Annotated in this window: 45 protein-coding genes and 2 pseudogenes (1 of these 47 running past the window's edge); 22 read left to right on the forward strand and 25 right to left on the reverse strand. The window is 67.6% G+C overall.

Annotation, left to right across the window (positions count from 1 at the left end):
• The 3 genes from hflX to QMO76_RS26640 form a co-directional block, all read left to right on the forward strand.
• A protein-coding gene (hflX, locus tag QMO76_RS26630) for a GTPase HflX (RefSeq protein ID WP_306364118.1) crosses the window boundary here: on the forward strand, positions 1 to 559 show its final stretch. It extends 899 nt beyond the left edge of the window; 559 of the gene's 1,458 nt are visible here — the last part of the coding sequence; the start codon falls outside the window, past its left edge; the stop codon is at positions 557 to 559.
• 96 nt (positions 560 to 655) lie between these two features.
• Positions 656 to 1,537 carry a lysophospholipid acyltransferase family protein gene (locus QMO76_RS26635; protein ID WP_306364059.1) on the forward strand — a complete coding sequence of 294 codons (882 nt, stop codon included), beginning with the start codon at positions 656 to 658 and terminating at the stop codon, positions 1,535 to 1,537.
• 167 nt (positions 1,538 to 1,704) lie between these two features.
• Complete coding sequence (locus QMO76_RS26640; protein WP_306364060.1) at positions 1,705 to 2,850, forward strand: acyl-CoA dehydrogenase family protein; 1,146 nt, start codon at positions 1,705 to 1,707, stop codon at positions 2,848 to 2,850.
• A gap of 144 nt (positions 2,851 to 2,994) precedes the next feature.
• Here the strand turns inward: QMO76_RS26640 and QMO76_RS26645 are convergent, their stop codons facing one another.
• Positions 2,995 to 3,573, reverse strand: a complete 579-nt coding sequence (locus QMO76_RS26645) for a TetR/AcrR family transcriptional regulator (protein WP_306364061.1) — start codon at positions 3,571 to 3,573, stop codon at positions 2,995 to 2,997.
• An 88-nt stretch (positions 3,574 to 3,661) separates the two neighbouring features.
• On the opposite strand from QMO76_RS26645, the gene QMO76_RS26650 reads away from it, so the two are divergent.
• Positions 3,662 to 4,537, forward strand: a complete 876-nt coding sequence (locus QMO76_RS26650; RefSeq protein ID WP_306364062.1) for an alpha/beta fold hydrolase — start codon at positions 3,662 to 3,664, stop codon at positions 4,535 to 4,537.
• Between the two features lie 127 nt (positions 4,538 to 4,664).
• Here QMO76_RS26650 and QMO76_RS26655 read toward each other — a convergent pair whose 3' ends face one another.
• A complete protein-coding gene (locus QMO76_RS26655) occupies positions 4,665 to 5,255 on the reverse strand; it encodes a TetR/AcrR family transcriptional regulator (protein ID WP_306364063.1) in 591 nt (196 codons plus the stop codon).
• A gap of 101 nt (positions 5,256 to 5,356) precedes the next feature.
• Here QMO76_RS26655 and QMO76_RS26660 point away from each other — a divergent pair, with 101 nt between their 5' ends.
• Positions 5,357 to 6,088, forward strand: coding sequence for an SDR family oxidoreductase (locus QMO76_RS26660; RefSeq protein ID WP_306364064.1), 732 nt, complete (start codon positions 5,357 to 5,359; stop codon positions 6,086 to 6,088).
• Positions 6,089 to 6,281: 193 nt separating this feature from the next.
• Positions 6,282 to 6,440, forward strand: a pseudogene (locus QMO76_RS26665) (FAD-dependent oxidoreductase); the annotation flags it as partial.
• Between the two features lie 72 nt (positions 6,441 to 6,512).
• Here QMO76_RS26665 and QMO76_RS26670 read toward each other — a convergent pair.
• Positions 6,513 to 7,400: a metalloregulator ArsR/SmtB family transcription factor gene (locus QMO76_RS26670; RefSeq protein WP_306364065.1), complete on the reverse strand. Its 888-nt coding sequence runs from the start codon at positions 7,398 to 7,400 to the stop codon at positions 6,513 to 6,515.
• Between the two features lie 147 nt (positions 7,401 to 7,547).
• Here QMO76_RS26670 and QMO76_RS26675 point away from each other — a divergent pair, with 147 nt between their 5' ends.
• Complete coding sequence (locus QMO76_RS26675) at positions 7,548 to 8,783, forward strand: MFS transporter (protein WP_306364066.1); 1,236 nt, start codon at positions 7,548 to 7,550, stop codon at positions 8,781 to 8,783.
• Positions 8,780 to 9,862 (forward strand): NAD(P)/FAD-dependent oxidoreductase, encoded by a 1,083-nt coding sequence (locus QMO76_RS26680; RefSeq protein ID WP_306364067.1) that lies wholly within the window; start codon positions 8,780 to 8,782, stop codon positions 9,860 to 9,862. The genes QMO76_RS26675 and QMO76_RS26680 overlap by 4 nt, the downstream gene beginning before the upstream one ends.
• A gap of 60 nt (positions 9,863 to 9,922) precedes the next feature.
• Here the strand turns inward: QMO76_RS26680 and QMO76_RS26685 are convergent, their stop codons facing one another.
• The 12 genes from QMO76_RS26685 to QMO76_RS26740 all read right to left on the reverse strand — a co-directional run bounded on the left by QMO76_RS26685 (position 9,923) and on the right by QMO76_RS26740 (position 19,677).
• Positions 9,923 to 10,282 (reverse strand): metalloregulator ArsR/SmtB family transcription factor, encoded by a 360-nt coding sequence (locus QMO76_RS26685; RefSeq protein WP_306364068.1) that lies wholly within the window; start codon positions 10,280 to 10,282, stop codon positions 9,923 to 9,925.
• Between the two features lie 14 nt (positions 10,283 to 10,296).
• Positions 10,297 to 11,097 (reverse strand): response regulator transcription factor, encoded by an 801-nt coding sequence (locus QMO76_RS26690; protein ID WP_306364069.1) that lies wholly within the window; start codon positions 11,095 to 11,097, stop codon positions 10,297 to 10,299.
• 1 nt (position 11,098) lies between these two features.
• Positions 11,099 to 11,971: a phosphate ABC transporter ATP-binding protein PstB gene (gene pstB, locus QMO76_RS26695; protein ID WP_306364070.1), complete on the reverse strand. Its 873-nt coding sequence runs from the start codon at positions 11,969 to 11,971 to the stop codon at positions 11,099 to 11,101.
• A 19-nt stretch (positions 11,972 to 11,990) separates the two neighbouring features.
• Entirely contained in the window at positions 11,991 to 12,890 is a 900-nt protein-coding gene (gene pstA, locus QMO76_RS26700; protein WP_306364071.1) for a phosphate ABC transporter permease PstA, read from the reverse strand.
• Complete coding sequence (pstC, locus tag QMO76_RS26705; RefSeq protein WP_306364072.1) at positions 12,890 to 13,873, reverse strand: phosphate ABC transporter permease subunit PstC; 984 nt, start codon at positions 13,871 to 13,873, stop codon at positions 12,890 to 12,892. The genes pstA and pstC overlap by 1 nt, the downstream gene beginning before the upstream one ends.
• Positions 13,870 to 14,829, reverse strand: coding sequence for a PstS family phosphate ABC transporter substrate-binding protein (locus QMO76_RS26710; RefSeq protein ID WP_306364073.1), 960 nt, complete (start codon positions 14,827 to 14,829; stop codon positions 13,870 to 13,872). Before QMO76_RS26710 ends, pstC begins: the two co-directional genes overlap by 4 nt.
• 155 nt (positions 14,830 to 14,984) lie before the next feature.
• Positions 14,985 to 16,757 carry an arsenical pump-driving ATPase gene (gene arsA / locus QMO76_RS26715; protein ID WP_306364119.1) on the reverse strand — a complete coding sequence of 591 codons (1,773 nt, stop codon included), beginning with the start codon at positions 16,755 to 16,757 and terminating at the stop codon, positions 14,985 to 14,987.
• A gap of 14 nt (positions 16,758 to 16,771) precedes the next feature.
• On the reverse strand, positions 16,772 to 17,167 hold the full coding sequence (gene arsD / locus QMO76_RS26720; protein WP_306364074.1) for an arsenite efflux transporter metallochaperone ArsD: 396 nt from the start codon (positions 17,165 to 17,167) through the stop codon (positions 16,772 to 16,774).
• Positions 17,164 to 17,586, reverse strand: a complete 423-nt coding sequence (locus QMO76_RS26725; protein WP_306364075.1) for an arsenate reductase ArsC — start codon at positions 17,584 to 17,586, stop codon at positions 17,164 to 17,166. Before QMO76_RS26725 ends, arsD begins: the two co-directional genes overlap by 4 nt.
• Before the next feature lie 78 nt (positions 17,587 to 17,664).
• On the reverse strand, positions 17,665 to 18,753 hold the full coding sequence (arsB, locus tag QMO76_RS26730) for an ACR3 family arsenite efflux transporter (protein ID WP_306364120.1): 1,089 nt from the start codon (positions 18,751 to 18,753) through the stop codon (positions 17,665 to 17,667).
• Between the two features lie 11 nt (positions 18,754 to 18,764).
• A complete protein-coding gene (locus QMO76_RS26735) occupies positions 18,765 to 19,142 on the reverse strand; it encodes a helix-turn-helix transcriptional regulator (RefSeq protein ID WP_306364076.1) in 378 nt (125 codons plus the stop codon).
• A 169-nt stretch (positions 19,143 to 19,311) separates the two neighbouring features.
• Positions 19,312 to 19,677 (reverse strand): MerR family transcriptional regulator, encoded by a 366-nt coding sequence (locus QMO76_RS26740; protein ID WP_372342089.1) that lies wholly within the window; start codon positions 19,675 to 19,677, stop codon positions 19,312 to 19,314.
• Positions 19,678 to 20,242: 565 nt separating this feature from the next.
• On the opposite strand from QMO76_RS26740, the gene QMO76_RS26745 reads away from it, so the two are divergent.
• The gene (locus QMO76_RS26745; protein ID WP_306364077.1) at positions 20,243 to 20,965 is read left to right on the forward strand and encodes a spermidine synthase; all 723 of its coding nucleotides are present in this window, start codon (positions 20,243 to 20,245) and stop codon (positions 20,963 to 20,965) included.
• 111 nt (positions 20,966 to 21,076) lie between these two features.
• On the opposite strand, the gene QMO76_RS35430 is transcribed toward QMO76_RS26745, so the two are convergent.
• The 3 genes and pseudogenes from QMO76_RS35430 to QMO76_RS26755 all read right to left on the reverse strand — a co-directional run bounded on the left by QMO76_RS35430 (position 21,077) and on the right by QMO76_RS26755 (position 23,949).
• Entirely contained in the window at positions 21,077 to 21,328 is a 252-nt protein-coding gene (locus tag QMO76_RS35430) for an FAD-dependent oxidoreductase (RefSeq protein ID WP_372342090.1), read from the reverse strand.
• A 29-nt stretch (positions 21,329 to 21,357) separates the two neighbouring features.
• Positions 21,358 to 22,605: pseudogene (locus QMO76_RS26750) on the reverse strand (MFS transporter); the annotation flags it as partial.
• Positions 22,606 to 22,608: 3 nt separating this feature from the next.
• Positions 22,609 to 23,949: an FAD-dependent oxidoreductase gene (locus tag QMO76_RS26755; RefSeq protein WP_306364079.1), complete on the reverse strand. Its 1,341-nt coding sequence runs from the start codon at positions 23,947 to 23,949 to the stop codon at positions 22,609 to 22,611.
• A gap of 101 nt (positions 23,950 to 24,050) precedes the next feature.
• On the opposite strand from QMO76_RS26755, the gene QMO76_RS26760 reads away from it, so the two are divergent.
• From QMO76_RS26760 to QMO76_RS26790, 7 genes are all read left to right on the forward strand, one after another.
• Positions 24,051 to 24,911, forward strand: coding sequence for a metalloregulator ArsR/SmtB family transcription factor (locus tag QMO76_RS26760; protein ID WP_306364080.1), 861 nt, complete (start codon positions 24,051 to 24,053; stop codon positions 24,909 to 24,911).
• Between the two features lie 174 nt (positions 24,912 to 25,085).
• Entirely contained in the window at positions 25,086 to 25,523 is a 438-nt protein-coding gene (locus QMO76_RS26765; RefSeq protein ID WP_306364081.1) for a hypothetical protein, read from the forward strand.
• Between the two features lie 106 nt (positions 25,524 to 25,629).
• Positions 25,630 to 26,412, forward strand: coding sequence for a thioredoxin domain-containing protein (locus tag QMO76_RS26770; RefSeq protein ID WP_306364082.1), 783 nt, complete (start codon positions 25,630 to 25,632; stop codon positions 26,410 to 26,412).
• A complete protein-coding gene (locus tag QMO76_RS26775; RefSeq protein ID WP_306364083.1) occupies positions 26,409 to 27,251 on the forward strand; it encodes a cytochrome c biogenesis CcdA family protein in 843 nt (280 codons plus the stop codon). The genes QMO76_RS26770 and QMO76_RS26775 overlap by 4 nt, the downstream gene beginning before the upstream one ends.
• A gap of 39 nt (positions 27,252 to 27,290) precedes the next feature.
• Entirely contained in the window at positions 27,291 to 27,611 is a 321-nt protein-coding gene (locus tag QMO76_RS26780; RefSeq protein WP_306364084.1) for a helix-turn-helix transcriptional regulator, read from the forward strand.
• A 1-nt stretch (position 27,612) separates the two neighbouring features.
• The gene (locus QMO76_RS26785) at positions 27,613 to 28,566 is read left to right on the forward strand and encodes an SRPBCC family protein (RefSeq protein WP_306364085.1); all 954 of its coding nucleotides are present in this window, start codon (positions 27,613 to 27,615) and stop codon (positions 28,564 to 28,566) included.
• 268 nt (positions 28,567 to 28,834) lie between these two features.
• Positions 28,835 to 30,052 carry a CdaR family transcriptional regulator gene (locus QMO76_RS26790; RefSeq protein WP_306364086.1) on the forward strand — a complete coding sequence of 406 codons (1,218 nt, stop codon included), beginning with the start codon at positions 28,835 to 28,837 and terminating at the stop codon, positions 30,050 to 30,052.
• Here QMO76_RS26790 and QMO76_RS26795 read toward each other — a convergent pair.
• Positions 30,042 to 31,022 carry a MaoC family dehydratase N-terminal domain-containing protein gene (locus QMO76_RS26795; RefSeq protein ID WP_306364087.1) on the reverse strand — a complete coding sequence of 327 codons (981 nt, stop codon included), beginning with the start codon at positions 31,020 to 31,022 and terminating at the stop codon, positions 30,042 to 30,044. The genes QMO76_RS26790 and QMO76_RS26795 overlap by 11 nt on opposite strands.
• Before the next feature lie 238 nt (positions 31,023 to 31,260).
• Here QMO76_RS26795 and QMO76_RS26800 point away from each other — a divergent pair, with 238 nt between their 5' ends.
• Positions 31,261 to 32,475 carry a triacylglycerol lipase gene (locus QMO76_RS26800; RefSeq protein ID WP_306364088.1) on the forward strand — a complete coding sequence of 405 codons (1,215 nt, stop codon included), beginning with the start codon at positions 31,261 to 31,263 and terminating at the stop codon, positions 32,473 to 32,475.
• Positions 32,476 to 32,560: 85 nt separating this feature from the next.
• Here QMO76_RS26800 and QMO76_RS26805 read toward each other — a convergent pair whose 3' ends face one another.
• Positions 32,561 to 33,259 carry a TetR/AcrR family transcriptional regulator gene (locus tag QMO76_RS26805; protein WP_306364089.1) on the reverse strand — a complete coding sequence of 233 codons (699 nt, stop codon included), beginning with the start codon at positions 33,257 to 33,259 and terminating at the stop codon, positions 32,561 to 32,563.
• Positions 33,260 to 33,370: 111 nt separating this feature from the next.
• Here QMO76_RS26805 and QMO76_RS26810 point away from each other — a divergent pair, with 111 nt between their 5' ends.
• Entirely contained in the window at positions 33,371 to 34,759 is a 1,389-nt protein-coding gene (locus QMO76_RS26810; RefSeq protein ID WP_306364090.1) for an AarF/ABC1/UbiB kinase family protein, read from the forward strand.
• On the opposite strand, the gene QMO76_RS26815 is transcribed toward QMO76_RS26810, so the two are convergent.
• Positions 34,756 to 35,244, reverse strand: coding sequence for a response regulator transcription factor (locus QMO76_RS26815; protein ID WP_306364091.1), 489 nt, complete (start codon positions 35,242 to 35,244; stop codon positions 34,756 to 34,758). The genes QMO76_RS26810 and QMO76_RS26815 overlap by 4 nt on opposite strands.
• A 322-nt stretch (positions 35,245 to 35,566) precedes the next feature.
• Here QMO76_RS26815 and QMO76_RS26820 point away from each other — a divergent pair, with 322 nt between their 5' ends.
• Complete coding sequence (locus QMO76_RS26820; protein WP_306364092.1) at positions 35,567 to 35,914, forward strand: hypothetical protein; 348 nt, start codon at positions 35,567 to 35,569, stop codon at positions 35,912 to 35,914.
• A gap of 15 nt (positions 35,915 to 35,929) precedes the next feature.
• On the opposite strand, the gene QMO76_RS26825 is transcribed toward QMO76_RS26820, so the two are convergent.
• Genes QMO76_RS26825 through QMO76_RS26840 form a run of 4 tightly spaced genes read right to left on the reverse strand, consistent with a single transcriptional unit; the run spans position 35,930 to position 38,741 of the window.
• On the reverse strand, positions 35,930 to 36,376 hold the full coding sequence (locus QMO76_RS26825) for a hypothetical protein (RefSeq protein WP_306364093.1): 447 nt from the start codon (positions 36,374 to 36,376) through the stop codon (positions 35,930 to 35,932).
• 54 nt (positions 36,377 to 36,430) lie between these two features.
• The gene (locus tag QMO76_RS26830; RefSeq protein ID WP_306364094.1) at positions 36,431 to 37,438 is read right to left on the reverse strand and encodes an NADP-dependent oxidoreductase; all 1,008 of its coding nucleotides are present in this window, start codon (positions 37,436 to 37,438) and stop codon (positions 36,431 to 36,433) included.
• Positions 37,439 to 37,493: 55 nt separating this feature from the next.
• Entirely contained in the window at positions 37,494 to 38,042 is a 549-nt protein-coding gene (locus QMO76_RS26835; protein WP_306364095.1) for a TetR/AcrR family transcriptional regulator, read from the reverse strand.
• Positions 38,043 to 38,045: 3 nt separating this feature from the next.
• Positions 38,046 to 38,741, reverse strand: a complete 696-nt coding sequence (locus QMO76_RS26840; RefSeq protein WP_306364096.1) for a type 1 glutamine amidotransferase domain-containing protein — start codon at positions 38,739 to 38,741, stop codon at positions 38,046 to 38,048.
• 302 nt (positions 38,742 to 39,043) lie between these two features.
• On the opposite strand from QMO76_RS26840, the gene QMO76_RS26845 reads away from it, so the two are divergent.
• The 3 genes from QMO76_RS26845 to QMO76_RS26855 all read left to right on the forward strand — a co-directional run.
• Positions 39,044 to 39,454 carry a hypothetical protein gene (locus QMO76_RS26845; RefSeq protein WP_306364097.1) on the forward strand — a complete coding sequence of 137 codons (411 nt, stop codon included), beginning with the start codon at positions 39,044 to 39,046 and terminating at the stop codon, positions 39,452 to 39,454.
• Positions 39,455 to 39,520: 66 nt separating this feature from the next.
• Positions 39,521 to 40,120, forward strand: coding sequence for a bifunctional 2-polyprenyl-6-hydroxyphenol methylase/3-demethylubiquinol 3-O-methyltransferase UbiG (locus tag QMO76_RS26850; RefSeq protein ID WP_306364098.1), 600 nt, complete (start codon positions 39,521 to 39,523; stop codon positions 40,118 to 40,120).
• A 75-nt stretch (positions 40,121 to 40,195) separates the two neighbouring features.
• Positions 40,196 to 40,622, forward strand: a 427-nt coding sequence (locus QMO76_RS26855; protein ID WP_306364099.1) for a DUF222 domain-containing protein, incomplete at its 3' end; no start/stop codon positions are given.

A 40,622-nucleotide genomic window follows, 5' to 3' on the forward strand; every position in this document is an offset into this window, starting at 1 on the left:
CCGCGCCGCCCTGGAGGACGGTCGCGAGGTGGTGTTCACCGATACGGTCGGCTTCGTCCGGCATCTGCCCACCCAGCTGGTCGAGGCGTTCCGCTCCACCCTGGAAGAGGTGACCGGCGCGGATCTGCTGCTGCATGTGGTGGACGGTTCCGATCCGCTGCCCGCTCAGCAGATCAAGGCGGTGCGCGAGGTCGTCACCGAGGTGCTGCGCGAGTCGGATATCCCGGCTCCGCGGGAACTGCTGGTGGTCAACAAGATCGACGCGCTGGATCCGGTGGAGCTGACCCAGCTGCTGGCGGCCATGCCCGATGCGGTGTTCGTCTCCGCGCGCACCGGTGCGGGCCTGACCGACCTGCGGGATCGGCTGGCCGAGATCCTCGGTGGCCTGGATGTGGAAGTCGGTGTGCTGCTGCCGTATTCGCGCGGCGACCTGCTCTCGCGGGTGCACGCGGACGGCCGCATCCTCAGTGAGGAGCACGAGGAGGCCGGGACCAGGCTGCGGGCGCGGGTGCCGCGGGCGCTGGCCGCGGCGCTCACCGAATTCGCGCACGCCGGGTGAGCTGAGTCACGTTCGAGGTGTGACACCCACAATCGGTGCCTTGCAGTGGTTTTCGTTACCATGACGTAATCGAATTTTCTGCAGGGAGGGAATTTCGTGTCCGACCGAGTCACGTATTTGTCCGACAAGACCGATCGCCCGGCGCTCACCGACGGCGCGCCGCTGCATGTGGAGCTGTCCGACCGCGATCGCCGCATCCTGGACGTGCTGGCGGTACCGGGTCGGGCCTGGTTCAGTCCGCGGTTCTACGGACTGGACCGGCTGCCTACCGACGGGCCGGTGCTGCTGGTCGGCAACCACACCCTCACCGGCGGCATGGACGCACCCATGCTGGCGCACGAGATCCTGCGCCGCACCGGACGGCTGGCGCGGGGGCTGGCCGAGAACGTGCTGATCGACGTGCCGGGACTGCGCGATGTGCTGCATCACCTCGGGGTGGTGCGCGGGAACCGGCACAACTGCACCACCCTGCTGCGGCAGGGCGAGATCGTCGCGGTATTCCCGGGCGGCGGCCGGGAAGCCATGAGCGGCAAGCAGGAGAAGTACGTCCTGAACTGGAATGGCCGCACCGGCTTCGCGCAGATGGCCATCGAGGCGGGCGCGCCCATCGTGCCGATGGGCATGATCGGCGGCGACGACGTGTACGACGTGGTCTTCGACGGCGCGCATCCGGCCATGCGCCCGGTGCGCGGCCTGGTGGAGGCGCTGGGCCTGCGCGCCAGCCTCACCCCGCCGCTGATTCGCGGTCTCGGGCCGACCCTGCTGCCCAAGCCCGAGCGCTTCTACTTCTCCCTCGGCGATCCCATCGACACCAGTGCGTGGGCCGACGCCTCCGATCCGGCCGAGGCGGCCCTCGAATTGCAGGGTGTGGTGCGCAAGGCGCTCGAGGAGGAGATCCGCTTCCTGCTCGCCCAGCGTGACGCCGATCGCGGCCGTAGCCTGCTGGGCCGGGTGATACAGGCGGTGGGCCGCCCCTGACCGGACCGTCAGGTTTACGGTCGTTCGTCTGGTGCGACCCGTTGTCGTCTCGGATGCAGCCGCAGTTCCGACCACTTTTCCGGGGTCGGAAGTAAACGGTGATTCGACTTCGGTGTACCGTATGTGACGTAGGCATCAGTGCCGCTGTGGTCACATAGGAGGTCGGCGTGGAGCGCACCCTTTTCGAACCCGAACACGAGCTGTTCCGGGAGTCCTTCCGCAAGTTTCTGGATCAGCACGTCGCCCCGAACCACGAGCGGTGGGAAGAGGCGGGCGTCGTCGATCGCGCGGTGTGGCTGGAGGCCGGTAAGCAGGGCTTCCTCGGAATGGCGGTGCCGGAGGAGTTCGGCGGCGGCGGGGTGAAGGACTTCCGCTACAACGCCATCGTCACCGAGGAAACCACCAAGGGCATGTACTCGGGCCTGGGTTTCGGGCTGCACAACGACGTCATCGCGCCGTACCTGCTGGAACTGGCCGATGACGAGCAGAAGGCGCGCTGGCTGCCCGGCTTCTGCACCGGCGAGATCATCACCGCCATCGCCATGACCGAGCCCGGCACCGGATCGGACTTGCAGGGCATCAAGACCCGCGCGGTCAAAGACGGTGACGACTGGATCCTCAACGGCTCCAAGACCTTCATCACCAACGGCATCAACTCCGATATCGTCATCGTGGTCGCCCAGACCGATCCCGAGAAGGGCGCTATGGGCTTCTCGCTGCTCGTGGTCGAGCGCGATATGCCCGGTTTCACCCGTGGCCGCAATCTCGACAAGATCGGCCTCAAGGCGCAGGACACCGCCGAACTCTCCTTCGACAATGTCCGCGTTCCCGGCAAGAACCTGCTCGGCACCGAGGGCATGGGCTTCATCCACCTCATGCAGAACCTCCCGCAGGAGCGCCTGTCCATCGCCGTCATGGCCGCCGCCGCCATGGAATCCTGCCTGGACCTGACCTGCCAGTACGTCCGCGACCGCAAGGCGTTCGGCAAACCCATCGGCGCCCAGCAGAACACCCGCTTCGTCCTCGCCGAACTCGCCACCAAGACCACCGCCGTCCGCGTCTTCGTCGACCACTGCATCGCCCTGCTCAACCAGGAGAAGCTGTCCCCCGAAGACGCGGCCAAGGCCAAGTGGTGGAGCACCGAGGAGCAGATCGACCTCATCACCAAATGCCTGCAACTGCACGGCGGTTACGGCTACATGCGTGAGTACCCGATCGCCAAGGCGTACATGGACGCCCGGGTGCAGACCATCTACGGCGGCACCACGGAGATCATGAAGGAGATCATCGGGCGGAGTTTGAAACTTGCCTGATCGGAGGCGGTTTCCCGGCTCAGGAAGCGGCTGCGCTCCCGTTTGGCTCCCGTCTCAGCTCTGAAAGATGCTCGTTTCCGGTGGGGTACTCCTTAGGGGTATCCCGTCTGGGCGGGTGAAGTACTCTTGATTCGGTTTGTGGGGTCAGGGCTTCAGTCGGGACAGATGATGGTCCAGGAGCGATGTCGCCTCCGCTGGCGTTCGGTGCCCGAGCAGGACCGCGTCGCCGAGGCCAACGACGAGGGCCAGTAGAAGGTCGGCTTCCTGGATTGGGTCTAGTTTCGCGCGCAGGTCGCCGTCTGCCTGGGCGAAGGTGACCATGGCGGCGACGGCGTCGCGGAGCTGTGAGTGACCGACGCGGAATCGATCGGCGATCTCGGGGTCCTTCAGTGCGCGCACAGTGAACGCGTTCGCGACCAACGCGTCGGTCCGACTCTCGTCGGTAAGGGGGAGGAGAGCGACCAGTGCGGCGCGCAGGCCGGTTAGTCCACCAGCGAACTCGGTCCGCACACGGTTGTCCACCTGGTCCCGCAGTGTTCCCGTCGCGTAGCGCAGCATGGCGTCCCTGCTCGGGAAATAGTGCTGCACCAGGCCCTTCGAGATGCCGGCCGCAGCCGCGACCTCACCGAGGCTCACCGCTTCCAGGCCCCGATCGGCCGCGATGTGGCGGACCGCGTCGGCGATGAGCCGTCGACGTTGCTCGTGATCAACCCGCTTGGGCATCACGTCACCTCTTTGCAATACGAACGGATTGCGAACCGTTGCGAAACTGTTTACGATCCGATCGTATCGCCAAAGAAGGGAGGTCTCGATGACGCTCGGTGGATTCACCTCGCCGCAGGCCCGCGGCGAGTACGACTCGGTATACGACCGGGGGTTCTCCGCGCTGCCCGCCGTCACCGAACAGCGCGACGTCCCGACGGCGTTCGGTACTGCGCGGGTATACCGCTTCGGTGAACCCGGTCCCGCCCCGATGGTGCTGCTCCCCGGCCGGGCGGGCACGACGATCATGTGGGAGCCCAACCTCCCCGCGTTCGTCACGCGCGGCCCGGTCTATGCCCTCGATCTGATCGGCGAGCCGGGACGCAGCGTTCAGACCGCTCCCATCCGCAACGCCGAGGACCAGGCCGCATGGCTCGACACCGTGTTCACCACGCTGGCCCTGCGCGACGTGCACCTCATCGGCTATTCCTTCGGTGGCTGGCTCGCCGCCAATCTGGCTGTGCGCGCGCCGGACCGGATCGCCTCGCTGACACTGATCGACCCGGTTCAGACCTTCGCCCGGTTCCCGATCCCGCTACTCGTGCGCTCCGCGCTCAACCTCGTCCCGGGCATCCGGCGCTGGGCCCGACCGTCGTTCCTGGCCTGGATCGCAGGCGGCGCCGAGGTGGCCGAGGCCGACCCGGTGGCAACGGTGATCGACGAGGGCATGCGGACCTACCGGATTGCGCTACCAACCCCCGTCCTGCTCTCTGACGCACAACTGCGCGGCATGACAGTCCCGGTGCTCGCACTCATCGCGGGCCGCAGTGTCATACACGACGGCCAGCGCGCGGCCACCCGCGCCAGCGATCTGCTGCCGGACGCCCGCGTGGAGTTGTGGCCGACGGCTACACACGCGATCGCGGGCGAGTCGGCCGCCGAGGTCAACGCCCGGGTGCTGGAGTTCCTGGCCGAAATCGAATAACCAGGTGAGGTGCGACACTGAGGTGGCCGGACAGCCGCCCTGGCGATTCGGCTGCCGACCTCGCCGGCGCCGATGATGCCGATGGTTGTCATGCGGGCAGAATCCTCGAGTTCTGGTGGGGGTATCGTCAGCGCCCGACGGAGCGCTGGATCAATTCGAGCGCAGCGGATTTGGCGAGGTGCAACTCCTCCTCGCCGATACCCGATTTGTGCAGGAATTCGATCCCCTGCATGACGGAGATCAGCGCCCGTGCGGTCGTCTCCGGGTCGACGTCGCCGTCGATCTCGCCGATCTCCCGCGCCCGGGTGATCTGTTGAACGAACAGCGTGTGTGTCCGGGCGTAGAGCTGGCGCACGCGCGCCCGGACTTCCTCGTCCTGCGCGCTGAGCGCGGCGCTGTTGGCCATCAGGCACCCTTGCGGTGGCAGGTCCATGCGGCCGCCGTCGTCGAAGGTGACCGCGGAGGTGACCCCGTGCCACGGGCTGGGGTCACCGGTGACTGCGGCCTCCAGTCCGGCGAACTGGCAGGCGCAGTAGTCGTCGAGGATTCGGATGAACAGATCGTGTTTGCTGCCGAACGCTCCGTAGAGGCTTTGCATCCCCAGTCCGGCCGCATCGCAGAGGTTTTGGACCGACGTAGCCGCATAACCGTTGCGCCAGAAAGCGTCTCGCACGGCGGTCAGCACGGCATGCTCGTCGAACTTCCTGGGCCTGGGCATGTCTGAACCCTAACAATTATGGAGCGACTACTCAAATATTGACAAATCGCGCCGACTGCGATGTATTTGAGCAACTACTCCATAACTCTGCGAGGACGCACATGACCACACAACCGCTCGAAGGCAAGACCGCCCTGGTGACGGGGGGATCCCGAGGTGTCGGCGCCGGTATCGTCGCCCGGCTGGCAGCAGACGGCGCGAACGTCGCGTTCACCTATGCCAATTCCGCGGAGCGCGCGGCGGCCGTCGCGGCGGGGGCGGGCGCACACCCGATCCATGCCGACAGCCTGCACGAGCAAGACATCGAGGCCGCCGTCGCACAGACTGTCGACCGATTCGGCGGCCTGGACATTCTGGTCAACAACGCCGCGGTCGGCACCTTCGCCGCGATCTCCGACCTGAAGATGGCAGATATCGACGCGATGCTGACGATCAACGTGCGCTCTGTGATCGTCGCGATCCGTGAGTCACTGGCCCACATGGGCAGCGGCGGGCGAATCATCAACATAGGCAGCATCAACGCCGACCGCACGCCCTTCCCCGGCCAATCGGTCTATGCCGGGACCAAAGGCGCCCTCGCGAGCCTGACCCGCGGCCTCGCCCGCGAACTGGCCCCACGCGGCATCACCATCAACAACATCCAGCCCGGCCCGATCGACACCGACGCCAACCCGGCCGACGGCCCCGCCGCATCGACCATGCTCGGCGTCATGGCATCGGATCGATTCGGCACCACGGCGGAGATCGGCGCCTTCGTCTCCTATCTCGCCGGACCCGACGCCGCCTACATCACCGGCTCCAGCCTCGATATCGACGGCGGCTTCGGTGCCTGAGCGAAATCCAATCATGGGCAACACCCATGATGAACTGATGCTGATCGATGGCGGTCTGGTCGACTCGTCGTCCGGTGGGCGCTTCGACAACGTCAATCCGGGCCACCGAAGAGGTGATCGGGCAGGTCGCGGATGGCGCGCCGAGGTCGGATCCACCGTTAATCCGAAACTCCTACACCGAGGATCTCAACGGTGGGCACCCGGCCTCCGCAGGTCCCTGCCCACCCTGCGTGACCCGCTCGGAAATATCCACCTCGCCGGCGACTACCAGCTCGATATGCCCTCGCTCGCTGACGCGGCCACTTCCGGTGAGCGCGCGGCACTGGCCGTGCGGGCGAAGCTGCGGCGGTAGCCGATCCGGGTCGGCACACGCCCGGCGGAATGGGTGCCTGCTTCAATCCATCGAATTCTCGAGAGCGCGTGCTCACTTCGCGCAAGGCTCGGGACGGGCCGGTCGGAGTTGACCATCCGACGAGGCGAAGCTTCGTCGTTCCAGCAGTACGACATCGCGAAAGCCGCTGTCGGTCCTGAGGAGGCGATCGCGGACCCCGACGGTGCGGAACGCGGCGGTGTGCAGCAGCCCGATACCGGCGCGGTTGTCGGATGGGATCGACGACTCCAGCGTCCACAAACCCGCGGCGTCAGCGGCATCGACCTGGGCACGTAGGAGCGCCTTTCCGACACCGCGCCCGCGCATGTCCGCGGCGACGCAGATGCTGGTTCGGGCTACACCGGTGGCGACGGGGGTGAGCGCGGCGAAACCCGCGACACGGTCGTCCGCCGCTGCGACCCAGCGGTGGTCCGGTAGCCAGGTGGGGTCGGGGATACGGATATCGGCGGTCGTGACGTCGGTGCCAGCCGCGCCGGAAGCTACCCATTCCTCGGCGATGCGGCGGACCGCGGACACGTCGGCATCGTGTAGTGGGCGCACGGTGACGTCGTCGGGGATGTCGTCGGGGCAGCACCGTGGTGGTGGTAGCAGGCCCATGACGGCGTCCGCGGCATGTGGCAGGCCGGTGCAGCAGGCCGGGTTGACCGCGACCACGGTGCTGGTGCCACGCCTGTGCGCCGTGACGAAGCCGACGTCGGCCAACTTGCGGACATGGTGGGACACGGTCGGCTGCCGGATGCCGAGGGCTGCGGCCAGGTCGCCCACCGACACTCCGGCGGGGTGGAGCGCGACATGGTGCAGCAGTCTGACCCGGGTGGGGTCGGCCAGGCAGGCGAACCAGACCGCGAAGGTGGCCGCGTCCTCCGCCGACAGCGCATCAGCGCTGCGTTCGCTCGGTACGGGTGGGACCGCGGTCGTCATCTGCCCATTCTATCGATGTCGATCTATGGTTGCATTGATTGACGTTCATCGATAGAGTCCCCGATTGTTGATAGACGAACGTCGATTAAAGGAGTATGTGATGGCTGATCCGCGTGTCGCGGTGATCGGTGCGGGATCGACGGCGGAATGACCCGGTCGGCCGCGCAGCGATCATCAGGGGCCGCGGTACTCGCGGCGGCGGGCCGACGTCGGGTGCTGATCGTGCTGTGTCTGACCGAGATCATCAGCTGGGGCATTCTGTACTACGCCTTCCCGGTGCTGGCGGTACCGATCGCGGAGTCCACCGGCTGGTCTCCGGCGCCGCTCAGTGCGGCGTTCTCGGTCGGTCTGCTCGTGTCCGCGATTGCCGGGATCCCCATCGGTCGGCTACTGGATCGGAGCGGGCCGCGACGCATCATGACCTGCGGGTCGGTCCTCGCCGTCCCCGCGCTGGTGGTGATCGCGACCGCGCCGAGCCTCGCGGTGTTCACGGCGGGCTGGGTGCTGGCGGGAGTCGCGATGGGCGCGATCCTGTACCCACCGGCCTTCGCCGCGTTGACCCGCTGGCATCACCCGGGCCATGTACGGGCGTTGATGGTGCTCACGTTGTCCGGTGGCCTGGCCAGTACCGTGTTCGCGCCGCTGACGGCGGTGCTGGTCGACCCACTCGGTTGGCGCGGCACGTATCTCGCGCTCGCGGCGCTCCTCGGCATCTCGACCGTGCCGCTGCACTGGTTCGGACTACGAGGCCCGTGGCCGCGGCCGCCGACGCCCGGTGAACTGACAGCCGACGCGGGATGGGACGTGATCCGGAGTCGGCGTTTCCTCACCGTGACGACCGGCCTCGCACTGGGTGCCTTCGCGGCATTCGCGGCACTGTTCAACCTTGTTCCGTTGCTTCTGGAACGGGGGGTCTCGCCGGCGGTGGCATCCGTCGCGTTCGGGTTGGGTGGTGCGGCCCAAGTGCTGGGGCGGATCGGCTACCTCCCCTGGGCGGCCCGGACCGGTGCGCACGGCCGACTGGTCGCAATCCTCGCCGCGATCGCCGCCACCGTCGCGGTACTCGGCATCGCCCAGGGCCTCGCGGCGCTGATCGCCGGAACGATCGGGGCCGGAGTGGTCCGGGGACTGCTCACCCTCGTGCAGGCGACCGCGGTGTCGGACCGGTGGGGCGCCGCCGAGTACGGCCGACTCAACGGGGTCATGCAGGCGCCGATCGTGATCGTCATGGCCCTGGCGCCCTGGGCGGGCACCGCATTGGCCGGGTGGACCGGCAGCTACGTGAACTCCTACTTCGTTCTCGCCGCGGTGGCGCTGGCCGCGCTGGTGATCGCCGGTGGCGAAAGACCTTTCCCTGTCATCTATTCGAGGAGAACATCGTGAACGAACACACCACGGACGTCGTCATCATCGGTGGCGGCCAGTCGGGCCTGTCCGCCGCCCGAGCCGCTCAGAGCCACGGCCTCGCGGCGGTGGTCCTGGAGGCGGGCCCGGAACCCGCCGGATCGTGGCCCCACTATTACGACAGCCTGCGGCTGTTCTCGCCCGCCGAGCACAGCACCATGCCGGGGCTGCCGTTTCCCGGCCCCGCGGACCATTACCCTTCCCGCGACGAGGTGGCGGCCTACCTGCGCGACTACGCGGCCGAGCTCGAGGCCGACATCCGTTGCAACACAACGGTCACCGACGTCACGATCACCGCATCCGGCGGATTTCGGGTGACGACGAGTGACGGGCCTGCCTGGGAAGCGGGCGGAATCATCGCCGCCAGTGGATCGTTCGGTAATCCGTTCACACCACGCATCCCGGGTGCCGACACCTTCACCGGCCGGTCGCTGCATTCGGCGCGGTATCGGGAGCCAGCGGGCTTCGAGGGGCAGCGGGTCGTTGTTGTCGGCGCCGGGAACTCCGCGGTGCAGATCGGCTACGAACTCGCCGAGGTCGCCACCGTCACCCTCGCCACGCGAAATCCGATCGCGTTCGTTCCGCAGCGCCGCGACGGTCAGGACCTGCACTACTGGTTGCACGAGACGGGTTTCGACAAACTTCCGGCGCAGTGGCTCGCCCGGCTGGTGACGAACACACTGGTTGTGGATTCCGGCGGCTACCGGGCGGCACTGGAAGCCGGCCGATTCGATCGGCGGCCGATGTTCACGGCCTTCCACCCCGAGGGAGTGGTGTGGGACGACGGCACCGCCGAACCGGTGGACGCGGTGATCTTCGCTACCGGCTTCCGTCCGAATCTTCGCTATCTGGAGTCGCTCGGCGCGCTGGTCGACGGGCTTCCCCAGCACGAGGGCGGGCTGTCCACCACCCATCCCGGACTCGGCTATGTCGGATTGGAATTCCAGCGCAGATTCGAATCCAACACGCTACGTGGCGCCTGCCACGACGCCGAGTACGTCATGCAGGCGCTGACCCCGCATATCCGGTCGGCCGCCGCGACGGTGCTGGCCGGATAGTCCCCCCGAGTCGATGCGGGGCTGCACGACATAGACGGAACGGATGTGCGTGCAGCCCCGTCAGCAGGCACGATGCCGGGCGGGATGGCTGCGCAGCGGTCCGCCCGGTCGAAGGATGGCCTCCATGTCGTCGAGGGCATCGTGGTCGACGCGGTACCAGCTCCAGGTGCCGCGGCGTTCACGGGTGAGGATCCCGGCCGCGACGAGGATCTTCAGGTGGTGGCTGAGGCTGGACTGGGGCATGTCGAATTCCTCGGCCAGGTCGCAGAAGCAGCGCTCACCCGCGTGAGCGCCGTGGATCAGGGTCAGCAGCTTCACCCGGATGGGGTCGCCCAGCGCTTTGAACAGCTTCGCGACCGCGGTGTGGCCACCGGTGTCGAGCAGTGCCGTGGCCGCGGTGGAGGTGGTTGACGATGCCATGGTGGACATCGTTGTCAATCGGTGTGAACGTCCGATGAACGGGCCGGTACGTCGAATTGATACCCGAGTCGGCGTACCGCGCGGATCCACACCGGATCGCGGTCGTCGTCGCCCAGGCGTTTCCGCAGCCGCATGATATGCACCGTGAGACTGTTGCTGGCCGCGGGCCGGTCGCCCCACAGCGTCCTGATCAGCTCCTTGCGGGTGACAACGGCTCCCGGGCGTTCGGCGAGGTAGCGCAGCAGCGTGAACTCCATGGGCGGCAGCTGGATCTCATTGCCGTCGACCCACATGCGCGGCACGATGCCGTCGATGCGCAGCCTGCCGAGATCGACCGGAACGGGTCGGATCTCGAGCGGGTCCGGCCGCCGGGCCAGTGACCCGAGGATCGTCAGCAGCTCTCGGACCTGGTAGGGCCTGCGGACCACCGCCGTCGCGCCCGCGTCGGTGGCGAGCGCGGCGAAATCCGCCGATCCGCGCTCCACCCCGACCACGATCGGGAGGTCGGGTTCGTCGCGGCGGACGATGCCCAGGAAGTCGAGCGGGCCGAGCAGCCCCCGAACCGGGCCGAGGACCACCGCGTCGGGGCACATGCGGCCCACCGCCAGCAAGGCCACGGCGGGATCCGTGCACACCCGCAGCTCGACCTCTTGCCCGGCTACCGCCACCGCGAGTGCCGCGGCGGTGGCGGCGTCGTCGATCACCAGCGCCGCGAGCCGGTCCCGTCGTCGTACCGCCTCGGTAACGCAGATCCGGCGGCGCGTGCGGAACTGGGCGTCCCCGCCCTCCCACGCCGCGACCAGCGCATCGTCCATGTCAGCCGAACCTGCCGGAGATATACGCCTCGGTTCTCGGGTCCTGCGGGTTCGCGAAGAGCTGCTCGGTGGTGGTGTATTCGACGAGACGACCGGTGCGCTGGCCCTTGTCGTCGGCCTCGGCGGTGAAGAATCCGGTGCGCTGGGAGACACGGGCGGCCTGTTGCATGTTGTGGGTGACGATAATGATGGTGAACCGCTGCGCCAGCTCGGCCATCAGATCTTCGATCTTGCCGGTGGCGATGGGGTCCAGCGCCGAGCACGGCTCGTCCATGAGGATCACCTCCGGCGAGGTGGCGATGGCGCGGGCGATGCACAGCCGCTGCTGCTGCCCACCGGACAGTCCGTAGGCGTTCTGCTTGAGCTTGTCCTTCACCTCGTCCCACAGCGCCGCGCCGCGCAGCGCCTTCTCCACGGTGTCGTCCATGTCCGTGACCTTCATACCGGTGACGCGGGGACCGTAGGCGACATTGTCGTAGATGGACTTGGGGAACGGATTCGGCTTCTGGAAGACCATCCCGATATGGCGGCGCACCTCGATGACGTCCACCTCGGGGGCGTAGATGTCGACCCCGTGATAGGCGACTCTGCCTTCGACCCGAGCCCCGGGCACGAGATCGTTCATCCGGTTGAGGCAGCGCAACACGGTCGACTTGCCGCAGCCCGACGGCCCGATCAGCGCGGTGATCTCCCGGCTGCCGAAGGTCATGTTCACATCGGTGACCGCACGGAAGTCGCCGTAGTAGACCTCCAGATCGTGCAGCGAGAGGACACCGTCGGGATCGCCTTCGACCGGTGGCAGTTCCCGGCCGCGTTCGATGCTGATGAGCGGTGTCGACGTGGTTGCGGCCGCGTCGGTGTGGGCTGGGTGCATGGTTGTCTCCTTCACGGGTTCACCACCGGCGCTGGTAGCGATTGCGCAGCCAGATCGCGAGGGCGTTCATGGCCAGCAGCACGATGATCAGCAGCAGGATCGCCGCATACGCCAGATCGCGGAATGCTTGGCGGTCTTGGGGCACGAGGTTGTAGATCTGCACCGGCAGTGTGGTGTAGCGCGAGAAGATGCCGTCGGGATTGAACGTCACGAAGGTGGTGGCGCCCACCAGGATCAGCGGTGCGGCCTCGCCGATGGCCCGGGACAGCGCCAGGATCGAGCCGGTGGTGATGCCCGGGATCGCGGACGGGAGCGTCTGCCGCCAGGTGGTCTGCCACAGGGTCGCGCCCAAGGCCAGTGAGCCGTCCCGGATCTCGCGCGGGACGGCACGCAGCGCCTCCCGGGTGGTGATGATGATGACCGGCAGGATGAGCAGCGCGAGGGCTATCGCACCGGCCAGCACCACACCGCCTACCGAGATGGGTCCGCGGACCACGAACGCCAGCGCGAGGATGCCGTAGATGACGGCGGGAACGGCCGCGAGGTTCTGAATGTTCAACTCGATCAGGCGGTTCCACCATTTCGTCTGATCGGCGTACTCCTCCATGTACACCGCCGCCGCGATACCGAGGGGGAGGGCGATGAGCGCGGTGAGCGCGCACACCCAGATCGTGCCCCACAGTGCCGAGGCCACGCCCGCGGTCTCCGGCCTGATCTTGGACGGCTGTTCCGTCACCAGGGTGGAGTCGAAGCGAGCCAGGCCCTTCTGCACGATCACCGCGAGAATGAAGAACAGGAATACGCACACGATGGCCAGGCACGCCCAGAGGACGAGTGCGAAGGCGGCCGAGGCGATATCGCGGCGGCGACCCCCTTGGAGATCCCTGACCAGGTTGGCGGTGGGCGTATTGAGCTGCATCAGTACACCTGCCTGTATTTGCGGACCATCTGAATGCTGATCATGTTGATGATCAAAGTGATCACGAATAGCAGCGCGCCGACCGCGAACAGCGAGTAGTACACCGGACTGCCCTGCGGCGCGTCACCGCTGGCGATCTGGGCGATGAATCCGGTCATGGTCTGCGCGCCCTCACGTGGATCGAAGGACAGATGCGCACGGCTGCCCGCCGCGATCGTCACGATCATGGTCTCGCCGACCGCGCGGGAAATGCCAAGCACGATGGCGGCCACGATTCCGGACAGCGCGGCCGGAAAAACCACGAACAGCGTCGTTTTCATGCGATTCGCGCCCAGTGCGTACGAGCCCTGCCGCAGCGCCAGCGGTACGGCGGACATGGCGTCCTCGCTGAGCGAGGCAACCGTCGGCACGATCATGAAGCCCATGACGATGCCCGGCGCGAGGTTGGTGTAGATGCCGTCGAAGCTGACGAACCGCGCCAAGATCGGCGTGATCACCGTCAGTGCCAGGAAGCCGTACACCACGGTGGGAATGCCCGCGAGAATCTCGAGCAGCGGCTTGAGAATGCGCCGAGCCCGCTCCGGTGCGTACTCGCTGAGGTACACCGCCGCACCCAGTCCGAGGGGCACCGCGACCACCAGCGAGATCGCGGTGATCATCAGGGTGGACACCACCAGCGGCAGCACACCCCAGGACTTGTCGTCCCAGTCGAACTTGTCGCCGAACGCCGCGGTCCACTCGGTGCCGAAGAGGAACTCGGTGATCCCGACGTGCCGGAAGAATTCGCCCAGCGGTAGGAACAGCGACGCCACGATGCCGGCGGTGACGACGACCGACAGCAGCGCCGAACCCAGCAGCGCCAGCCGGATGACCTTCTCGCCGATCCGGGAACTCTGCGGTGACAGGTCGATCGGCGGACCCTGCCAGCCCGAAGGGCCGCCCGGTTCCGGACGGCCTTCGGAGTTCGTGGTGCGGACGGTCACTGTCCAGCCTTGGCCTGGAGGTCAGCCAGATCCTGGCGCGCCTTGTCCTTCTGGGCGGCGGTCATGGGCACGAACAGCGCCGCCGTCACGATCTCGTCGTTGTTGTCGATGTAGTACTTCGCGAACTCGGCCACCTGCGGCTTGGCCAGGCCGTCGTCGGAGACGTAGATGAACAGGGGACGGCCCAGCGGCGCGTAGGAGCCGTCCTGCGTGGCCTCGACGGAGGGCGCCACACAGCCGTCACCGCCGTCGATCTCGACCGCGCGCAGCCGATCCGCGTTCTCCTCGAAGTACGAGAAGCCGAAGTAGCCCATCCCGCCCTTCGCCCCGGCGACGCCTTGAACGGTGATGTTGTCGTCCTCGCTGGGGTTGTAGTCGGTTCGGCTGGCGCCCTCCTCGCCGTTGATCGCGTCGGTGAAGTAGTCGAAGGTGCCCGAATCCGCACCCGCGCCGTACAGGCCCAGCGGCTCGTCCGGGAAGGACGGATCGACCTGGTTCCAGTTGTTCACCGTCGAGCCGGGCTCCCAGATCGTCCTCAACTGGTCGACCGTCAGGCAGGTGGCCCAGGTGTTCTCCTTGTTGACCACCACGGTGAGGGCGTCATTCGCCACCTGCAGCGGGCTGAACTGCACACCGTTGTCGGCGCACAGTTGCGCCTCCGAATCCTTGATCGGGCGTGAGGCATCCGAGATGTCGGTCTCGGCGACGCAGAACTTCTTGAAACCGCCACCGGTGCCGGAGGTGCCGACCGTGACCTGCACGCCGGGGTTCTCGCCCATGAACAGTTCGGCCGCGGCGGAGGACAGCGGCTCCACGGTGGAGGAGCCGTCGATCACGACCGGTCCCGATAGTTCCTCGCCGTTGCCGGAATCGCCTCCGCCGCAAGCGGTCAGGGTCATCGCGGTGACGGCGCCGAGTACCAGCACGGGTGCACGCTTGAACTGGCGCATCGTCATGGTGGATTGCCTTCCTGTTCGAATCCCGTGCCCTGCCACCGCGGCTGGACTCCTCATCGCGGGATTCTTGTATCGAAAGATTTGGATCTAAACGAGGGGTGAACAGGAGGCGGACTTCGCACCTAATGAACGATAAATTTCGATTCAGTCGGCGGTCAGCGCGCACCGAGTCGCGCGTTGTCGCACGGCGTTCCGGCGAGTGCTGCCAGCGCGGCGACGCCGGTGGGGTCGGTGACCTGTGTCGGCACGACGGCCAGGCGGGCAGGGGGTCCGGCGGTTACCCGACTGATCTCGTCCACCTCACGGATGGCTCGACGGCGCAGCAGCGGTGCGGTGGGGCCGGCTGCGGCCAGCGAGTTGTTGATCACCCAGGCCCACGGCCGGATTCCCGCGCGTTCGAGATCGGCGGCCAGCTCGGTGGCCTCGAGGACGGGTGTTCGTTCGGGGAGCGTGACGACGACGACCTTGGTGTGCGCGGGGTCCCGCAAGCGCATGAGCGGTGTGGTGTACGCCCGCGAATCGCCCAGCTGCCGGGCGATTTCGCGATGGTAGGAGCCCGTCGCGTCCAGCAGCAGCAACGTATGTCCGGTCGGTGCGGTGTCGACGATGACGAATCGCCGCCGGGCCTCGTGCACGACGCGTGAGAATGCCTGGAACACCGCGACTTCCTCGATACAGGGCGAGCGCAGGTCCTCGGCGAGCGCCGCCCGGCCCGCGGCGTCGAGGGCCGCACCCTTCGTGGTCAGGACTCGTTCGCGGTAGGCCGCGGTGGCCTCGGCCGGATCTATGCGTGAGACTTCGAGATTCGCGATGCCGTCGTCGAGTGTGGTGTGCACATGTGCGGCGGGATCGGTGGTGGTGAGATGCACATCGTGGCCGCGGGCAGCGAGTGCCACGGCGAGCGCGGCGGCGGTGGTGGTCTTACCCACCCCGCCCTTGCCCACGCAGAGGACGAGTCCGCACCCGCCCTCGGCCAGCTCGTCGACGAGAGCCGCCAGCGGAGCTTCCGGGGCCGCGATCGGTTGGTGTGGCGGTCCGGCAGCGTTCTCCCGCCGGTCGAAGAACGTGGTGAGTGCGTCGACCCCGATGATGTCGGTGGCGGCCAGCTCGATCTGGTCGCGCGGAAGCGACGCCAGCGTCCGAGGCATGCGCGCGAGTGCCGACTGTTCGCGGCGGCGGAGGGCGTCGGCCAGTGGATCGTCATCGTCGGCCGCGGGCAGCAGGGCATTGAGGACCAGGTGGGCACCGTCGATGCCGGTGTCGGCGAGTTCGGTTCGGGTGCGGGCGATCTCGGCCAAGGCGGCGGTATGCGCACGGGCGACCAGAACCAGGCGGCTGCGCGATGGATCCCGCAGCGCGGCGACGGCGGCGGCGTAATCGGCGCGCTGCTTGTCCAGCCCCGTCAGCGGACCCAGGCACGACGCGTCACCGGTGCCGCGGTCGAGGAACTCCGTCCAGGCGCCAGGCAATTGCAGCAGCCGAATGGTGTGTCCGGTGGGCGCGGTGTCGAAGACGATGTGGTCGAACTCGTCTCCCACATTGTCGGCCAGCAACGCGGTGAACTCGTTGAACGAGGCGATCTCGGTGGTGCACGATCCCGACAGCTGTTCGGTGATCGTCTCGATCTCCTTGGCGGGCAGCAAGTTCCGTACCGGACCGATGATTCGCTCCCGATACGCGGCCGCGGTTTCCTGCGGATCGATCTCCAGCAGCGACAGGCCCGGCAGTGACGGCACAACGGTGCGCGTGGCGCCCACCCGCAGCCCGAATACGTGCCCGAGGTTGGAGGCCGGGTCCGTGCTCACCAGCAGCACCCGACGGCCTCGCCGCGCCAGCGCGACCGCGCCGGCACAGGCGACCGAGGTCTTGCCCACCCCGCCCTTGCCGGTGAACAGCAGGAATCGGGGCGCGTCGGTCAGGAATCGCATGTCCGCCATGGGTGTCAGCAACGTCCGTCCGGGCCGCAGCAATCCTCCGAGGACACTTCCAGCAGCTGCCCGCCCGCCGGCGGCGTGACAACCGATTGGGTGGTGTCGGGCAGTCCGGCCCAGCGGGCGAGTTCGCGGCGAGTCGGGTAGCGGCCGGTCAGCACCGTGACACCGTCGACGAGTACGAGCGGCAGACCTTCGGACCCGGTCAGCTCCAGGAATCGTCGAGCCGTGTCGTCGGCGGCGAAGGCCATCGGATCACCGGCCAGATTGTGCCGGGTGACCGTCCCGCCCTGTCTGGTCACCCAGTCCAGGTCGGCGGAGATCTCGACCAGGGACTGGTCCACCTCGGGGCCGCAGATTCCGGTGTTGCAGCACAGCGCGGGCTCGAAGATCTCGATGGTGCTCATTTGGAGGGCTCGTCGGCGCCCGGCAGGATCTCGGAGATCAGTTCCTCGACGCGCTTGCGGATTTCGTCGCGGATCGGCCGGACCGCTTCGACCCCCTTGCCCGCGGGATCTTCGAGTGCCCAGTCGCGGTAGTCCACGCCGGGGAAGTACGGGCAGGCGTCACCGCAGCCCATCGTGATCACGACCGTGGAGGCTTCGACGGCATCCGGGGTGAGGATCTTCGGAGACTGATCGGTTATATCGATGCCCACTTCCGCCATGGCCTCCACCGCGGCCGGGTTCAGCGAGTCGCCCGGCGCGCTGCCGGCGGAGCGGACCTCGATGTCATCGCCCGCGAGGTGCGACAGAAACCCCTGGGCCATCTGGGAACGACCGGCATTGTGTACGCAAACGAACAGGACACTGGGCTTTTCTGTCATGAGACAAGACCTTTCGGTGAGTGCGAGTGGATCGGCTGCAGGGGCGACGGCCATAGCGGTCCAGAGCGAGTTCGCCGGTCATGATGGAGTGCCGGTGCTGGTAGCCACGGTGGTCCGCACGGGGGGGAAGCGATTCCGCAGTGCCAGCGACACATACACGAGCGCGACCAGGACGGGCACCTCGATCAGCGGACCGACCACACCGGCCAGCGCCTGCCCCGAGGTCGCACCATAGGTGGCGATGGCGACCGCGATGGCCAATTCGAAGTTGTTGCCCGCCGCGGTGAACGCGAGCGTGGTGGTGCGCTCGTAACCCAGGCCCAGCACCGCACCCAGTGCGTAACCGCCACCCCACATGAGCGCGAAGTACACCAGCAGCGGCAGCGCGATCCGCGCGACATCCCAGGGCCGACTGGTGATCTGATCACCCTGCAGCGCGAACAGCAGCACGATCGTGAACAACAACCCGTACAAAGCCCAGGGGCCGACCTTCGGCAGGAACTTCTGCTCGTACCACTCCCGCCCGCGCGTGCGCTCGCCGAGGCGACGCGACAGGTAGCCGGCCAGCAACGGCACACCGAGGAAGATGATCACCGATTTGGCGATCTGCCACGGCGAGGCATCGATGGTGGTCTGTTCCAGGCCGAGCCAGCCCGGCAACACCGACAGATAGAACCAGCCCAGTACCGCGAACATTACGACCTGGAACACCGAGTTCAATGCCACCAGCACGGCGGCGGCCTCGCGGTCGCCGCAGGCCAGATCATTCCAAATGATCACCATGGCGATGCAGCGCGCCAAGCCGACGATGATCAGCCCGGTCCGGTACTCCGGCAGATCCGGCAGCATCAGCCACGCCAACGCGAACATCAAGGCCGGGCCGAGCACCCAGTTCAACAGCAGCGAACTCGCCAGCAACTTGCGATCACCGGTGACCGCATCGAGCCGGTCGTAGCGCACCTTCGCCAGCACCGGGTACATCATGATCAGCAAACCGATCGCGATCGGCAGCGAGATGCCGTCGATCTGCACCTTCTCCAGCGCGGTGTTCAGCCCCGGGATCATCCGCCCGAGCAGCAACCCCGCCACCATCGCGACGCCGATCCACACCGGCAGAAAGCGGTCCAGCGTCGACAGCTTGCCGACCACACCGCGCTCGGCGGTCATCGTCTCCGCGCTCACGCGCCCACTCCCATCGCCACACCGCTCTCGATCAACAGAAACTCCGAAAGCGTCTGCAGTGCTTCGGGAATCACCCGGTAATACACCCACGACGCACGGCGCTCACTGTCCAGCAGCCCGGCCTCGCGCAGCACCTTCAGATGATGCGAAATCGTGGGCTGTGTCAGATCGATGCCCTCCGACAGGTCGCATACGCACGCCTCCCGTCCCTCGCGGCTCGCGATCGCGCTCAGCAGCCGCAGCCGCACCGGGTCCGACAGCGCTTTGAACACACTCGCCAGCTCTGTCGCAGTGTCGCTGGTCAGCGGTTCGCGCACGACCGGTGCGGCGGAACACGCCAGGTCAGGCGTCATCGGAAGGTTCGACTTCGACATACGCCTATATTGACAGCTATCGAAGTAGCATGCAAGCAAACGATTGGTGAACTCAGTTCAGCGGTAGGACGCGTCGGCACCGCGAAGAGTTCGCCGCTCGACGCCTCGCCCACCCGCGCGGACCGGACCGTGCGGCAGGCGGCGGATCACCGCACCGCTGTCGGTGCGTTCATGGTGTTTCGGTGGGGTCGCGGCGCTGGTCGAGGGTGTGGTGCAGTTCGGTATTGAGGCGTTGGGCCTCGGCGAGCTGGTCTTCGAGGATGACGATGCGGCAGGCGGCGTCGAGGGTGTCGCCGGCGTCGACCAGTTCGCGCACACGGGCGGCGATACGCAGCTGGTAGCGCGAGTAGCGGCGGTGTCCGCCCGCCGAGCGTTGCGGGGTCAGCAGCTGCGCGGCGTCGAGGCCGCGCAGGAACGCCGGGGTCACACCGAGGATCGCCGCGGCCCGGCCCATGGAATACGCGGGGTAGGTGTCGTCATCTAGTTTGTCGGCGGCACTGTGACCGCCGGTGGGGTGGGGGTTGGGTTGCTGCACGGGGCCTCTCGGGTTCAACGTCGGGTTCAACGCGGACAGGCCCCGGCGCGACAGCGCCGGGGCCTGAGATCTACGAAGGGGGGAATTGATTCATTACTGTCTACCGGCCCGTCAGAGCCGTTCTTGCACGCCGCATCCGATGTTCTCCGGGATGCGGAACCGATAACCAACTGCTCAGAGAACCACCTCCTGGACCGCCGATGTTTCTACGCTGCTTGCGAACTCGATAGCTCGATCTTGTCTCGTCCCCTTCCGGCGAGTCCGGCCAACTGCGCCGGGTCCGTCTTCCATTCGCCGGAAGGGGACGGTGGAACCTACTTCTTTCCGGGCAGTTCACCTGCCCGGCCGCTGGACTTCATTGATTCGAACGAGACCGACTCTATACTGCCTCGTGCCGAATGTCTACACCCGGCACGGTAGATTTTCGCCTGCCGACGGGTGTGCTTATGTCACCCCGGCGCACGGCTCCGGTGCGGGTGGTTCTCGACGCTGGCAGTACCTTTACGTAAAGGCAATGTTGACAACGCGGTCGCCCGGCGGCTGCTCTGAGTAGCTGGAGGGTGAATTGAGCGTCCGCTTCGAGGAACTGGGTTGGCAGCGCACGGAGATGGGGGAGATCAGTCTCCGGCGTCGATTCGACCCGACGGTGCGCACCGATGTCTTCGAAGTGAAGCTCGATGACGAGTTTCTGATGTCGAGCCTGTTCACCGTCGCCGAGCAGGCGCTGGCTACTACGGGCCTCGCACGCGCTGACGGTGGGGAGTTGGACGTTGTCGTCGGTGGCCTCGGATTGGGCTACACGGCGCAAGCGGCGCTCACCGACCCCCGGGTTCGGACGCTCACCGTCATCGAGTACTGCGCGGCGGTCGTCGACTGGCACGAGCGTGGCTTGCTGCCGGATGTGGTCGGACTTCTCTCCGATCCCCGGGTGTCGATCAGGTGCGACGACTTCTTCGCCGCCGCCGCGAGTCCGGTGGGTTTCGATCCACACCTGCCCGGACGTTCCTACGACGCGGTGCTTCTGGATATCGACCACTCCCCGCGACATGTACTCCACTCGCCGCACGGCGACTTCTACACGCCATCGGGATTGCGTGCACTCGCCACCCGGCTGCTGCCCGGCGGTGTCTTCGCGATGTGGTCGGACGACGCGCCCGACCAGGAGTTCCTCGATGCGCTCGACAGCGTATTCGTCGACGTCGACGCGGAGCGCGTGTACTTCGACAACCCGCTCACCAGGGGAAAGTCCTCCGCCACAATCTATCTGGCTTCACGTCCTCGCTGTTGAGGCGTGCCCTACGCAGGCAGCCGCGACAACCACCTCTGCTCAGGCGGCTCCAAGCATGCCGCGGGCACGCCTTCGCCGAACGGACGCCAACGCGTCCTTGCGTGGAGTGGTTCAGCCCCTGGTCGAGTGCCCGTTGGGGGAGTGCGTTCTCCAGTTGCCGCACCAGCCGGTCCGCATCACGGCCGACGCCGCGCAGGGAGTTCGACGATGGGCTGCGCTGCCATTCGAGTTCGGCCAGGAACCCACCGGCTCCGTACCGGCCTCCAGGATGGCGGAGGACAGGCCGCTGCGGGACAGCTGGTGGGCGGCCGCGAGTCCGGATTGTCCGCCGCCGACGATGAGTGCGTCGTATTCGGTTGGCATGGTGCATCTTTCGGTTCGTGTGAGATTCGAACGGTGCGGACGGCCAGTGCGACGGCCGGTGCCGTGAGGAGGGCGAGTACGAGGTAGGCGCGGGCGTAGCCGCCGGTCCAGGCCGACAGCAGGCTGCCCGCCCAGGGGGCCAGTGCCATCACGATGACGACGGGCGCGGACAGCAGGCCGTTCAGCCGCCCGTAGTGGGTCGCACCCCAACGGTCGGTGATGGCCGTGGCTTTGATGAGGGTGAACAGCCCCCGGATCACGCCGGCGCCGACGCCGATGGCGATCAAGACCGGAACCGTGGTGCCGAGGCCGAGCAGTGCCGTCGCGAGCGCGGTCGCCGCGACGATCGCCACCGTTCGGAATGCCACGCTGGTGCGGGCGGCCAACGTCAGGTAGCCGATCCGTCCGAGCACCTGTCCGGCTCCGCCGAGGCCGAGCGCCAGCGCCGCCAGTTCCGGGGAGAACCCGCGCTCCTCCAGGAGCGGAACGAGATTGAACACCCCGGCGGAGGTCACGAAAGCGGTCACGCACAGCGTGATCACCAGCGCGGTGAAGGCGCGGCTGCGGGCGATGGCGGAATGATCGTCGAACGCGGCGGTGACCGGCGCGGGCGGATGCGGCCACGCACCGCGCAGACCGGCCCAGTGCGCGGGCACCGTCACCACGGCGAGGACGACCGCGAGCACCAGATAGGTTGTCCGCCAATCGGTCCGCTGCGCCAGTACCGCGGTGAGCGGTGCGAACACGGTGCTGGCCAGTCCGGCGGCCAGGGTGAGCACCATGAGCGCGCGCACCCGCTCCGCACCCCACCAGCGGGTCAGCGCGGCGAAGGCGGGCGGGTACAGCACCGCGCCCATGGCGGCCCCGGCGGCGATCCACCCGGCGAAGAACAGGGCGAGATTCGGTGCGGTGGCCACCACGACCAGCGCCGCCGCCCCCACCACCGATCCGGCGGTCATCACCCGGCGCGGACCGGCTCGATCGAGCATGCGGCCGACGGGAATCCCGACCAGGGCGGCGGTCAGCTGGCCGATCGAGAACGCCGCCGTGATCACCTGCGCCGACCATCCGGTATCCCGGGTGATCGATACGGCCAGCACCGGGAAGGCGTAGTAGAGAACGCCCCAGCTGGTGATCTCGGTGAGGCACAGGACGGCCAGGACACGGCGCAGACCGTTTCGGGTGAGCGTGCCCGTCGGTGGCGCGGTGTCGGTGTCGGACCCATCCGCTGTCCGATCACCGCGCCCGACGGAGTCGCCGCGCGATGTCGTCGCCATCGATCAGGAATCGGAGTCGACCGACCCCAACGAGATCAGCTGCGGGGTCGGGGATCCGCAGCAGCCGCCGTCGCTACCTGCGGTCTCGGATTCGTCGACCACACCCGCGCCGCCGCAGACTCCCGTCTCGGGCAGGGTGAGCTCGACGCGGGCGGCGGACTCGCGATCCCCGGCGATCTCGGCGGCGATACTGCGGACCTGCTCGTACCCGGTGAGCGCCAGGAAGGTCGGGGCGCGCCCGTAGCTCTTCATACCCGCCAGGTAGAAGCCGGGTTCCGGATGCGACAGCTCGGCCGCGCCGTGCGGATACACCGTGCCGCAGGAATGCACGTTCGGGTCGATGAGCGGGGCGAGTCGCACCGGGGCCTCGAGCACCGGATCCAGACCGAGGCGGATCTCCGACAGCCACGACAGCACCGGCCGGAAGCCGGTCAACGCCACCACCCGGTCCACGCCTTCGACCCGGGCGCCGGACTCGGCCGTGAGCGCGATCCGACCGCCGTCGGACTCCACTGTCGCCGTGCGGAATCCGGTGACGAGCCGGAGCAGTCCGGCCTCGACGGCGGCCTTGGCGCGCAGACCCAGCGCCCCGCGGGCGGGCAGCTGATCGGCCGCGCCGCCGCCGAAGGTGTCGCCGACCTCACCGCGGCGCAGCACCCAGGTCAGCCGGGTGTCCGGATCGTCCTTCGCCAGTTCCGCCAGCGCCACGATCGCGGTGAGGGCCGAATGACCGCTGCCCGCGATGACGGTGTGCGCACCGGCGTGGTGGGCGCGCTCGCGTGGATCGTTCAGGTCGGGCACCCGATACGAGATCGCCTCGGCCGCAGCGGCTTCCCCGAGGGCTGGCAGTCCGTCACCGCCCAGGGGATTCGGTCCGGTCCAGGTGCCCGAGGCGTCGATGACCGCACGTGCGGTGACCCGCTCCTCTCCGCCGTCGGCGGTGCGGAGGCGCACGACCAATGGTTCGGTGTCGCGTCCCGCGTCCACCACCCGGTCACGACCGCGGCGCGTCACTCCGACCACCTCGACGCCGAGCCGAACGACCTTGTCGCCCAGCGCGTCCGCCAGTGGGATCAGATAGTCGTGTGCCCAGTCCTGGCCGGTCGGATACGTCTCCGGATCCGGTGCGGTCCAGCCGGTGGTCTCCAGCAGCCGCCGCCCCGCCGGGGCGATCAGCTCACCCCAGCGGGAGAAGAGGCGCACATGATTCCACTCCGTGACCGCCGCGCCCGCCCGCTCGCCGCGTTCGAGCACCAGCGGCCGCAGTCCGCGTTCCCGCAGTTCGGCCGCCGCCGCCAGACCGATCGGCCCGGCTCCCACCACGACCACAGGCAACTCGTTCATTGGAAGATCCTTCCATCGATGTTCATCGATTTACCGCCTCGAACTCTATCGACCACGGTCGATGAACGCAACTATTGATGTGCATCGATATAGTGGAGGGCATGACGTCGCTGGATATGCCGGTCGTGCGGACCGAACACCGCCTGGACGCGCTCCCGGTCGCCGACGCGACCACCTACGCGAGCTGGTTCGCCTGCCTGGCCGACCCGACGCGGGTGCGCCTGCTGCACCACGTCGCCAGCCGACCGGGTGGGGTCACGGTGGGGGAGATCGCCGAGGCGCTCGGCATCGGCCAGCCGACCGTCTCGCACCACGTCCGCAAGCTCGCCGATGTGGGCTTCGTGCTGGTCCACAAGGAACGCACCAGCACCGTGGTCACCGTCAATCCCGCCTGCTGCACCGGTCTGCCGCACGCCGCCGACGCCGTCATGGGCGTCCTGCCGCCACAACCGTGCTGCCCCCAGGACATCCCCGACGATGTCGCCGTGCGAGCCATGACCGATGCCGACTGGGGTGCCGTCCTGCGCATCTACGGTGAGGGAATCGCCACGCGCAACGCCACTTTCGAGACCGAGGTACCGGCGCGCGAAGACCTCGACGCCGGGTGGCTGCCCGGCCATCGCTGGATCGCCGAGATCGACGGCGCGATCGTCGGCTGGGCGGCGCTGGCCCCGGTCTCCCGTCGTGACTGCTATCGGGGCGTCGCCGAGACGTCGGTCTACGTGGCCGCGGGCATGCGGGGCCGCGGTGTCGGCAAGGCGCTGCTGCGCACCCAGGTGTGCACCGCCGACGACGCGGGCCTGTGGACCCTGCAGAGTACGGTCTTCCCCGAGAACCGCGCGAGTATCGCTCTGCACCACGCGGCGGGCTTCCGCACCATCGGCGTCCGCGAGCGCATCGCCCGACTCGACGGCCAGTGGCGCGACACCGTCCTGCTCGAACGCCGCGGTCCGATCACCTGACCACCGCCGCGTCCGGTGGACAGGTGGTACTGGCGTGGGGAGTGAACTATCGCCGCTTGTGACAGCCGCAGTCACGGGCACGGCTGCGCGAGCTGCCGAATGGAAGTATCCGAGCGATTGCCTGTCGGCAGCTGTAATCCGGTCCGGCTGTGGCGGTGTCGTACACTCGCGGTCGTGAGCTTCCGATCCGCATCGCGTCGACGGGTGGCTTCGCCGCGTCGTCGCGCGCTGGTCGGAGTCGTGGTGACGGCCATTATCGGCCTGGTTGTCGGGCTGGTCGCGGCCTGTGTGCTCGGTGATCGGTCACCGACTGCACAGAGTTCGTCGGAGGTCGCGGCGGTTTCCGCCGCGGCAGCGTGGGAGGCGACCGGCGATACGGCCGTCGCCGTGAACACGGTCAAGGCTCCGGGTTGCCGGAAGATGCCTGATCAGCCTCCGACGCCGGTGCGCGACGCCGCGTCGCATCGGGAGGATATCCGGATACCGATCGCGATTCGGGACGTGCCGGACACGGCCGGGGCCGGGCGGTCGCTTTCCGTGCGGGCGGTGCCGATCGAGACGACGGGTCCGCCGATATCACCGCTGGATCTGACTACCGTCCTGCGGATTTAGACGACCCCGCGCAGCACCGGCTCGCCGTTGGCGGGTGGGCTGCGTTCGGCATGTCGTCAGTCGTAGGTCGCGCGTCCACGCGGACGCGCACAGTCAGGAGTTCCCCATGTCCAAACCCTCCCAGCGCCGTGCCCGAAACACCCCGGCCGCGCGGCCGTCCGCTCGACCGGTGATGGCGAAGATCGGGGCGGGCCTCGCGGTGTTCGCGGCGGTGGCCTTGCTCGTGATCGCGATCTCGCAGATCACCCACGAACAGACCGAGGAATCCGCGCGCGCGGATGCGGCGGCCACATCCACGGCGGACGACGAGATCATTCGGCAGCTGGCCGCCCTCGCCCGCCGCGACGCCGACGACCCCATGGCGCGCGGTGCGGTGGACGCACCGGTGGTGATGATCGAGTACTCGGATTTCCAGTGCCCGTACTGCAAGCAGTTCGCCCAGCGCACCGAGCCGGAGTTGGTGCGGCGGTATCTCGACAGCGGGCAGCTGCGCATCGAGTGGCGGAGTATGGCGTTCTTCGGAGCCGAGTCCGAGCTGGCGGCGCGGGCCGCCTGGGCGGCGGGACAGCAGGGTCGCTTCTGGGAGATGCACGACCAGCTGTTCGAACATTCGCCGGAGAAGAAGAACACCGGTGTGTTCACCGACGACGCTGTGGCCGAGTGGGCGCTGCGCGCCGGGGTCGCCGATATCGCCAAGTTCCGGGCGGACCTGAACTCCGATGCGGCACGCGAGGCGGTGGACACCGATATGAACGAGGCGATCGGGATCGGAGTCGGTTCCACACCGGCCTTCCTGATCAATGGGCGGCCGATCCTCGGTGCGCGGCCGGTCGAGCAGATGATCGCGGTGATCGAAGCCGGGCTGCGCGACCGGGCGGGCGACAAGTGACCTCCGGAATCGGTTATGCCGCGGCATTTCTCGGCGGAGTGCTGGCCTTGCTCAGCCCGTGCAGCGCCCTGCTGCTGCCGAGCTTCTTCGCGTACTCCTTCGGAGCCACCGGAAGATTGGTGTCCCGCACCGGCATCTTCTACCTCGGCCTGTGCACCACCCTGGTACCGCTCGGGGCCGCCGGATCACTGCTCGGGGGAGTGCTGACCAGGCATCGCGAACTCGTGATCGCCATCGGCGGCTGGACCATCATCGCGCTCGGGATACTGCAAATCCTCGGCCGCGGTTTCGCTTTCGGCTTCGCGCAACGCGGGATGGCCAGGCACGGCGGATCCGAGAAGTCCGGCGCGGTCTACGCGCTCGGCATGGTCTACGGGCTGTCCGGATTCTGCGTCGGCCCCATTCTCGGGTCGATTCTCACGGTGGCGGCATTGAGTTCCTCGCCGGTGCACGGCGGCTCGCTGCTCGCCGTCTACGCGCTGGGCATGGCGCTGCCGCTGTTCGTCCTGGCCCTGCTCTGGGACCGGTTCGATCTCGGCAGCCGCCGCTGGCTGCGCGGCCGTCCGATAGCGCTCGGTCGCCTCCGGCTGCACACCACCTCGCTGATCTCCGGCCTGTTCTTCATTGCCGTCGGCGCGCTGTTCCTGCTCACCGACGGCGGCTCGATCATCGCCGGAAACGCCGACGCCAGTGTCGATCTCGAGGATCGGGTGCTGCGCCTCACGGCCGCCCTGTCGGACACCACGGTGCTGTTACTGCTCGGCGCGGTGGTGCTGTTGCTCGTAGCGTGGCGACTGCTCCGCTGCGACCGGCGCGACGTGGACCGGGCCGAAGTGTGACCCATTGCCTGTATATGCCATGTCGGCTATATTGCCGATATGGCATATACATTCGAGGTGGTCGCCGAGCCGCGGCGCCGTGAGATCCTCGATCTGCTGCGGGGTCGCGACCGGCTGGTGGGGGAGCTGGTGGAGGAGTTGCGCCTGGCGCAGCCGACGGTCTCCAAACATCTGAAGGTGCTGCATCGGGCGGGGCTGGTCGAGGTGCGGCGGGATGCGCAGCGTCGGTGGTATCGGCTGCGGCCGCAGCCGCTCGCCGAGATCGACCTGTGGCTGACCCCGTACCGCTCGTTGTGGGAGACCAGCCTGAACGCCCTGGAACGCCATCTCGATGCCATGCCCGACGACGAGGAGGAATGACATGAACGATCCGGCCGAGCTGAATATCGTTCGCGGCGAGCCGACCCTGCGATTCGAGCGGCGGCTGGCCCATCCGCCGGAGAAGGTGTGGAGGGCGATCACCGATCCGAAGGAGCTGGCCGCCTGGTTCCCGGCAGCGGTGGACTACGCCGAGCCGCGGCCGGGTGTGCCGATGCGGTTCACCTTCCCGGGCGAGGCGGTGGCGGACGGCACCTGGGCCGGTGAAGTGCTCGAGGTGGACCGGCCCACGGTGTTCATGTTCCGCTGGAGCCACGACGTGTTGCGCTTCGAGTTGGTGCCCGACGGCACCGGCTGTCGGCTGATCTTCACCCAGACCATCGGCGGCGGCGGGATCGGTCGCCTGGGTGCGGCCCGCACCGCGGTCGGCTGGGAAGGCTGTCTGGCCGAACTCGCCGCCGCGCTGGATGGCACGGGGTCGGGCACAGAGGGTGGATTCCTGCCCCGGGTCGAGCGCTACCTCGCCGAATTCGACTTGGACAGCGGCATTCTCGCCGAGTCGGGCGATGAGCGCGAGATCCGGTTCGCCCGCGATCTGGTCTGGAAGCCCGCGGACGAGGTGTGGTCGGTACTCGTCGAGGACGCCGCCGCGGCCGTCGGCGAGCGGCCGCCGGTGCGCGCGTTCAACGAGCACATCCCGGCCGGAACCGTCACCGCGGTCGAGCCGCCGTGGGTACTCGAATACAGCTGGCTCCACGACGGTGCGCCGGTCGGCCGGGTGCGCTGGACGATTGTCGTCGATCCAGAGTTCGGCACCCGCGTCGAACTGACCCAGACCCTTCCGCGTCAGCTGACCGCACTGGCCCCCGAATTCCTCGCGGCCTGGCAGGTCCATCTGGACCTGTTCTTCGCCGCGGTGCACGGCGAGGTGCGCTGCGGCTGGCCCGCCGAACGCGTGGCGGCGCTGACGGAGCGCTACGCGTCGGCCGTGCCCTGATCGGTCGTCGCGGGGCCGCCCGCTGTCGCGGTATCGGACCGGCAGCCGAATTCGAAACGACCGACCGAAAAGTGAGTGATCGTGTACAGCCGGTGCGGATTCGTACTGGTCGAAGGACCGATTCATTGGCGAAGTCAGCTGGTCGCCCGCCGGATGAACCGAGACCCGAGTGCGGTGTGAAAGGGGAGTAGAAGGTGAGCGCTCCTTCACTTTAGGCTTCGATCATCGGCCGGAAGGACCGCAGCACCTGGGCGGAAGGGAGTCGACGATGACATCCAACGAGGCACTCCGAGCGGGACTCACACTCTCGGGCAAGCCGATGTCCACACCACTACAGGACGTCCGTGCCGTGTCACGGCGATTGGTCGGGCACTTCGTCGACAATGTGATCCCCTGCGGCACCTTGCCCGGTGACATCATCGCCGGTGACGTCACCACGATCACCAGGTTCTGCCTGCGACTGTCGGTCAGCATGCTGGACGGCCAGGACATCCCCGCGAAGACCGACCGGCTGGCCGCCGCGGCGGCGGGCTGGGCGCGCGAAGGCGTGCCGATCGACACCATCCTGCACGCCATCCACGAGGGGTTCAAAGTCGGAATAGATCTGGTGCTGTCGAATGCGACGGCGAACGACTACGAGAACCTCGTCGGCGGCGCCAAATTGGTGGTGGAGATGCTGGACACCATGAACGCCACGGTCGCCCGCGCCTACGTGCGTGAACACCGGGCGGCCGTCAGCGAGCACCACACCGCCGTGCACACCCTCACCTCCGCCCTGCTGGCCGGCTGCCCGACCTCGACCATGGCGCGGGAGTGCGGGATCGCCATCGCGGAGTCGTATTTCATACTGGCACTGGATATTCCGATGCATCCGGACGAGCGGCATCCGATGCTCGACGGCAAGGTCGTCGCCCGGCGCAAACTCCGGCGGCTACAGGCCGAACTCGGCACCCGCTGCGGTGAGGACGCCCTCGCACTGCTCAGCGTGGACGGCGGCACCATCCTGCTGCCGATGACGGGCCGCCGCGACGAGCAACTCGACGAGCTGATCGAGCAGCTGTCGACCGCCGCGCGGGTGTCGGTGACCGCCGCCGCGGTGACCGCCGCGGTGGGCGATGTGCCGGGCGCTGCGGACCGCGCCCACGAGGTACTCGATATGGTGCAGCGACTGCACTGCGTTCCGGGGTTGTACCGATTCACCGATATGGCGCTGGAATATCAGCTGACGCGGCCCGGGCCGGGGCGTGAAGCCCTCGGTTCGCTGCTGGATCCCCTCGACTCACACCCCGAATTGCTCGAAACCCTGCTGAGCCATATCGCCAATAACCTCAATCGGCAGCGCACCGCCCGCGAGTTGCATATCCACACCAATACGGTGGACTATCGACTGCGCCGCATCGGCCAGTTGACCGGGTTGGACCCGACGGTGACATCGGGTCTGTGGCAGTTGCGTTCGGCGATCATCGCCCGCTCTTTCACGGAGTGAATCGCACCTCCGCACTCGCATAGCCGAAGAGTTTGCGGCCCTGTGACACCGCGTGGAGGGAGACGGTGGCGGTACGGCGGACGCGGTCGCAGGCGACGACCCGCCCACCGAACTCGATATCGACCGCGTCGGCCCGCGGCACCGCCAGATAGTGGACCTGGTTCGCGAATTCGGCGCGATACTTGGTCACGGCGGCGGGGTCGCCGGTCCACGAGGTGAGATATCCGGCGGTGAGCGCCAGGACGAGCATGCCGGGCGCGACGACCACCGGCGGCCCGGAGGAGCCGGCGTGCTCCGCCGGGGCGATGTCTCCGATCGCACGGGCATAGGCGGCCAGATCGCGGCGGGTCAGAGTGGTGCTCGCGGTGGGCAGATCGGTGTCGACGGCCAGCCGGTCGAGATCGACACGGGTGTGCGGCTGCCGGGGGCGTCGCACCGGCGGGACGGTCGGCTCCCAGCCGAATCCGGCGCGCGCACCCGCCCCGAGATGCGGCCCCGCGGCCGGCCCGGTGCGCGCGAGCAGCGCGGTCGATCCGGTCTGCACCGGCGTCCCGTCCTGGTCGGTGAGGACTCCGCTGATGGTGATGACGTCGAAGTCGTGGAACTGCCGGAACGACTCGAAGTAGACATCGCAGGTCAGCACGTCGCCCGCGAGCAGCGGCCGTCCGATGTCCAGGGTCTGGTCGACATGCACGATGCGGTCGAGCCGGTATCCGGTGATCAGCGTCCGCAGGATCTCACGCCGGGCCTGCTGCCAGATCAGCGCCGCGAAGGACGGCGGGGCCACCACGGCGTCGAACCCCCAGCGCGCCGCCGCGGCTTCCCGCCAGTGGGCCGGGTGGTACGCCTGCACCGCCCGCGCGAACTCCCGAATCCGAGTGCGCTCCACCCGAAACGGCTCCGCGCAGCGGTAGTGATTCCCGACCAGCGCCCTGGCCTGCTCGGCCGCGCTGTGCACTGTGCTCGACATGAACGTCTCCTTTCGGTCCGTCGATGATTCGGCCGGACGCCGCGGCGGCGGCCGAATCGACGCCATTCCTGGAAATGTCACCGAAAGTCCGAAACCTCATTGGTGAGGTTTGTCAGAGTTCGTTCCCATCGCTTCGAGCGGCATTTTCCCCGGCTTAGCGTGAACGCGGTTTCAGCGCCGGGCATTTCGCTGCCGGTCGCGGAACCGGAAATCACCAGCGGCTACAGGAAGGCGCGAAATGAGACGAAGTACCCGCCGTAGGACGGTCCAGGCGGCGGTCATGGCCGGAGTCTCGATGCTGGCCGTCGGATTCGCCGGAACGACCGTGCACGCCGAACCGGAATCCGGTCCCACCCAACAGCAGTTGGCCGATGCCATCGGTCAGGGATTGAACGATCCCGCCGCCCGGCCGATCGTCGATTCCGGCAGTGCGGGCTCCGGATCGGCGTGCACCTCGGGCAGCGGGGCGGGGTCGGGCAACGGCTCCGGCGACTGTTACGGCGGTTCCGGATCGAGTTCCGGCTCGGCGGGAGGGTACGCCTCCGACACCGTGGGGCACGGCCCGGCCATGACCTCCTGGGTGGCGGCATTCGGTCACGGCCTCCTCAACCCGGATGTCGCGCCGCCCGGCGCCAACGACTGGAACTGCAAGCCCACCGCGGAGAACCCGCGGCCGGTGCTGCTGGTCCACGGCACCTGGATGAACGCCTACAACGGATTCGCGTACATGAGCCAGCCCATCAAGGACGCCGGATTCTGTACCTTCACCCTGAACTACGGGCGCTCGAACCTCATCGAGGGCGGCGGACTCGGTTCGGTGCTGCCCGGCGTCATGGGCACCGGCTACATCCAGGACTCGGCAAAGCAGTTGGCGGCCTTCGTCGATCGGGTCTTGGCGGCCACCGGCGCCGAGCAGGTCGACATCGTGGCGCACTCCCAGGGCGGCTCGATGGCGAACTGGTACACCAAGTTCGAGGGCGGCGCGTCGAAGGTGCACGACCTGATCACCTACGGCGCGACGCATCACGGGACATCACTGCTCGGGATCGCCGCGCTCGGCCGCGCCATCAACAATCTCGGAATCGACGTGCTCGGCCTGGTCGAGATCTTCGTGGGACACGCCGGAATCCAGGAGACCATCGGCTCGGATTTCGTGAATCGGCTCAACGCCGACGGCGATACGGTTCCCGGTATCGAGTACACCATCGTGGCCACCCGCTACGACGAGATCACCAATCCCTACGATCTGACCTTCCTGCGCGCGGGACCCGGTGCGCGAGTGGACAATATCCTGCTGCAAGACGGCTGTGAACAGGACCTGTCGGATCACCTCACCATGATGTACTCGCCGCGGTCGCTGTCCATCGCGCTGCGGGCGCTCGACCCGGTGCGGTTCCCGGACCTGGTGTGCGACTTCAACCCCTGGCTGGTCGGCGGCGGCGGATCGCTCTGATCGTGACCGTGAGCGGGTTCACCGGGTGCTGACCACGGCCCGGTGGGCTCGCTCCACCGCTGTGCGATCACCTACCGCTGTGCGATCACCCGGTCGCGCCGACGCGGTCCACCACGGAAGGCGTTGTGGGCGAGGAGGTTCGAGAGGCGCGCTGCTCGGCTTCCATCCAGGCGCTGATCATGCGCGCGGTCGACGCGATGGCCTCGCGGCGCGCCTCACCGTCGACATCCAGCGCCGAGGCGCGCAGCACACCCGCGAACCCGGTGTTGATCAGCACGAAGGTCATGACGTCGTACCGGTGATCGTCACCCGGGCCGAGCAGCTGGATCAGCAGCACCTTGACCAGCAGGCGCAGCCGTGGTTCGAATTCCGGCAGACCGCTGCTGTAGAACTGCACTCCGGCCACCAGGGCGCGCACCAGCTTCGCGTTCGCCACGAGCTCCTCGCTGAACACCTCCAGCAGCTCGGTGATCAATCCCGGCAGCGCGTCGAAGAATTCCGGGGTGACCTGTTCCATCGACAATTCGGAAACCCACTGGGTGAAACGGCGTTCCGAGCTCTCCAGCAGCCGTCCGAGCAACTCCTCGACGATGACGGAGCGATCGGAGAAATACCGGTAGAGGGTGCCGATGCTCACCCCGGCTTCGGCGGCGATCCGATTCGTCGAGGTATCGGCGATTCCGCGCTCCCCGAACAGGCGGGCCGCGGTGTCGAGAATGTGTTCCCTGGTCGCCTTCGCGCGTTCCTGGGTCGGACGACGGCGCTGCCTGACGGCCTTCGTCATCGTCATCTCCTGTCGTACGGGAAAAGTCGAGCTTTGCTCATCTTAGGGTGTTCCAGATCACCGTGGTGCGGTATCTTGATGCGCCACACGTGGCACAGGGAGGTGCGCACAATGGCCGGTCGAGTGCCCTCGGGGCGGCTGGAGCGAGGAACCCGTCTCGGTCGACTGGCGGCGGGGCAGGCGATGCGCGGGATCGGCACCCGGTTGGCCATGGTCGGGCGACCGGACGAGGCGCGACGAATCCTCGCGGAGCGCTCCACATTGCAGGCCGCGCAGCAACTGGTCGCCGTGCTCGGCACCATGAAGGGCGCGGCCATGAAGGTCGGGCAGATGCTGTCGGTGCTCGATCTGGATCTCGTCCCGGAATCCCATCGGGAACTGTTCCGGCACAAGCTCGCCGAACTCCAGGACCGCGCGCCGGTGGTCGAGTTCGCGCGGATGCGCACCGTCGTCGAGGACGGCCTCGGCCCGATGTCGAGGGTTTTCGCCGACTTCGACGAGGAACCGATCGCCGCGGCCTCGATCGGGCAGGTGTATCGGGCGCGGCTGCGCGACGGCCGCACGGTCGCGGTGAAGGTGAAGTATCCCGACGTGGATCGGGCGGTGGAAGCCGATATGCGCAATCTCGGCATGATCAGCGGACTGCTGCACGCCGTATTGCCCAGTGCCGGTGACGCTTCGGTGCTGGACGAGATCAGCCGCAATATCGGCGGCGAACTCGACTATCTGCGGGAAGCGCGCAATCAGCACCGCGTCGCGTCGCGCTACCGCGGCCATCCCCTCATCATCGTCCCGGACAGCATCGCCGAATACTGCACCCACAATGTTCTCGTCACCGAGTTCCTCGACGGGGAGCCCTTCGAGCACATCCGCTCCCTGCCCGCCCACGACCGGGACCGTATCGGGGAGCTGATCTACCGCTTCTACATCACGTCGTTGTTCGCCGACTACGAGTTCTGCGGTGATCCGCATCCGGGAAATATCCTGTTGCACTCCGACGGTCGGCTCGGATTCGTCGACTTCGGCCTCTACCACCAGATGAACCCGGTCGACGTGGAATTCGAGCGTACCGGAATGCGCGCCGCCGCCGAACAACGCGCCGAGGACCTGTACCGGCACTGGGTCGAGCGCGGCATCATCGCCACGGATGCGGGCGTCACCGCGCGGGAATGCCTCGACTACGTGTGGGCGGCGGCCGGCTGGCATCTGCTCGACGAGGACATCACCCTCACCCCGGAGTGCGCCACCGGCGCGGTGGTGTGCGCCATCGACCCTCGGATGTCCGAATTCCGGGGTATGCGACAGCAATCGCTGCCGCGCGAACACGTGTTCTCCCGCCGCACCGATCTGTGGACGTGCGCCGTGCTCGGGCGTCTGGAGGCGACCAACAACTGGCATCGGCTCGCCCGCGAATGGCTCTACCACGAGCCACCGGAGACCGAGATCGGGCGGACGATCGCGCACTGGCACCGCGACCGGGCCCGACGAACCGTCCGCTAGCGCTCGGCGAGCGTCCGGCGGCGGAACTCCCGCATCAGCACCGGGGTGGCGTGGCTGTCCAAATAGGAATCGCCCGCGGCCACGGCCTTCACCGAGTCGGCGAGTGCCAGGCCGGTGAGGTCCTTGACGATATAACCGGCCGCGCCCGCACCGACGGCGTCGAGCATGGCGCCCGCGCTGATATCGGAGGTCAGGATGAGAAAGCGGGTGGCGTCGGCGCCCGGGAGGCTCCGGCACAACTCCAGCCCGTCCCCGTCCGGCAGCTGCGGCTCGAGAATCACGACATCGGGTCGCAGCTCGGCGATGAGCAGCCGGGCCTGGTCGAGGGTGGCGGCCGCACCCGCCACCGATACCGCGGGGTCGAGGTCGAGCAGGTCGCGGACGGCGCGTCGGACCGCGCGCTCCTTGTCGACCAGGAGCACGCGAACCCGGTCCCGGGCGGCGGGGCGCGGGTGGCCGGAGCGATAGTGCGAGGTGGTGCTCATGTCTCCACGATCCACTCGCCGACCTGGCGGCAACCGATGAGAAAGCAACTCGCCGAGAGGACTTTCGGCACCGAAATGTCGGGCACGTCGCGCCCGCCGGTCGCCCGCCCGCGCGAGGCGCCGGTGAGCGGCTCCCCGCGCTGACCCGCGGACGAATCAGGACAGGGGCAGGACCCCGGAGAGCGGGCCGCGGCGTGGCGGCGATCGCCCGGGGTCGGCCATATCTCGGGGCTTACCACATGGTGTGCCACCCCGATGCGGTGAAGGAGCGCCCGCCCCCGCCGCCCGCTAGGCTGGTCGCGGATCTCGATCAGGAGGGCGCATGAATCCGAAAGCGGTCGCGGGACGATTGGTCGGCGGAGTCAACGGCGCGGTGGTCGCGCTGCTGCGCATGCCGGTGGTCGGGTCGGTCCTGGGGCGGGGCTTCACCGAGATCACCTATGTCGGCCGCCGCTCGGGCAAGACCTTCAGCACCCCGGTCAACTATTGGCGTTCGGGCGACGTCCTGAAGATCGGGGTCGCCATGCCGGACAGGAAGTCCTGGTGGCGCAATTTCCAGGACGAGGGCGGCCCCATCACCATGCGCCTGGCCGGTGAGGACCGCACCGGGCGCGCGAAAGCACGCCGCGACGAGCGCGGCCGGGTGACGGTCGAGGTACGGCTCGACTAGCGCCGCCGACGCCGGTCACGAACGGCGGCGCTCCCGGGGTGCGAGGGCGGCCAACAACGCGATGAGCAGGCCGCCGCCGAACAGGTACAGACCCCAGGTGCCGGAGAACAGATCGCGGGCGCTGTCGCGCAGCTGATCGTCGAACCGCTCGTTCAACCGCCAGGTCAATGCGGCGAGACCGGCCAGCCCCGCGAGGATGCCCAGCCAGGCGACCCCGCGCGACCCGGTCAGCGCGGCCAGCATCACCGCTGCGGCGGCGCCGAGCAGCACGATGGCGAGCGAGGACCACAGCGCCGCGTTCTGCTCACCGAGCTGTTCGAGCGTGACACCCGGCGCGAAACCCTCGCGCAGGTCCTCGAACCGCACATCCCGCGCCTGAACCGTCGAGATGAGCGGCCCGAACGCCCCGACACCCATCGCGATGGCGACCACGAACAGCAGCAGATGGACCGAAGTGCGCATAACTCAACGGTATGCCCGAAAAGACGTTTTGGGGCGCATTAGCGCTTCGGATGTTCAGGGCAGGCGTACCAGCATCTTGCCGGTGTTGGCGCCGCGCATCATGGCGAGGAAGGCGTCGACGGCGTTGTCGATGCCGTCGACCACGGTCTCCTCGGTGGCCAGGGTGCCCTCGGCCAGCCATGTAGCGGCCTGGGGGATGAACTCCGGGGCCAGGTGCAGGTGGTCGCTGACGTTCATACCGCGCAGGGTGATCCGCTTGCCGATGGCGAGGGGGAGGTGCTTGGGGCCGGGGCGCAGTTCGGTGTCGTTGTAGACCGAGATCGCACCGCAGAGGGCGATGCGACCGTAGCGGTTCATGGTGACCAGGGCGGCATCGAGATGGTCGCCGCCGACATTGTCGAAGTAGACGTCGATGCCGTCGGGGGCGGCCTTGCGCAGCTGTTCGACGAGATCACCGGTGCGGTAGTCGATTCCGACGTCGTAGCCGAACTCCTCGGTGAGACGGCGTACCTTCTCCGGGCCGCCCGCCGAGCCGATCACGGTGCTGGCGCCCAGTTTTCGGGCCAGCTGACCGGCGACGGAGCCGACCGCGCCCGCCGCACCGGAGATGAAGACCACATCGCCCTCGCGCACCGGGGCGATCTCTTTCAAACCACCCCAGGCGGTGAGACCGGTGGTGCCGAGGACGCCCAGATAGGCTTGCGCCGGAGCGAGATTCGGGTCCACCACCTGTGCCTGCGCGGCGTCGAGCAGCGCGTATTCCCGCCAGCCCTGGAAGTGTGACACGGTCGCGCCGACCGGGACATCGTCCGACCCCGAGGCCACCACGGTGCCGACCGCCGAACCGGTCATCGCCTCGCCGAGCTCGAACTGCGGAATGTAGGACTCGCCCTCGTTCATCCGGCCGCGCATATACGGATCCACGGAGACGAAGTCGTTGCGCACCACGACCTGGCTCGGACCCGGATCGGGCACGGTGGTGGTGACGAGGGAGAAATCGGTGGGCACCGGCTCGCCGACGGGACGGGCGACGAGATGCCATTCACGGCTGGAAAAGGACATGACAAGGCTCCAAAGATGTTGGGGGAAAAAATGATGGGGAAAAGTGTTCAGGTATTCAGGCGGCGAGCAGGCCCGCGAGCAGCGCGGTGACACCGTCGTCGAACAGTCGCCGCGCCTGCTGCGGCATCTGCTCGAGCCCGACCACGAGCGCAATGCTCAGATCGGCCGCCACTTCGGGGGACACCGAGGGCGCGGTCCCCGCGTCGGCGAACAACCGCACCAGCAGGGCGCGCAGTTCGACGGTGTAGTCGACACAGATGTCACCGAACAGCCGCGCCTTCTCGTCGATCAGTTCGGTCGCGTGCGGGGAGTCCTCGGTCAACCGCAACACCAGGTCGAGTTTGGCCGCGAGCACTCCGCGAATACGTTGTGCGGCAGGTTCATCCGACTCGGCCGCCGCCTGCGCCCGCGCGAACGCCTGCGCGTGCAGCCGCTGCGCGAGTTGGCGCACGGCATCGTCCTTGCCGCGCACGTACTGGTAGACCGCCGACCGCGAGACGCCCATGGTGCGGGCGATGTCATCGACGGTGGTGCGTTTGACGCCGTAGCGCCCCAGGCACTCGTAGGTCGCGTCGAGGACCTCGTCGAGACGGTCGGTGGACATGGTTCAGGCCAGCTTCCTCGATAGTTCCTCGGCGACACCGGCCGATGACGCCGGATTCTGTCCGGTGACCAGATTACGGTCGACCACCACATTGGGCGCCCACGGGTCACCCGTGCGGAAGTCCGCACCGATCTCGATCAGCCGATCCTGTAGCAGCCAGCGCGCCTTGTCGGCGAGCCCGCCCTGCACCTCTTCGGTATTGGTGAACCCGGTCAGCGCGTACCCCGCGAAGGCATTGGCCCCCGCGGCCGTGGTGGCGGCCAGCAGTGCGGCGGGCGCGTGGCAGACCACGGCCAACGGTGTGCCGGACGTCAGGGCGGCGACCAGCAGCCGGCCGGAGTCGGCGTTCACCGCGAGGTCCTCCATGGGCCCGTGACCGCCGGGATAGAACACCGCGTCGAACTCCGCCGGTTCGACGTCCTCGAGCCGGACGGGACTGTTCAACTCGGCGCTGTCCCGGATCACCGCGGCCCGATGGTCGGCGACCTCCTGCCCGCCATTGGCGTCCGGTGCGAGGCTGCTCCGGTCGACCGGCGGAACCACACCCCCGGGTGTGGCGACCACAATGTCGTGACCAGCGGACTTCAGCGTCTCGAAGGGGACCACGAACTCCTCGGCCCAGAACCCCGTCGGATGCTTGCTGCCATCCGCGAGCGTCCAGTGGTCCGACCCGGTCATCACGAAGAGAATCTTGGACATAAGGTCCTTTCCACAATCTGACATTCTGTGCAGATTTCGTCAGTAGCGACAGCTACTACGCTAGACCCGCGTCGAGTATTCCCGCACGGTGACGCTTGCCACGGGATTGCTGGCAAACCGATAGCGAACTAGCATGGCGAATGGGTCGGGGTTACCCCTTGGAGGCTGCCATGCTCAAGTCTCTCGTTCTCGCAGTTGCAACGTCCGCACTAATGCTCAGCCCCTTTGCTGTACCCGCCGCCCATGCCGATGCCGACTACGGCGGCGGTTGCGTTGTATTTGCGAACAATCCCGCGGCGACCGTGGATTCGCTGCGCTTCCGCTGCAATCCGGAGCAACAGGACGCGATCTTCCGCGACGCTCCGCGCGGTGCCGTGCCCATGGGCGTCAAGAACGGCTGGGTGGTGCGACCGGTCGACATGCAGTGGTGGACCCCCGCCGTATGGATCGGCAAGACCTTCTACACCGGCCCCGACGGCGGCTATCTCATGAACCGGATCACCGGCGCGGGCATAGAAGGCTGGCCCGCGGACGTCTACGCCGCCCCGGCCATCACGGACGGCCAACCCGCGTGGGCCCTCGACTACGCCCCCTCGCCCACCCCTCAGGTCTACGACGAGATCCGTGAGATAGCCCCCGGCGTATGGTTCGGCTACTCCTGGTGGCGCGAGGGCGCCCAGAACTCCCTCATGCTCACGTTCGCCTTGGCCTGATCGTCTCTTGCGCCCACGCCTCGACGGACTTAGGCTTGCCTAAGTTCATTCGACGGTGAGGGCCTGATGAAACTCAATGCCATTGAGCGAGTTGCGATGAACAATCCGCTGCGTGCCGCGCATCAGCATCATCGGGAGGCCGCGTGGTTCCGTCGGCTGGCTGCTGGTGATCTCGCCGGTCGCAGTGTGCTGGAAGTCGGCTGTGGGCGCGGCGTCGGCGTCGAAGTCCTACAAGACCGGCTCGGGGCCGATCGGGTGACGGCCTTCGACTTCGACCCCGCGATGGTCGAACTGGCGAGGGAGCGGCTCTCCGGTCGGCGCAACGTGACCCTCTCCGAAGGGGATGTCTGCGAAATACGTGAGCCTGCGGCGAGTTTCGACATCGTCGCCGACTTCGGAATCATCCACCACGTGCCCGAGTGGCAGCGGGGTATCGCCGAGATCGCCCGTGTCCTGCGACCGGGCGGCACCGTCTTGTTCGAGGAAGTGCCGCGTCATATTCTCGACACCTGGACAATGCGGACATTCACGGTACATCCACGCGAAAATCGCTTCGAAGCAGAAGAATTCGCCGCCGAGCTCGCGCGTAACGGTCTGCGCGGTCGAGGTCTAATCGAGCGACACTTCGGGGGAATGCTGTTTGTCGGTGCCGCGACGAAGATATGAGTGAATGTCTGAAGATTTCGATATCACATCGCTATTGCCGTTCTGTCGCAATGGAATTCGCGGTAGAATTGGTGCATGATGACGGTGGGGGAAACGCGAGGCGGTGATACCGCGGCCGGTTTGTCGGCGGCGATGGACACCCTGCTGGGCACCGATCTCACCGGACTGTCGGATTCGGCTCTCGTGGATGTGATGCGGGAGGTCGAGTCGGTGCGGTGTCGGATGGCGGCGTTGTCGCATCGGATGATCGCCGAGGTCGAGGGCAGGCATCTGTGGGAACGCGCCGGAGCCAAGGGGATGCGCGGGTATCTGATCGATGTGCTGCGCCTGTCGGCGGCCGAGGCCGGGGCGCGGGTACGCGCGTCGGTGCCGTTGCGGCCCCGTGTGTTCTGCGGGGTGGAAGGTCCGGCCCTGTTGCCGACCACCGCCGCCTTGCAGGCCGAGGGCGCGGTGTCTCCCGAGCACGCGCGGGTGATCATGCGGGTGATGGAGCGTATCCCCC

Origin of the sequence: Nocardia sp. CC227C (assembly GCF_030767025.1) — a bacterium.
Lineage (GTDB): Bacteria > Actinomycetota > Actinomycetes > Mycobacteriales > Mycobacteriaceae > Nocardia.

Excerpts from the sequence above, each read along its gene's own strand:
- QMO76_RS26800 (WP_306364088.1), top strand. The coding sequence starts at position 31,261 with ATGAGACGAAGTACCCGCCGTAGGACGGTCCAGGCGGCGGTCATGGCC.
- pstB (WP_306364070.1), bottom strand. The coding sequence starts at position 11,971 with ATGCACCCAGCCCACACCGACGCGGCCGCAACCACGTCGACACCGCTC.
- QMO76_RS26675 (WP_306364066.1), top strand. The coding sequence starts at position 7,548 with ATGACCCGGTCGGCCGCGCAGCGATCATCAGGGGCCGCGGTACTCGCG.
- QMO76_RS26820 (WP_306364092.1), top strand. The coding sequence starts at position 35,567 with ATGAATCCGAAAGCGGTCGCGGGACGATTGGTCGGCGGAGTCAACGGC.
- QMO76_RS26770 (WP_306364082.1), top strand. The coding sequence starts at position 25,630 with ATGTCCAAACCCTCCCAGCGCCGTGCCCGAAACACCCCGGCCGCGCGG.
- QMO76_RS26710 (WP_306364073.1), bottom strand. The coding sequence starts at position 14,829 with ATGACGATGCGCCAGTTCAAGCGTGCACCCGTGCTGGTACTCGGCGCC.
- QMO76_RS26790 (WP_306364086.1), top strand. The coding sequence starts at position 28,835 with ATGACATCCAACGAGGCACTCCGAGCGGGACTCACACTCTCGGGCAAG.
- QMO76_RS26760 (WP_306364080.1), top strand. The coding sequence starts at position 24,051 with ATGACGTCGCTGGATATGCCGGTCGTGCGGACCGAACACCGCCTGGAC.
- QMO76_RS26810 (WP_306364090.1), top strand. The coding sequence starts at position 33,371 with ATGGCCGGTCGAGTGCCCTCGGGGCGGCTGGAGCGAGGAACCCGTCTC.
- QMO76_RS26780 (WP_306364084.1), top strand. The coding sequence starts at position 27,291 with ATGGCATATACATTCGAGGTGGTCGCCGAGCCGCGGCGCCGTGAGATC.
- QMO76_RS26670 (WP_306364065.1), bottom strand. The coding sequence starts at position 7,400 with ATGACGACCGCGGTCCCACCCGTACCGAGCGAACGCAGCGCTGATGCG.
- QMO76_RS26815 (WP_306364091.1), bottom strand. The coding sequence starts at position 35,244 with ATGAGCACCACCTCGCACTATCGCTCCGGCCACCCGCGCCCCGCCGCC.
- QMO76_RS26655 (WP_306364063.1), bottom strand. The coding sequence starts at position 5,255 with ATGCCCAGGCCCAGGAAGTTCGACGAGCATGCCGTGCTGACCGCCGTG.
- QMO76_RS26645 (WP_306364061.1), bottom strand. The coding sequence starts at position 3,573 with ATGCCCAAGCGGGTTGATCACGAGCAACGTCGACGGCTCATCGCCGAC.
- arsB (WP_306364120.1), bottom strand. The coding sequence starts at position 18,753 with ATGACCGCCGAGCGCGGTGTGGTCGGCAAGCTGTCGACGCTGGACCGC.
- QMO76_RS26840 (WP_306364096.1), bottom strand. The coding sequence starts at position 38,741 with ATGTCCAAGATTCTCTTCGTGATGACCGGGTCGGACCACTGGACGCTC.
- arsA (WP_306364119.1), bottom strand. The coding sequence starts at position 16,757 with ATGCGATTCCTGACCGACGCGCCCCGATTCCTGCTGTTCACCGGCAAG.
- QMO76_RS26660 (WP_306364064.1), top strand. The coding sequence starts at position 5,357 with ATGACCACACAACCGCTCGAAGGCAAGACCGCCCTGGTGACGGGGGGA.
- QMO76_RS26685 (WP_306364068.1), bottom strand. The coding sequence starts at position 10,282 with ATGGCATCGTCAACCACCTCCACCGCGGCCACGGCACTGCTCGACACC.
- arsD (WP_306364074.1), bottom strand. The coding sequence starts at position 17,167 with ATGAGCACCATCGAGATCTTCGAGCCCGCGCTGTGCTGCAACACCGGA.
- QMO76_RS26725 (WP_306364075.1), bottom strand. The coding sequence starts at position 17,586 with ATGACAGAAAAGCCCAGTGTCCTGTTCGTTTGCGTACACAATGCCGGT.
- QMO76_RS26785 (WP_306364085.1), top strand. The coding sequence starts at position 27,613 with ATGAACGATCCGGCCGAGCTGAATATCGTTCGCGGCGAGCCGACCCTG.
- QMO76_RS26805 (WP_306364089.1), bottom strand. The coding sequence starts at position 33,259 with ATGACGAAGGCCGTCAGGCAGCGCCGTCGTCCGACCCAGGAACGCGCG.
- QMO76_RS26830 (WP_306364094.1), bottom strand. The coding sequence starts at position 37,438 with ATGTCCTTTTCCAGCCGTGAATGGCATCTCGTCGCCCGTCCCGTCGGC.
- QMO76_RS26835 (WP_306364095.1), bottom strand. The coding sequence starts at position 38,042 with ATGTCCACCGACCGTCTCGACGAGGTCCTCGACGCGACCTACGAGTGC.
- QMO76_RS26850 (WP_306364098.1), top strand. The coding sequence starts at position 39,521 with ATGAAACTCAATGCCATTGAGCGAGTTGCGATGAACAATCCGCTGCGT.
- QMO76_RS26825 (WP_306364093.1), bottom strand. The coding sequence starts at position 36,376 with ATGCGCACTTCGGTCCATCTGCTGCTGTTCGTGGTCGCCATCGCGATG.
- QMO76_RS26650 (WP_306364062.1), top strand. The coding sequence starts at position 3,662 with ATGACGCTCGGTGGATTCACCTCGCCGCAGGCCCGCGGCGAGTACGAC.
- QMO76_RS26735 (WP_306364076.1), bottom strand. The coding sequence starts at position 19,142 with ATGTCGAAGTCGAACCTTCCGATGACGCCTGACCTGGCGTGTTCCGCC.
- QMO76_RS26690 (WP_306364069.1), bottom strand. The coding sequence starts at position 11,097 with ATGGACGATGCGCTGGTCGCGGCGTGGGAGGGCGGGGACGCCCAGTTC.
- QMO76_RS26795 (WP_306364087.1), bottom strand. The coding sequence starts at position 31,022 with ATGTCGAGCACAGTGCACAGCGCGGCCGAGCAGGCCAGGGCGCTGGTC.
- QMO76_RS26755 (WP_306364079.1), bottom strand. The coding sequence starts at position 23,949 with ATGAACGAGTTGCCTGTGGTCGTGGTGGGAGCCGGGCCGATCGGTCTG.
- pstA (WP_306364071.1), bottom strand. The coding sequence starts at position 12,890 with ATGCAGCTCAATACGCCCACCGCCAACCTGGTCAGGGATCTCCAAGGG.
- QMO76_RS35430 (WP_372342090.1), bottom strand. The coding sequence starts at position 21,328 with ATGCCAACCGAATACGACGCACTCATCGTCGGCGGCGGACAATCCGGA.